This window comes from Asticcacaulis aquihabitans (assembly GCF_032490435.1).
Classification (GTDB): Bacteria; Pseudomonadota; Alphaproteobacteria; order Caulobacterales; family Caulobacteraceae; genus Asticcacaulis.
Genome location: NZ_JAVGWM010000003.1, coordinates 403,701 through 461,371, shown reverse-complemented (window position 1 = coordinate 461,371; position 57,671 = coordinate 403,701). Strand labels below are relative to the sequence as shown.

The window sequence follows — 57,671 nt, the reverse complement described above, 5'->3', positions numbered from 1 at the left end:
GACGATATTTTTCCTGCCAACCGAAGCCACCGCAAACCCGAGCCTGATGCTCGATGGCCTGCATAAGGCGTTTTTTGTCCTGGGCGGCTTCACCCTCGTTTCGACCCTGGTCTTCAGCCGCCTGAAACGCGAGGATGGCGGGGAAGAAGCCGGTGAAAAAGACCTGCATCTGGATGAAGCCAAGGGATAGCCGGCCACCGGCGATATCCGCCTACCAGGGCTTGAAATGCTTGCTGAGCTTGAGACCTTGCTTCTGGTAGTTGGAGCCTAACTGACCGTACAGCTTGTCCGGCTTGGCCGTAAGGGGTTGATAAACCAGACGGGCGACGGTCTGGCCATCTTCGAGCAGGAAAGGCGTCTCGTGGCAGCGCACTTCCAGCACCCCTTTCGACCCCTGGCCGTTCGCCTCTTCCGTACCGAAACCGGGATCGAAGAAACCGGCATAGTGAACGCGGAATTCGCCGACGCCGGGATCGATCGGCAACATCTCGGCCGCCTCCATCACCGGAATTTCCACATTGGTCTTCGAGGCCAGGATATAGAATTCGCCCGGATCGAGCAGCAGTTCGCCGCCGGCCTGATACAGCGGTTCCCAGAATTTCTTCGGATCATGGCCCGCGATGTGATCCAGGTCGATAATGCCGGCATGGCGCCGCGCACGGAACCCGACCAAATCGCCGGTCAGATCCACGCCGCAGTCACTGGTACGCAAGACCTGCGATTGACCGCGTTTCAAACGGAGTTGATTGAGGCGCGTCCCCGAGCGGGCCAGGACCGAAAAGGTCTGGGGCGCGATTTCGAGATAGAGGGGGCCACTGTAACCATCGGCAACATCATCGAATTGCGAGCCGAAATCCGATAGCAGGCGCACGAAGACATCGACGCGTCCGGTCGAGGATTTCGGATTGGCGCGCGCGCTGATGCCCTGGGGCAGGTTCAGGCTTTCCTTGAGTTCCGCGATGTAGACGCAGCCGGATTCGAAGACCGCGCCGCGCGTCAGATCCATCTCATGCATCTGAACGTCGCGCAGCCGATCCGCTACCTTACGGCCGCGCGGCAGGAAGGAGGCCCGCACCCGCCAGGCGCGATCACCGAGGCGCAGATCGATACTGGCCGGCTGTATCTGATCGGCGTCAAAGGCATCCGCGCTCATGACCGCACAGGAGTCGGCCAATGCCGACAGGCTTTGCATAGGCAAAATGCCCTGGGGTTCGGCGTCATCCAGGGGAACAGGCTTGAGCATTGCGGCGTAAATCTCTTTTCTTACAGGGAATGACCATTTAAGAGAGCTTCCACGACTCAGCAAGTCATTATCACCGGCCATGTTCTATCAACACACCAGTCACGACATAACCATCCGCGTCGAAGTCGATTACGTGCCGCCCGAAGACCACGGTGCGGAAACGGGTGCACCTCGCTATGTTTGGGCCTATCACATCACCCTGATGAACGGCGGCGACGAAACCGTGCAGCTCAAGACGCGCCACTGGACGATAATGGATGCGCGGGGACATGTCGAATACGTAAACGGCCCGGGCGTGGTGGGCGAAACCCCCATTCTGAAGCCACACCAGACCTACACCTATTCGTCCGGTTGCCCGCTGCCCACCCCATCCGGGTCGATGAGCGGCTATTACATGTTCGAAGACGAACACGGACGTCCGTTGAAGGTAATCATTCCCACCTTCTCGCTCGACCTGCCCAACACCCGACGCACGCTGAACTGACAGCGCCCGAGATGCCAAACTCCGAGACGCCAAACTCCGAGACACCAGACAGCTATACTAAGCAAAAAACCCCGCAGCCAAAGCTGCGGGGTTTTTGATGATCAGTTGCAAATCGCTTTACAGGTAACGGCGCAGAGACCGTGATAAATCGGTGCCGCCATCGCGCTTCTTGGCCTTTTGCGACGGCTGATAGGCGACGCGGGCGTGTTCGACGCAGTACGGCGTGCCGTCATCGGACCGGCGGCCACAGAAGGAGAAGCTGTCGGACGACGGATCACCGATCGGCCACTTGCACATCTTGGCGCCCAGAGTCAGCACGGTCGCGGTGCCCGGCTCTTCGACATAGGGAACGATCGGCTGGCTGATAACGGGACGCGTGGCAACGGGTTCGGTACGGCGCAAATTCGACGGCACGGCGGGGCGGTCCGACGCATGGACGGCCGGACTGGCTGCCGCAGGACGTGGCGGACGGGCCGGTTTGTACAGAGGGCGGGTCGGCTGCGACGGCGCCGCGCGGCCGGACAGGCCGAGGCGATGCACCTTGCCGATAACGGCATTGCGCGTGACGCCACCCAACTGTTTGGCGATCTGGCTGGCGGAATGGCCTTCCTGCCAAAGCTTCTTCAGGGTTTCAACGCGTTCGTCGGTCCAGCTCATACTCTCACTCTCCCATGCTATTCCATCTTACTTGCGGTTCGAAAGCATTCGAAACACAAGATATAGATTTGCCCAAAGGGACCTGATCCCCAGCCATCAACAGATGGTAAACGAAATGTTAAAAACCGCAATATATGGTGTGGAGCGAATTTAAGACTGTCCACACATATCTAGATGTTGTGTTTTTATAATCCACATATGTGGATAACCGCAGCCGGTGTCGCCGCGAATTCATTTCATTTTCGAGGAACAATCGCCGTCACTGCCTTTTGCAGCAACGGTTGCGGCGGAGCGCCTTGCGAACGCCCCGGCGGATACCGGCGCACTTAACGGTAAGCCGGAATCAAAACGGCGGCCCTGTGCAGGGGCCGCCGCCGATATCACTTAGATGGGGAATCTTTCAGCAATTACAAGCTGTTCATGTCGATCGTGAAACGATACTTGACGTCCGACTTCAGCATCCGCTCATAGGCGGCATTGATGTCCTTGATATCAATGACCTCGACATCCGAGGTAATGCCATGCTCGGCGCAGAAATCGAGCATTTCCTGTGTTTCAGCGATACCCCCGATACCCGACCCCGCCAGGCGACGGCGCGCCATCAGCAGTGGGAAGGCATGGACCGACATCGGCTTTTCCGGTGCGCCAACCAGGCAGAGGGTGCCATCGCGCTTCAGCAGCTCCAGATAAGCATTCATATCATGCTCAGCCGAAACGCAATCGAGAATGAAGTCGAAGGATTGTGCGTGCGCCGCCATTTCATCGGCGTTTTTCGAAATCACCACTTCATTAGCGCCAAGACGTTTCGCATCCTCGACCTTCGACGCGGAGGTGGTGAACAATACCACGTGCGCACCGAGGGCATGGGCGAATTTGACACCCATGTGGCCCAGGCCACCCAGACCGACGATGCCGACCTTCTGGCCCGGTCCGACCTTCCAGTGGCGCAACGGCGACCACGTCGTGATACCGGCGCACAGCAGCGGCGCGGTTGCCGCCAGATCCAGCTTATCGGAAATACGCAGGACGAAGCCTTCGTATACCACGATACTTTTTGAATAGCCGCCGTGGGTCGTGCCGCCCAGATGCTTGTCCGGAGAGCCGTATGTCTGGATGTTGCCGACTTCACAATACTGCTCCAGTCCCTCCTGACAATTGGAACAGGTGCGGCAGGAATCGACCATGCAGCCGACGCCGACGAGATCGCCCTCTTTGAACTTGGTTACGGCCGCTCCCACCTTAGACACGCGGCCGACAATTTCATGGCCCGGCACGACGGGGTAGCTGCTGAATCCCCATTCGTTGCGTGCCATGTGCAGATCGGAATGGCAAACACCGCAATAGAGAATATCGATCTGTACGTCTTCGGGCGTCACATCCCGGCGGTCAATGGTAAGAGACGCCAACGGCTTGTCGTGGGCGGGCGCTGCGTAGGCTTCGCATCGAAACATGGAGATATCCTGTAAAGGGGGGAGTTCACTCTTACAGGTGGACCTTGGCGGCCGCTTTACAAGGCCGCGCCTGCGACTTGCGCACAGGTTTCACGTCTGAACGTGTCGCCTTTAGGCAGATGCCTTTTTCGTCGCATCTGACTCGCATATATGTGCTGTCTGCGCGTGGCACATGCCCTGCATGCTGATCAGCATCAGTCGGAGCCGGTTTTCAGGCAGACGCGTCAAGGTATCGAACAGCCTGGGGTGCAAAGCGTTGAGGGCACGGGCGTCCGCCATCCACCGCGGTACATATTCCCCACCACGCGTTTCCCTCGATCGTTTACCGCCAGTGGGCAGCAGGCTTTCGGGTGTACAATCAAGCCCCCGGCAGATATCGAGCAGTTCAGCCACAAGCAGCGGCTCGACGCCGGATTCATAAGACTGGAGCCGTGTCAGACCGATGTTCGTCATTTCCGACAATTCCATCTGGGATAGCCGCAAGGCTTCCCGACGGGCGCGAATATTACGACCTACTGCAAAATTGACGCCAGACAGCGCCGCCCCTGCGGACATCGGTGCCCCTCCAAATCTGTCGAAGATGGCAAACACACCAACAACCCAAACCGTGTGTCCGCCCCCCTCTCAATCAAAGCGAGAAACATTAACAAACGTATAAAACTAGGTGCAAGCGATACAAAAATCGGTGGACGATGTACCTGTATGCGACCACAGGCCTTGGCTCGCGGAGCGTATTCCGCTCGCCAGAAACGCATCGGCGCTGTTGACGGCGCGGCACAGGTCGTGGCATTAGCCAGGTCTGCCTCGGACTCTGGACAGGCGGGTGTAGCTCAATGGTAGAGCAGCAGCTTCCCAAGCTGAATACGAGGGTTCGATTCCCTTCACCCGCTCCAGATCAAAATAGCGGGCCTGTTCAAAAGGCGACAGCATGAGTCACCCCTCCTTCAAATCTGGCAACAGGGCTCTCATCACCGGCGGCGCTTCCGGCATCGGCCTGGCTGCCGCCAAGCGGTTCGCAGCCATGGGCCTGACCGTTCACCTCGTCGATCTGGGCCAGGACCGCCTAAAAGCCGCCAGCGAAGCCATAGCCTTCGATGTCCGAACGCCGCATGGTGTGGTGGCCATCGAAGCCGATATCAGCGACCGCGACACCCTTTTCGATCTGGCGCGTGATTTCCAGGACATCGACATTCTGATGAACAATGCCGCTATCGGTCCGGACAGTTCGGTGCTGAACGGCGACAACTGGCAACGCACGCTCGACACCAATCTGGGCGGCGTCATCCATGGCACCCAGGCTTTTGCCCCCGCCATGGTCGCCCGCGGAAAGCCCGGCCTGATCATCAATACCGGCTCCAAGCAGGGCATTACCACGCCCCCCGGCAATCCGGCCTACAATGTCTCGAAAGCCGGTGTGAAGGCGTTTACCGAAGCGCTCCAGCACGAATTGCGCAACGGCCCCAACGCCACCGTGACTGCGCACCTGCTCATCCCCGGCTTTGTCTGGACGGGGCTGACGAAAGGCGACCGCGCAGACAAGCCGGCTGGTGCATGGACGCCCGAGGAGACTGTCGATTTCATGCTGGACGGCATCGGGCGCGGCGACTTCTATATCCTGTGTCCCGACCATGATGTGATACGCGCTCTCGATGAAAAACGTATAGCGTGGGCGGCCGGCGATATCATTCACAATCGCCCGCCCCTGTCGCGATGGCATCCCGACTATGCCGACGCTTTCAAGGCCTTTCTCGACACCTGATATGGTCCGTGTCAACATCGCCTCCATTATCGAGATGAAGTGGCCCCGACATGCCCAGTATGAGTGATGCCATCGTCCATCCCCTGGCGCCGTTTCTGCAACCGGTGCGGCAGCTGATCCGTGGCACATTGCGCCGCCTGCCCGCGCCGTTGGCGGAGTTCATCCTGTTCGGCCTGAAGATGGCCTGGTCATGCCTGTTCGGCGCGGGGATGCTGGGGCTCATGATCCTGACCCATTGGGTCTGGCCCGCCAATGCGCCGGTTTATCGCTACGATTTTCTGCTGTTCGCCGCCCTTGTCATCCAGGGTTTATTGCTATGGACGCGGCTTGAGACCGTCGATGAAGTCAAGGTCATCTTTCTCTACCACGTGACCGGCACGGTGATGGAAATCTTCAAGACCCACATGGGGTCCTGGACCTACCCCGAAGGTTCGGTCTTTCATATCATGGGCGTGCCCCTGTTCACCGGCTTCATGTACGGCAGTGTCGGGTCGTTTATCGCGCGATCGATCCGTGTGTTCGACATGCGGTTTTCGCATTATCCGAAAGCGTCGCAGACCTATCTCCTGGCCGTTGCCATCTATATCAACTTTTTCAGTCACCATTTTATCTGGGATTTCCGCTATGCGATCTTCGCAGTGACGGCGGTGATGTTCTGGCGGTCATGGATCTATTTCCGCGTCGACACAGCCATCCGGCGCATGCCGTTTCTACTGGCCGGTACGCTTACGGCGTTCTTCCTGTGGTTGGCGGAAAATATAGGCACCCTCACCCACACATGGAGCTATCCGGGCGCCGCCTGGCATATGGTTTCGATCCAAAAGATGGGCGCTTGGGGCCTGCTGCTGATTATCAGCTTCGTCACCGTCACACTCATTTTCAAGCCGAAAGCCCCGGAAGATACCCCCAGAAGTGTAAGAACGAACGATCTAACGGCGTTCGACCAGTTGCGCTAACGCATCGAGATAACGGGCGAAGGCTGTGCGGCCGGCGGACGTAATGTGCGCCCGCGTCAGCGGCTTTCGCCCCTGAAAACTTTTGACGATTTCAACATATCCCGCCTCCTCGAGCTTGCGCAGATGGACAGACAGATTACCCTGCGTGGCTTCCAGCACATTTTTGAGCTCGTTGAAATCGGCGGCCTCGGCATCCATCAAATAGGCCATGATCCCCAGGCGCAGGCGCCCGTGGATGGCATCGTCCAGCCGATTGATGTCAAAGCCTGCCATGTCTCTACTTTTTGGCCAGCTTCATCATGGTCAAACCCGACCCGGACATGAGAACGATCAGGGCGATGCCGATAGCCAGTACATAATGCGGACTTTTTGCCAGGACACCTAGCACCAGCGTGGTGATGAACCAGCCAGCAGACACACCGGCCAGCCATATCTTCTTGCGGATCATGTAGGCCGTATACCAGACGGCACCCTGTATGGCGCAGATCACCACGGGATAGAGGGCCCAGATCAGGAAACTCTTTTCGTTCAGCGCCCAATAGCCAAAGACAACAACGATAAAGCAATTGGCGAGGCCGGCGCTGCCGAAGGCGGCATTCAAGGCGCGTGTCGCGACCCCTTTCGGTCCCTGCTTGCGATCGCGCCACATGACCCATCCGACCAGAGCCAACAAGGCCACTGTTGGCAAAATGGCGGCCGACAGATGTCCGAACGTGTTCAACCGGATCAGCTTGACCAGATCGGCCCACTGGACCAGACATTGCAGCCCGTAGAAGAGGCCCGCCCCCAGAAACACGATACCGCCGGACATTTCTGCCCGGCTGCCTTCGCTGACGAGACTGCGCATAAAGGCGAGATCAGCCTCAAACGTGTCTTTCTTCTCGCTCACGCCGTCACCTCCTGCGCTCGTGTTTTCGATTTGCGGCGGCGGCCGTTGAGAATCGCCCCGACGAAACTGTACCGTACCATAGTTTGATAGGTCGCCAGACCGATCATCACCGTCACAAGCAAGACGCCCGCGAATTTCAGCTCAGCCGGCGCCGGCAGATCCCTGACGGCCAGTTGCAGCCCCATCACCACGGGAATATGGATGATATAGACCCAATAGGAGGCGTCCGACAGATAGCGCAATACCGGATTTTCCCGCTTCAGGAAGGCATGCGCCGCGCCGATCAGGCCCAGCGCCCATGACCATCCCGTCAGCAGGTAAAGCGCCAGATAAAGCGGGTGCGCACTGCCCTTGACCGGCACAATGACAGGGACCGATCCGACCACGGTAAGACAGATGACGGTGCCGAGAACGGCGGTAGGCAGATAGGCCCACCAGCGGGCAGCCAGATGACCGAGCAGATCGGCGTTGCGATGCAGGAACCAGCCGAAACCGAACGCCGTCAGATATCCCGCCAAGGCCGGGCTATTGATAATCAGACCTGTGTCGGCGGTCGGTATGCCGAACCAGGGCAACCAGGACGGCGAGACATAAAGGGCAGCAAAGGCCGGCACGATCAACACGGCGCCGATGAGGTCGCTTCTAACCAATGGACGCAGAACGGCATTGAATATACGTTCCACCGGCCCGCCTGCGCGCGTGATATCCCCTAACAGCTTTGCAACGACCGCAATCGCGTAGAACCACAACAACGCATAGAGAAACCACAGATGCGTCAGCGGCACCGTACTGGCCGTCAGGCTGGGCGGTGGGGGTGGCGGTGCCCCCGCTGACCCGGCCGCTGGCGCATAGGCCATCACCATCACGGTCACGATCGCCGCGAAAACCAATGGCCAGAACAGGATAAAGGGTATGCCGACCCGGATCAGGCGATTTTTGATGAAACCGCCCAGGCCACGCTTGTCCATAAGCATGTGAGCGAAGAATCCGGCCATGACAAAAAAGGTCGTCATGCGGAACATGTGGATGACATAGAACAGAATACCAAGACCGGGTTCGGAACTGGCATCCTTGATAACCCAGACCTGCGGTTCGAGAAAGGACATGCTGGCGTGCAGGGCGACGCCCAGCAGCAGGGCCAGTCCGCGAACCGCGTCGAGATCGTGAAAACGGGGTGAAGTATATTCAGCAGCCATGACCGCCTCCTGAGGTGAAGGGGCGCCGCCCCAATACCAAAAACAAATATATCAACAAGTTTGTTTTGTAAACCAGTTTGAAACACGACCGCCTTGCATGAGCCGGATAAGCCCGCGATACTCGCTGATAAACAAGGGGATTGAGATGTACGGCGATACGAGAACAGGACCCTGGGCTGTCCTGCTGTTCCTCACAGGCACCGATTTCCTCCTGTCCCTTCTCACCCTGACAGTCTCCATCAATGCCGGTTGGCCCGCATTTCACGATAGTCCGCCAGGTTTCGACGAATTATCTGGCATGGCAATGGCCGTCTGGAGTGCCCAAACACTGGTCCGCCTGGTCATGCTGGGGCTGATGTCGGCCTGGACGGCCCGCCTCTCGGCCAATGCCCGGCGGGTTGGCAAATTTCCGGTGTCCGCGCCATGGGACTGGATCGGCTGGTTCTTACCGGTTGCGGGGTACTGGCTGCCGGTGCGTCCCATCCTTGCCGTCAATCCACTGAAGAACCACCCCCTGATCCTGGCTTGGTGGTGTACGCGTCTGCTGACCTGCCCGAGCGGGTCTATTGTCCTCTCACTAACTGTCATGAGTTCGACGCAAAGAGGCGGCAATACGGGCGGCGTCTCGATGGATTGGATAGGATGGCTGTCCCTGGTCGGCTTGGTGTCAAGCGCGCTGGCCGTGCCTATGTTGATTGCAACACAACAAAATCAGCCAAAACGAGGGAAGGTGAGCGTAGCGAGGGTATTTTGATGACTTTGCGCTTTCGACTTTTATGGGTTGCCCTATTGGGTCTTCTGGCGACAGCTTTCGCGGCATGGCTGTGCGCCGCCGGATATCTGTACATCAATCAGCGTCAGATCTTGTATGCCAACAAGGCCGATATCGACGCGCCCGACATTCGCGGCCTCCCCATAGAAGACGTCCGCATCCGAACGCCGGACGGCGAGACCTTGCAAGCCTGGTACGAAGCGCCCAAGCCCGGCCAGCCGGTTATCCTGTTCCTGCACGGGCAAGGGGCCAGCCTGCATAACGGCAAATGGCGTTATGTCAGGATGCACAAACAGGGCGTCGGCTATCTGGCGCTGGCCTATCGCGGGTTCTCTCAATCGACCGGCACGCCGAGCGAAGACGGGCTCGAAATCGACAGCCTCGCGGCCTATGACTGGTTGAAGGCAAAGGGGTTCAAGGACAGCGACATCGTGATCCACGGCCATTCCCTGGGCACCGGGCCGGCAACCTACCTGGCGACGCAACGCCCTGCCCGCGCCCTGATCCTCGAAGCCCCCTTCACCGCCGCCAGCGATGTCGGTGCGGAACGCTACCCCTATATCCCCGTCGCGTTTCTCATGAAGGACAAATTCCTCAACCGCGAACGGATCGGCCACGTCCACATGCCCGTCCTGATCGCGCATGGTGACAGGGACAGCGTCGTGCCATTCAGCGATGGCGAACATCTGTTTGCGCTCGCTCGTAGTCCAAAAGTGTTCGTCCGGATGCGGGGATCGGAACACAATACCCTGACCCACGACGGCGTATACCCGTATTATTGGAGGTTCTTGGGATTGCCGGAGACAGACGTCGATCCGGCAATCCACTTAAGCAAATAGCTCGATCAGCGTGTCAGGGCGACAGCGCGGTTGACATCTATGGCGCTGGCCAACGATTTGAGCGTGGCCATGTCGACATTGTCGCCGTCGACCTCGACCGAAATACGGCCGCCTTCCGTCACCATGGTGTAGGAACCATGTTTCGAGCCGCCATCCCATTCCTCGGTCACCAGATTACCGTTCTCATGGCTGACCTTTTCGTAGCCGGTGGCGCTGCTCGATGAGGAGTTGACATTAATCGCCGCCGCCATGGCGCCTAAGCCGGAAATGCTGCCCAAATCGCTGACCTTTACCCGAACCGTGCCGCCGTTGACGGCATAGGTGCCTTCGGCGGTCGAAACCGCCACACCGCCAACGCCGCCAGAGCTGGTGTTATCGTTGGTCCGGGCAGCGCCCATGTAGTTGGCGGGAATCAGGCTCAGCAAAGCGCCCGCGTCCGCCAGCTTGACAGTGGTTTGTCCGTTCTGGGTGGCGGAGGCCTGGGCGACCATCTGATCGGCGGCGGCTTGAGCCTTGCCGAGATCGATGGTGCCGCCCGGCACGGTCACGACGCCCGAAACGTGGCTGTTGGCGGCCAGGGGATTGACACCGCCCGTCGCCAAAAGTGCCGTGGCGGAAACGGCACCGACGATCGCCTTGATCACGATGGCCAGGACGATGTAAACAACAGCGGTGACGATCATGTAGACAATCGTCTTGTCCGGCGGGTTCTTCATCAACTTCGGCAGGCCGAGATAGAAGAGATAGATGCCGTAGAGTCCGCCGAGGATGGCCAGCAGGCCGAGCGTGGGAATGATGAGGAAAATCGCCGCGACCCACCCGGCGGTCAGGCTGTAGGTCGCCAGCTTCAACGCCTGTATGAAGTTCTTCTGCGCATTGAAACTCGGCGCCAATCCGTCGATGACAAGCGCCACGACATAAACCAGGGCCAGACTTAGGACATAGGTGACGATGGCGTTGAGCAGGGCCGAAATCGGTGAGGCGTGGAACGATACGAAGCCCGGTATGCCAAGGCCGAACACCACAGACCCTATGGCGCTGGCGATGGGACCGATCGCGGCCAGCGGAATGATGTAGCTGGTATAAAGCTGCCGGACAGTTGGATTTTCACCCTCGATAACGTCCCAGGTCGGCAACGGTTTCAGCAGGATCGCCTGGACACGTTCGATCAAGTTGTTAGGGTTTTTCGGATTGGCAAAAGGATTGGGATCGGGGGCCTGAACGGTGGGGGGAATATCATCAGCCATGTGTGTCGCCCTTTGAAATGAAAGAAATACGCGGCACTGAACGGGACGAACACATATGGTTTCGTGCCCAAGGCCAGACGATGGCCAAAAAAAGACCCCCGGTCAATCAACCGGAGGCCCTTTCAACTCAACGTTTTCGTGAAGCTATTCTTTGAAATCGACGTGGCGGTTGTCCTTGACGGTCAACAAGCCGATGACGGCGGTCACCGCCGCGATGCCGATGGGATACCATAGGCCGTCATAAATCCCGCCGGTCGCGGCCACGATGGTGAAGGTGATAAAGGGCAGCAGCCCGCCAAACCAGCCATTGCCGAAATGGTAGGGCAAGGACATGGCGCTGTAGCGGATACGCGCCGGGAACATCTCGACCAAGGCCGCGGCCATCGGCGCATAGACCATGGTGACCAGGATGACGAGCAAGGTTAGTATGCCGATGCTTTTCGGATAGTCGATGGCGGCATTATCTGCCTTGGCTGGATATCCCGCCGTCTTCAGGGCACCACCGACGGCCTTTGCGAAGTCGGCCTGGGCGGCTTTCAGCGCGTCACCGCTCAGGCTCTTGCCTTCGAAGGATGGAATAACCGTCTGGCCAATTCGCACACTGGCCACCGTACCGATCGGCGCGGCTTCATTGCTGTAGCTGATACCGCCCTTGGCCAGATAGGACTTGGCGATGTCGCAGGATTGCAGGAACTTGGCCTTGCCCACCGGATCGAACTGCACGGCGCACGCCGCCTGATCCGCGACCACCACCACCGGAGACGCCTTTTGAGCGTGTTCCAGCGCCGGGCTGACCGCGCCGGTCAGCATCTGGAACAAGGGGAAATAACCGATTGCGGCCAGGACCAGCCCTGCCAGGATAATCGGCTTGCGGCCGATACGGTCGGACAACCAGCCGAAGATGATGAAGAAGGGCGTACCGATCAACAGGGCCGCGCCGATCAACCAATAGGAGGTCGCCAGTTCGACGTGGAGCATTTTCTGCAGGAAGAACAGGGCATAGAACTGGCCGGTGTACCAGACGACACCCTGACCCGCTACCAGGCCGAACAGAGCGATCAAGACGATCTTGAGGTTGCTCCATTTCAGGAAGGCTTCGCTGAGCGGCGATTTCGACGTGCGCCCCTCGTCCTTCATGGCCTGGAAGACGGGGCTTTCATTGAGCTTCATGCGGATCCAGATCGATACCAGCAGAAGCACGATCGAGAACAGGAAGGGCAGACGCCACCCCCAGGCCTTGAACGCCTCCTCGGACATGTAATGTTGCGTTACGCCAATGGAGACGAGCGCCAGCAAAAGACCCAGGGTCGCCGTGGTCTGAATCCACGCCGTCATCTGGCCGCGCTTGTTGTCCGGCGAATGCTCGGCGACATAGGTCGCAGCGCCGCCGTATTCACCGCCCATGGCCAGGCCCTGAACCAGGCGCAGGCCGATCAGGATGATGGGTGCGGCTATGCCGATCTGAGCATAGGTCGGCAGGACACCGACCAGGAAGGTGGACAGCCCCATGATGATCATGGTGACCAGGAAGGTATGCTTGCGGCCGACCTTGTCGCCCATGCCGCCGAAAACCATGGCGCCGAACGGGCGGACGATGAAGCCGGCGGCCAAAGCCAGCAACGCGAAGATGAAAGAGGTGGTCGGGTTAATCCCTTTCACTTCAAAAAAGTGCGTGCCCATAATGGCCGCCAGAGTGCCGAAAATATAAAAATCGAACCATTCGAAGATGGTGCCGAGCGATGACGCCCCGATCACCAGCCACATGGATTGCTTTTGCTCACCCGCCTGCGCGTTAGCCATTGATGTCTCTTCCCATATTCGGCGCGAATTTTATCTTCGTCACCGTCCCGCCTTTGAGCGGTTGCTCTCATTATTGCAAAGTCATGGCACAGGGTTGCCGTTGCGACAATAAAAAACCCTCGTCACGCGTGACGAGGGTTTTTTATCTATCTGTGTGGTCGGCCCGTCCGGCGTTATTGCGCCGTTTTGAAGGCCTCGGCGACTTCACCGGTCTTGGCATCGAGCAAGACGTTGCATGTCCGCATGCTTTCCAGCATCCGGTCGAACGACAGTTCACCACGTCCGGCGGCCTTGACCTTTGCGCGCATCATCTGCTCGACCTCATCGGCCTTGGCGGCCGAACAATAATGGCCCGGCAGAGCCGCGATACGGCCGGCGGAGAAAATGCCCGCGCCGGCGGAGAAGCTTTCATAGTTGGCCTTCAGCCAGTCATAGGTCATGTCCCGTGTCGCCGTGGCGCTCATCAAACCGCCGATCAGGACCAGCTTGTCCGCGTTGCGCAGGCGCGCGTCACTCAAAGTCCCAAACACCCAGGTCGCCGTATCCGGTTTGGCGCCGGCAGTGACCGCACGCAGGGCGGCGGATCGATCGCCTTCGTCCTTAGCGGTCAGGGCACGCTCCAGCAGGCTCTTGGCCGCAGGCAGGCCACCTTCATCGACATAGACTGTGTAGGCAAGGCCGCGATAACCTTGGTCCAGTGCCGTCAGGTCGCCGCCCATATAGGCCGTCGCAGCGTCACTCAGTTGCTTGCGCACCGTCGCATCGCGGGCGTCGTCAGCCATCAGATCGACCAGGCTATGCCGCAGCTTGGACCGGTCAGGCGCATCCGCACTATAGACACCCGCCTTCGGATCGAAGCCCAGGGCGGTCAGGCGCGGACCGTAAATGCTGCCCATAACGCGGCGATAGTCGGTTTCGGCCGAAGCCGGCACGATACCGCGTTCGTGAAGATAAGCCAGATTCTCGCCGCCAACCACGGCCACATTCGAATCCGGGTTTGTGCTGAGCAGACGCGCAGCCTTGATCAGCTCGGCCGCCGGCAGCTTGCCCGCGTAGAACTGGCCCCACAGGCTGTCAACCGTGGCGACCCCTTCAGGGCCAGACAACTTATCACCCGTGGCGAGCAACAGATCCCAGTCCTCAACGGCCAGGTTGAAGCGATAATAGCCGGTGCCTCCGGCATTGGGCATGAAGGCGCCGGCCTGATCCTGGCCCAGATTGCCGTGGGGTTCCTTCAGCAGCGCACAGCCGACGTCTTCACCGCGGCGGATACACAGCGGAATCGTCCAGGTCTGCGGCGTCAGGGTCGTGCCAAGACGGGCATAGCGTTCCTGGCTAGCGACCAGCCAACCGCCTTGACGGGTAAAGCTGACAACCGGGAAGCCCTGCTGGTCGACGAAGCTCTTCATGGACGCCAGGACGCCCGGATTTTGCGCGGCGTCGGCCAAGGCGCCGAAGAAATCTTCCGACGTAGCGTTGCCATAGGGATGGCGTGACATGTGCAGACGGACACCGGCCTTGAAACGCTCATCGCCGAGATAGCCGGCAATCATCGAAACGACCTGTCCACCCTTGCCATAGGTGATCTTATCGAACGCAGAATCGATTTCGCCACTCGTCGCGATGGGTTGATGGATGGGGCGGCCGACCTTTAGCGCATCGTCGGTCATGGCTTCGAAGCCTTCCTTGACCGCACCGACGCCGATGTTCAGTTCCGGCCGCCATTCGTTGCCGATGCGGAAGCCCATCCAGTTGGCGAAGCTTTCGTTGAGCCAGATGTCATCCCACCAAGCCGGCGTCACATAGTCGCCGAACCACTGATGCGACAACTCATGCGCCACGACCATGCCGAACGCCTGCTTCTGGGTCGTCGGGGCACCGTCTGCCAAGAGCAGGATATTGTCGCCATAGATATCGATCCCGGCATTTTCCATGGCCCCCGGCATGATCGGCGACGCGACCTGATCGAGCTTGGGATAAGGGAAGGCCTGACCAAAATAGTTTTCCAGGTGCTCGACGATGGCCGGGGTTTCATCCAGCGCATATTTCAGCTTGGCGGCATTCGGCTTGGTGGCAACGATACGGATCGGCAGAGGGTGGTTGCGATACTTGTTGGGCGGCACCACACCTTCGGCGGTGACGAACGGGCCCACGACAAAGGCCATCAGGTAGGTCGGCAGTTTTTCCGTGCTGTAGTACAGGTGCTGAAGGAGCTTGTCGGCCTTGACCACGCCGTCCTGCGGCGCGTTGGTCAGGGCGACCAGATCGGGATCGGTCGTAATCGACACGCGGAACGGCGTCTTGAAACCCGGCTCATCGAACGATGGGAAGGCGGCGCGGGCATCGATGGATTCGAACTGCGACCAGACATACCATTGGCCATCGACCTGAACGCGGTACAGACCGGCGGCATCATTGGCGAACGGTGCATCATAATCGAACACGAGGGCGATATTGCCGGCGGGAACGGCCTTGGCAAAGTCGACACGGGCGACGCCCAGGTCATCGACCTGGGTGTATTTGGCATTTATCGTCTTGCCATCGACCAGGGCGACGACCTTTGACACCTTCAGATCGCGGCCATGCAGGTACAGCGACTTGGTCTCTGCCTTGACATTGACATCGATTTCGACATGTCCGGAAAAACGCGGCTTGGACGGGATGATGGTCAGGTCCAGCTTATAGGACAGGGGGCGAGCCGCATCGGACAGCTTGCCCTTGGGCGCATTGGCGTCTGGCACAATGGCAACAGCGGCGGCAGGCGCGGCCTGGACCAGGGCGGGTGTAAGGGCAGTAGAAGCCAGAAGCAGGCCAGCGGCGAGCAGGCCGCGTTTCAGGAAAGCAGGGCGCATGATGTGTCCGGGTTGCGCGCAAGGCGGGTTAGGCGACCCGGAAGCCCTTGCGCAGATAATTAAACGAGAAACCAGTTGGCACGGTTAGCACAGCCCCGCAAGCCGGAAACATTACATTTTTGTAAGGTGAAAATCGGCCGATTTTCCGCCGCGAATTCGCTAAACCGAAGCATTTCTGTGAAAAACCGACCCCATAAAGCAAGCCTTAAACAAGTTCAGGCACGTATTTTGCCAATGCGCCACCATGGGACCACCTATTGAAAACCGTATTTAGCCGGATGGCAATCGCCGCCAGTTTCGTCTGTGCCAGTTTCGTCTATGCAGGGAGCACTCACGCCGAAGATTTTTTCACCTATGCCAGCGGCAAGTTGCTTCTGACCGGCGGCGTCAGCCAGGTCGAAGGCGCGGCGGGTGGCGGTCTGACGCCGTGGGCGGTTATCGGTAGCTACGGTAGCCGTGGCCAAACCGGCGCCAATGCCTATTACACCACTATCGGCACGCAAGACTACAAGATCACCTCCTATGGCGCGCTGATCGGCATTCATGACCGCGTCGAGCTATCCTATGCCCGTCAGGATTTCGACACCCAGCAGGTCGGTGCCGCGCTGGGCCTGGGCGCCGGCTACACCATTTCGCAGGACACCATCGGTGTGAAGGTCAAGCTGATCGGCGATGCCGTCCTGGAGCAGGACAGCTGGTTGCCGCAAATCGCCGTCGGGGCGCAATTCAAATCCAATAAGAATGGCGACCTGGTCAAGGCCCTGGGCGCACGAGATGATCAGTCTACGGACTATTATATCAGTGCGACAAAGCTGTTGTTGGCGCAAGGCATACTGCTCAACGGCACCTTACGCGCCACCAAGGCCAACCAGTTCGGTATTTTGGGGTATGGCGGGCAGGACAACGCCTACCACCTCCAGGCCGAAGGCTCGGTGGCATATCTCCTCAACCGGCATCTGGCGGTCGGGGCAGAATTTCGCACCAAGCCGGACAATCTCGGCGTTGCCAAGGAAGGCGGCGCCGTAGACATCTTCGCGGCTTACGCCCTGAACAAGCACCTGTCGCTTACCCTCGCCTATGCCGATCTCGGCAATATCGTCACGCGCCGGCAGTCGGGGCTATACGTCTCCCTGCAGGGCGGCTTTTAAAGGATGCGCGCCACCATGAAATCCGTCTCTTTAGGGGTTATGGCCGGCATGCTGCTGTTCTGTTCGGTGCCCGCTTTCGCTCAGACCTATCCGGCTTCGGCACCCAGCGCCGCCACCGCCCCCGTCATTTCGAGCGATGGCAAGCTATATGGCGACTTTGGCGGGCATGACGGTCTGGTCGCACTGATGGACGACTTTATGGTCATCCTGCTGGCCGATCCGCGCACCAAGGACTTTTTCGTCGCCGTGGATCAGACACGTGTCAAGTGGGAACTGGTGTCGCAGTTCTGCCAGATCCTGGGGGGCGGCTGCACCTATACCGGCAAGGACATGAAAACGGTGCACGCCAAGCTCGGTGTTCACCAAGCGGATTTCCTGGCCCTGGTCGAAGACCTCCAGATTGCCATGGACCGGAAACATATTCCGTTCCGGGCGCAAAACCAGCTTCTGGCCGCCCTCGCGCCGCAACACCGCGACGTTGTCACCGAGCCATAGCCGTCAGCCGAACGGCTTGGCGAGTTTGTCCAGAACCTGATGCGTCCAGGCCGGTAGCACAATATCCGTCCGCGCGGTCGCGATCGACACGGCTAGGCAGATCGCCAAAATCAGGCTGATACCGCGCCAAATGCCCACCTGGTTACGGCCCACCCATGAATGTTTGCGGAAGAAGTCCGGTTCAGCGCCATAGGTGCCGGTTTCCAGCTTAAACGCCATTTCAAATCCGTCCTGGAAACGGTCGGCCGGATTCGGCGCCAAGGACTGAAGGATCAGGCTGTCGAGCCAGGCCGGTAGGTCGCTGCGCTTGCTGGTCAACCGCTCCGGACGGTTGAAACGCGGCGTCTGGCCGGTTTCAATCTCGCCGAACGGATAGTCGCCGCCTGTGAACATACGATAAAGCGTCACGCCCACCGCGAATATATCCGATCGTTCATCGCCAGGCTTGCCGTCGAACAGTTCCGGCGCCTTGTAACTGGGCGTACCGGGCACGAAGAGCGCATCCTTGTCGATGCCGGGAATGCGCGCCACGCCCAGATCGACCAGCTTGAAACCACCATCGGCCATCAAAATGATATTTTCCGGCTTTACGTCGCGATGGATGATGCCTGCGCGATGCAGCGACCCCAGCGCCTTGGCCAGCTTGGTGCCGATGGCGACCCCTTCCTCCAGCCGCAGCTTCGGCGCGCGATTGATGCGGTGCTCCAGGGTTTCCCCGACATAGTAAGGCTGGGCGACATACAGGCAGCTCTGGCGACCGGGCGCCAGGTCCAGCACCGCGCCGATCCACATATGCTGTACCCGCGACGCCACCCAGGCTTCGCGCATGAAGGCTGAACGCGCCGATGTTTCCGACCCGATGGTGTGCGGCTTGGGAAATTTCAGCACAACGTGCGGACTGATGCCGGCGCGGAACTCCCGCTGGTCGCGCGCGCGAAACACACGACTATATATGCCGTCAGCCAGTTGCCGTTCCAGCTTGAAGCCGTCGATGGTTTCGCCGACAGAGGGCGGCTCGATCATGGGCAGCTTGGCGATGGCGAGATTAAGATCTTCGATGGTGGCGGGCGGCAGATCGATAATGTCGATCACCATAGCCGTGGCATTGTCGTCGCCGCCGTGCGCGATGGCCGTCGATACCAGCCGCTGCGCCGTTTCATCCGGAGAGGCGCGGCCATCCAGCAGGGTTTGAATCTGCGCCTGGCTGACAAACCCATGCACGCCGTCCGAACACAACATCAAACGGTCATGCGGCAGTATATCGTGCGCGCCGTAATCAATGCGTATGGCTTCTTCGGCCCCCACGGCGCGGCTGATGAAATTGCTGCCTTCCGCCCCCTCGGGCTTATGATCCTGTGTCAGCAGTTCCAATTGGCCTTCGCGCAGTCGATAGAGGCGCGTATCGCCGACATGAAAGCTGTGCAGTCGCCGTCCTTTGATGACGATGCCGGTAAAGGCGGCGCACATCCCTTTCAGCGCTTCGTTTTTCTGCCCCTCGCGGAACAGCCAGTAATTTATGCTTTCCAATGCGCGCGCCGCCGTCTTGCGCGGCGACAGCAACTCCGACTGACCAAGGTAATCGTCGATAAAGGTGCGCACGGACAATTCCGCCGCGACGCGGCCCCCTTTGCGTCCGCCCACCCCATCCGCCATCGCCGCAACTGCGCCGTGGTGACGCTGACCGTCCTCCAGGCACAGGGCGGCGAAGTCCTGATTTTCATCGCGCTTGCCGATATCCGTGGCGAAGCCAGTGGCAATATCGAGCCGGGAATTGCTTTGCAGGGTCATGCCCTATGTGTGCATGCGTGAACCCGCTTCGTCCAGAGGTCGAGCGAAGACCGAATAAAATTAGGAAATGAGCGTGTCTTTTTTACAGCCGGTCGAGCGGCAGCACATCGACCCGCGCACCGGCCTTTTGCGACGGGGCATTGGCCGGCAGTCTGATCAGCACATCGGCGCGTGCGAACACGCTAACCAGGGACGAATCCTGATCGTCAAAGGCCGTAACCTGCAACTGCCCCTGCTGTGAACAGCTGAGGTGCGCGCGCAGATAGGCTTCACGCGGTCCTGCGGCCGGCAGAGGCGTCTGGCTGATGGCGGTGATGAAGGCGGGCGCCTGCGTCATCCCCAATGAGGATTCGATCCAAGGCTTGAGAAACAATTGTGCGGTTACGAACGCAGATGCCGGATTCCCCGGCAAACCCAGCACGCGTATACCATTTGTTAGAACGCCGAAGCTGGTTGGTTTGCCCGGCCTGACGGCCACGCTTTCGAAATCGAGGCTCAGTCCGAGTTTTTGCAGGGCAGGTTTGACGAGGTCGTAATCCCCTACACTGGCCCCGCCGACCGTGACGATCAGGTCGGCATCAGCCCCTTTCAGCGCCTTCTGAATGGCCTTGGCGTCGTCGGCGCGAACACCGAGATACCGCGCCTTACCGCCCCATTGTTTAATCAGCGCGATAAGGGCGTGCGAGGCCGATTCGTATATTTGATCCGCCTTCGGCTTTTCGCCCGGAAGGACCAACTCATCGCCGGTACAGAGAACAACGATTTTCGGTCGGCGATGGACGTCGAGCCTGTCGCGGCCCGCCGCCGCCGCCAGGGACAACCACCACGGATCGAGCCGGACGCCCGCTTCGAGCAATATATCTCCGGCACGAAAATCCTGTCCGGCCCGGCGGATATGGCCCTGAAGAGGATGACGCCCCTCAGGCCCGATGTCGATCACACCATCCCGCCTGGTGACATGTTCCTGAATGATTATAGCGTCACAACCGGCAGGCATCGGCGCACCGGTAAAGATGCGGACCGCCTCCCCCACGGCGACGCCGCCAGGATAAGCCCGCCCGGCAGAACTTTCGCCCACCACATGCAGCGTCAGCGTTTTCGCCTTCGGCAGAAGCGAGTCCCGCCGGACGGCATAACCATCCATGGCGGACGCATTAAATGGCGGCTGATCCCGCGTAGCAGCGACGTCGGATGCCAAAACGCGTCCAGGGCCTTTCGCCAGGACGACCGTTTCCACGACAGGCGCCAAGGCCCGAGCCCTAACCCGGTTTATGGCGTCATCAACCGTTATGTTCTTCATGTTTCGGTCAACCGTGGCATGAGTTCGACCATATTGCAGGGGCCATGACGGCTGTCGAGCTGCCAGCGAATGACCTTGTCCCAGCCATCCTTGACCGCGCCGTTCGAGCCCGGCAGGCAAAAGATGAAAACGCCATTTATAATACCGGCAAGCGCCCGCGATTGCAGTGTGGATAGGCCGACCGTCTGATAGCTGAGCATATGGAAAAGGGTCGAAAACCCTTCGATCCGCTTATTCAGCAGGGGTTCGATGGCCTCAGGCGTCACATCGCGGCCCGTTATGCCCGTCCCGCCCGTGGTGATGATGGCGTCGATCCGGCCTGATCCCACCCACGCCATGACCTTGGCGCGAATGGCGTCGATATCATCCCGCACAAGGCCGCGATCGGCCACGATATGGCCGGCGAACTCGATCCGGCGCGCCAGCACATCACCCGACGTGTCGCTGTCTTCGTCCCGCGTATCGGAAATGGTCAGCACGGCGATGCCCACCGCTTTGAACGGCCGGTCATTGTGGATACGGCCGCCACCCAAAAATGCTGTGTCGGCCTCGCTGATGTCGGTCATGGCGGTCTCCTATCCTTTCGGTTTAGGCCGCGCCCGTCATGACCTCAAGCGAAAACACCTTCTTGGGCGAGCAGACGGGTATAGGCCCCTTCAATGGCGGCGATCACTGTGCGATTATTGGCCAGGTCTTCCGGAAAGACGGAACGCAGGGCCAGGAACAATCCTACATCAGATACTACATCCTTGCAGGTCAAACCGACAGCGATCAGGTCCGTCGCCAAGGGGTCGGTAATTGCCTCCGCCTTGACCGCCTTGAGACGGACAAAGCGCATCCACGCCGCCAGCGGCAAGGCAAGGCGCGTGATGTCATGCCCGCGCTGCAACGCCTCCGACAAGGAGCTGAGGATACGTATCGGCAGCTTCTGCGACCCGTCCCACGCGATCTGGGACAGCTTGTGCACTATGGCCGGATTGCGGAAACGTGTCAGGATATCTTCGCTATAGGCCACGAGGTCGAGACCTTTCGGCGCCTCCAGAAGCGGCACGACATCCTCGATCATCAGGGCCCGGACGGTCTGCGCCAGTTCGGCGTCGTCCATAGCCTGAGAGACGCTGTCATAACCCTTGTGCAAACCGGCATAGGCCAAGGTGGAATGCGGTCCATTGAGCAGGCGCAACTTGGCGCGTTCATAGGCCGGCACATTGTCGGTCAGAATGACGCCAACGCTTGTCCAGTCCGGACCCCCGTCATGAACGTGATCTTCGATAACCCATTGCGTAAAGGCTTCGCGCTGGATCGGCCAGGCGTCTTCCAGTCCGGTCACATCGGCAACTCGGGCGCGCAGGGCATCGTCCGTCGCCGGAGTAATCGAGTCCACCATCGTGCAGGGACACGCCAGACCGGCGTCGATCCAGTCTGCCAGACCGGCATCGAACCGCGCCGCGAAGGCCACGACCGCCGCCTTCAGGCGATGACCGTTTTTCGGTAGATTGTCACACGGAATGAGAACGAACGGCTTCAGTCCTGCCTGTTTACGGCGGCGTAGCCCTTCGGCAACATAGCCGATAAACGATTTTGGTGTTTGCGGATTCGCGAGGTCATAAATAATGTCCGCATGCTGAAAATCGAGCGCGAAATCAGGTCCGAGGCAATACCCTTTTTCCGTCACGGTCGACGTCACTATGCCAACCGACGGGCGCGTGAGGCGCTCAAACACGGCTTCGACATCTTCCGGCCCGACCAGGACTTCACGGATGGCGCCGATCACGCGATAGCTGATCTCGGCATCAAGAATGGCCAGGGTATAAAGGCCATCCTGCGGCGCCAAGGCATCGCGAACGCCAGTCGAATGGAGCGAAACCCCGCAAATCCCCCACCGTGTGTCCGTAGCGGCCAAGGCGTCGAAATAGGCCGCCTGATGGGCGCGGTGAAAAGCGCCCGGCCCGAAATGAACCACACCGATGTCGAGGGAAGTCGGATCGTAGGCAGGCTTTGCAGCGCGGGTCGCGGATACCGTGGCAAGAGACAAACGCATTAGAGGGTCACCCCATTTTTCCAGATGGCGATTTCGCGCTCATCGTTCTTTTCGTTACAGGCCGGCTGTCCGGATGCGGTTTTCAGGATCAGATCCATCAGCTTATCGGCGGTCTGACCAATGGTCAGACCTTCCAGAACTTGTCCAGCATTAAAATCGATCCAATGGGGCTTTTTCTCGGCCAGCGCGGTATTGGATGCGATCTTGAGCGTCGGTGCCGGAAAGCCCAGAGGCGTCCCCCGCCCTGTTGTGAACAGGACGATTACCGCGCCCGCCGCCGTCAAGGCCGTGGACGAGACCGCGTCATTGCCGGGCGCCTCCAGTAGCGACAGGCCGGCCTCGCGCGCCCGCTCCCCGTAGCGCAGGACCGAATTCAGGGGACTGTGCCCGCCCTTCTGCACTGCGCCGAGCGATTTTTCTTCCAGGGTCGTAATGCCCCCCGCCTTGTTACCCGGCGACGGATTCTCAAAAACCGGCTGATTGTGCGCAAGGAAGTAATTTTTGAAGTCGTTGACGACGTCAACCACCTGATGAAACACCTGCTCGTCCTTGGCACGCGCCATCAATTGGCGTTCGGCACCGAAGATTTCCGGAATTTCGGTCATGATGGCCATGCCGCCAGCGAAGGCAACGCGGTCGGCGACCAACCCAACCAACGGATTGGCCGTCAGGCCCGAAAAGCCGTCTGATCCACCGCATTTGACGCCGATGGCCAGGTCCCGGACCGAGCAGGTTTCGCGTTGATCCCGTTCGATTGTGCCGACCAAGGCTTCCAAGGCTTCCAGACCGGCTTCATGTTCGTCTTCGACCATCTGGGCCGCGAAATATTTCAGCCGGTCAGCCGACCGGTCGATCTCCTGGATCAAGGCGGACAACTGGTTGTTTTCACAGCCCAAACCGACGATCAGAACGCCGCCCGCATTGGGATGCATGGCCAGGCCGGCCAGCAGTTTTCGGGTGTGATCGAGATCGTCACCCAGTTGCGAACACCCGAGCGGATGGGTCAGAGCATAAACGCCGTCGACCCGACCTTTAAAGCGGTCAGAGGCGATGCGCGCCAGGCGTTCGGACGTCTTGGCGACGCAGCCGACGGTGCAAAGAATCCAAATTTCGTTACGGATGCCGACCCCGCCCCAACTGCGCCGATAGCCCTGAAACGTCGCCTCTGTCAGGGCGGGCACGGTTGCCGGGGCATCCGGCTGGTAGCTGTAATCTTCGACACCGCTAAGCGCCGTGACCAGGTTATGGGCATGAACATGTTCGCCGGCGGCGATGTCGCGTGACGCCTTGCCGATGGCGAAGCCAAGTTTCAGAACGGTCTCACCGGCTGCCATATCCCTGACGGCGATCTTGTGCCCCTTGGGGACATCGTCTCGCAAGGTGACCGCATAGCCATCACCGGCGATCTCCGCTCCGGTTGGCAGGTCGTTCAGCGCGACCGCAACGGAATCACGCGGGCTAACGCGCAACCATTGCAACGGCGCGGCTTCATTCAAACCCGTACCTCCGGCCTGATCGTCTGGCATAAAAACTCTTCCATCAAAAAGAACGTGCATGCACGCCCGACTTACATTATGATACCGGTGTCACGGAGCACGCAAATATACATCAGGAGACTGACGTTTGACGCTCATGACAAAAATAAACGACACAGGCCTGTCAAAGGCCTGTTCAGCGGACAAAAAGCCGTTTACCCGCGCTCATTTACCCGTACATTGACAATAGTCAACGCCATTTCGAAATTCATCATACAACATAATCAAAAAAACGCATCATGGCAAAACTTTCCTTCCCCGCCCAAACCTCGCGCGAGCCCGCCGCGAAGGACGCCGTCGAAGATTTCCTGAAACGCCGCAAAAAGGCGACCATCAACGATGTGGCGCATCTGGCGCAGGTTTCCAAAAAGACTGTATCGCGCGTCATCAACAATTCGCCCAGTGTGCGCGAGGAAACGCGTGACGCCGTAAACGACATTATCGCCCGTGTCGGCTTCCGTCCGGACCCGCAGGCGCGCGGCCTGGCGTTCCGACGGTCATTCCTGCTTGGGCTCGTCTACGACAATCCCAATGCGCAATACATCGTCAATATGCAGATGGGGGCGCTCGATGGCCTGCGTGGCTCGGGTACGGAACTGGTCGTTCACCCGTGCGACTGGCGCAGCGCGAACTTCCTGGAAGACATCCGCAACTTCGTCGAATCGCAACGTCTGGCCGGAGTCATCATCCTGCCGCCCATCGCCGAAGATCGCGACCTGCTGGCGCTGATGGACCAACTGGACATACCCTATATCCGCATCACCGCGCGGTCGGGCGAAGACGCCTCCCCGCCCATCCATGCGCAACAAATCGTGTCGCGCGACCGTGAAGGCTGCCGTCAGGCCGGCGCCCATGTCGGCGAACTGGGCCACACGCGCATCGGTTACGTCAGCGGCAATCTGGCCTACCCATCGGCCCATGAACGCCGCGCCGGCTTCGACGCTGGCCTGGCTGAGCACGGCGTGAAAATCGCGCCGGATCTTGAAGTTCCCGGCGACTATAGCTTCGAGTCCGGCTATGCCGGCGCCCGTACCCTGCTCAGCCACGCCAATCCGCCGACAGCCCTGATCTGTGCCAACGACGAAATGGCCGCCGCTGCCTATCGCGCCGCCTTTGAAAAGGGGCTGCGCATCCCGGAAGACCTGACCATCATCGGTTTCGACGATGCGCCCATCGCCACGCGCATCTATCCGCCGCTGACCACGGTTCGCCTCCCTACCCGGGACATGGCGCGCATTGCCGCGGAGACCCTGATCCAGACCGAGGGCACCGTGAAGCCCACCGTGATAATCGACGCCGCCCTGGTCGTGCGCGGGTCATCCGGACCGGCGTCGCGCTGATATTTGGTCAGATCATCATACGAATAATGGTTGTCAAACCCGGCACCAGCGTCTACCTGTACGCCGCATAAACACGCCACCAAGGTTGCCAGATGCCCAAGCCCCTTTCGCTTCATGCCGATCGTCTGTTCTCGTCCGATCCCGCCCACCGCGCCATTGCGCGCGAGTTATATGCCAGCGTAAAGAGCCTGCCGATCCTGTCGCCGCACGGCCATACCGATCCGTCATGGTTCGCCGACAATCAGCCGTTCGAAAACGCCACGGCGCTGTTCCTGAGCCCCGACCACTACATCTACCGCATGCTGTACAGCCAGGGCATCGACATGGATGCCGTCGGCGTCGGTTCCAAGGCCGGCCCGTCCGCCGCCGATCCCCGCAAGGCATGGCACATCTTCGCGGCCAACCAGCATTTGTTCCGGGGCACGCCCACCTATATGTGGATGTCCTATGTCTTCGCTGAAATCATGGGCTTCGACGTTGCGCTCGATGAAACGACGGCCGATCTGTATTTCGATCGCATCGGCGAACTGCTGGCCACGGCCGACTATCGGCCGCGCGCCCTGTTTGAGCGTTTCAATATCGAACTGCTGGCCACGACCGAAGGGCCAACCGATACTCTGGAACATCACCAGAAAATCAAGGACTCCGGCTGGAAGGGCCGCGTCGTTACCGCCTATCGTCCGGACCCGGTCATTGATCCCGAGCACGAGGATTTCCACGACAAGCTCAAGCTATTCGCCGACCTGACGGGCGAGGATGTCCATAGCTGGAAGGGCTATCTGGCCGCACATCGCAAGCGTCGCGACGTGTTCAAAACCTACGGCGCCACGTCGACCGACCACGGCCACCCCACCGCTCAGACAGCCAATCTGTCGCATTCGGATACTAAGGACCTGTTCCACCGCATCCTTAAAAAGCATGTGTCGCCAGAGGACGCCGAACTGTTCCGTGCCCAGATGCTGACCGAAATGGCGCGCATGTCGCTCGACGACGGCCTGACCATGCAAATTCACCCGGGCTCATTCCGTAACCACAACAAGCAGGTCTTCGACGCCTATGGCCGCGACAAGGGCTGCGACATCCCTCTGCCGACCAACTATGTCCACGCGCTCAAGCCTTTGCTCGATGTCTTCGGCAACGAGAAGGCCCTGACCGTCATCCTGTTCACCCTGGACGAAACCAACTATTCACGCGAACTGGCGCCGCTGGCCGGTCACTACCCGATCCTTAAGCTCGGCCCCTCCTGGTGGTTCCACGATAGTCCCGAAGGGATGACGCGTTTCCGCGAGCAGGTCACCGAAACGGCCGGTTTCTACAATACGGTCGGCTTCAATGATGACACGCGCGCCTTCCTGTCCATCCCGGCGCGCCACGATGTCGCCCGCCGCATCGACGCCAACTTCCTGGCACGCCTGGTGACCGAACATCGTCTGCCGATAGAAGACGCAGGCGAGGTCATTCAGGACCTGACCTACAATCTGCCCAAGGCGGCCTACAAGCTCTAATTCAAGCGGGTCAGCTTATCCGGGTTACGCTGGAACCAGACGGCGCGAATCTGTCCATCTTGGATTTCGACGCTCATCACGTCGGTGTAACCATCGGCATGCGTCGTCAGCAACGACATCGCGCCGTTGACGCGGTCGTATCGCAGGCGCGCCGTCGTATGATTGCGGAATTTCTGATAAATCCCCGCCATGAAGGCGCCGACGCGACGCGGTCCTTCGAGGATGTTTATAGCAGCCGATATCTTGCCACCCCCGTCTGAATACAGTTTCACGTCCTGGGCCAGCATGGCTTCGAGCGCGGCGACATCTCCGTTTTGCGACGCCGTGACAAAGGCTTCGAGGTAGCGCCGTTCATCGTCCGGCGCCACCTTGAAACGGGGACGGCTCGCCCTCACGTGGGCCCGGGCGCGCGACGCCAGTTGGCGGCAACTGTCCTCGGACCGGTCCAGCGTCGCGGCGATATCCGCGAATCCGATATCGAAGACATCGTGGAGCAGAAAGCTGGCGCGTTCCAGCGGCGTCAGGCGTTCAAGGGCGTAGAGAAGGCCCATGGAGAGGTCATCGGCGAGTTCAGTGGCCGATGGCGCGCCGGTGAAATCACTTATGTCGTGCAGGGGCTCAGGCAGCCACGGACCGACATAGTCGACACGTGTCCGATGCGCCGACTTAAGCACATCCAGGCAGATACGCGTGACGATACGAGTCAGATAGGCACGCTTGAAGGCGATCCCGGCCGGGTCGGTATCACGGATACGCAGGAACGTATCCTGCACGGCGTCTTCCGCCTCGGCCATCGTGCCCAGCATGCGGTAGGCGACGCCCAGAAGGTATCTGCGCTCACCTTCAAACCATTCAGCGTCCATGGCTACTCTTTCTCTGAAGAAGCCGGAGTCCGGCTGCGGACTCCGCTAAAGATATCACGCCGCCTTATCCGCTGCATGCAGGAAGCGCATGGAGATGGCAATCCGATTCCAGGCGTTGATCATAGCGATGCACAGGGTCAGGTCGGCCATCTCCTTGTCGCTGAACTCCGCCTTTACCTGGGCATAGGTCTCATCTTCGGCGCGATCTTCAGCAATCCGCGCCAGAGCTTCCGCCCATGTCAAAGCGGCACGTTCCTTGGCCGTGAACATGCGTGATTCCTGCCAGGCATTGAGGATGTTGAGGCGGGCATCCGTGTCGCCAGCCTTCAGCGCCTCTTCGCGATGCATGTGCAGGCAGAAGGCGCAGCCATTGATCTGCGATACGCGCAGCTTGACCAAGCTCATCAGTTTCGCATCGAGGGCGCCGTGCAGATAGGTTTCGACGGCGGTCATGCCGTTATATCCTTCGGCAGCCAGGGCTGCGACATTCAGACGATTGAAATTCATGATAGTCTCTCCTGTGTGGGTAAAAGAGAGACGAGCCGGCCTGTCGAGTTGTGACATCACCCACTACTTTTTTGTAATCAGGTACGGATGCAGGCCTTGGCTGGCATTTTGCTGTTGATCATGACACCGGTATCAAATAGGTTCCGCCCAACCAGAAAAGTAAGGTAAAGCCAGATGACGCATGCAGATATCGCCCACCGCTTTGTTACCGCCCGCAAGACCGCGGCGGCCCTGGTCGAATATCCCGGCGATATCCCTGAGGCGATGGCTGATTCGTACCGCATACAGGACGCTGCCCTCGATGCCTGGCACCAACCGCTCGTCGGTTGGAAGATCGCCCGCATCCATCCCGATTTTCAGGCCCGGCATGGCGAACGCATGGCTGGTCCCATATTTGCCAACACCTTGAAAGACTATAACGGCGAAGAACTGGTCTATCCCGTATTTACCGGCGGATTCGCGGCTGTCGAGGCCGAATTCGTACTGCGCATCGATCACGACGCCGATCCGGAAAAAACAGAATATAGCGAGGAAGAGGCCCTGCGCCTGTGCGACGCCCTGTTCGCTGGCGTCGAAGTGGCCGGTTCCCCCTTCCCCAAGATCAACGAATTAGGACCGACCGTCACCGCGTCGGATTTCGGCAATAATTTCGGCGAAATCCTCGGCCCCAAGCTGCTGGAAATCGATTCCGACACCACGCTAGATACTGTGTCGCCGGACGCGCTGAAAAATTTCAAATCGAAGACCGAAATCGACGGCCAGATTGTTGGCGAAGGTGGGTTGTTCGTCATGCCGGGTGGACCGTTTCAGGCGCTGGCCTGGCTGGCCGGGCATCTGGCGCAACGCGGCCGTCCGCTCAAACGGGGGCAACTGGTGTCCACCGGCCAAACCACGGGCGTGCACAGCATTGCAGCGGGTCAAACTTCTGTTATTACGTTCTCGGGTATCAAAGATGCGCAAATCCGCCTGCGCGTCGAACCTTTGACCGCCCGCCATACTGAAATCGCCTGATCGAGGAACACCCATGTCCAAGAGCTTTGTTTGTTTCGGCGAACTGCTGATCCGCCTGAGCGTTACCGGCGGGCATGTCCTGGAAGCGCTGGCACCGCTTCAACCGGTTGTCGGCGGCGCGGAAGCCAATGTCGCCGTGGGTCTGGCGCGGTTGGGACATGATACCCGAATGGTCAGCCGGGTGCCGGACAATGGCCTGGGCACAGCCGCAATCAACGAATTGCGCCGGTGGGGCGTCGGCACGCACGACATCACCCGCGGGCCGCAGCGCATGGGGCTCTACTTCCTGACGCCCGGCGCGATTCATCGCCCGTCAGATATCGTTTACGACCGTGCCGGCTCTGCCTTTGCGGTCGCCGACTTCAGCCAGCTCGACTGGCCCGCCCTGTTGCAAGGCGCCAATTGGCTGCATGTATCCGGCGTGACGGCGGCATTGGGGGAAAACTGCGTCACCGCCGCGCTCAACGCCATGCAGCAGGCGCGCGCGCTAGGCGTCAAGGTGTCGTTCGATTGCAATTATCGCCCAAAACTGTGGGCCGATTGGGGCGGCGACGCGCCGGCCTATATCATGCAACTTATGGCCCAGGCCGATCTTATTTTCGGCGGCTATCGCGATATCGAACTGGTTTCGGGTCTACGCTTTGCCGATGAGCGCGCCGCTGCCGATCATGCCTTCGCCAGCTTTCCGCATCTGGAGCGTCTGGTGTGCACACGCCGCGAGCAGATCAATGTCGATCACAATCGCCTGACCGGGTTGATGTATCTACGCGACCGGTCGCTGGAAACCGACACCTATAGTATTGAGCGCATCGTCGATCGCATAGGCGGCGGCGACGCGTTTGCCGCCGGTGTCATGCACGGCCTTCTGACCGGTGCGACGGATGAAAAGGCCTTGGATTACGGTATTGCCTGCGCCTGCCTAAAACATGCCCAGCCGGGTGACGCCAGCCTGGCGACCCCGGCCGACCTGGACGCCTTCCTGAGTGACGATGGCTTCGACGTAAAGCGCTAGGCCGTCACGTCAGTCTCGAGCGTCTACTTCACGATATCGTCCACGGTACCGCGCGTAACGTCGTGATAGCCAGGCCTGGCGTCGGCATAGACCGACTTCGCCATAGTAACGCCCCACCCCGGCTGTGCCATCAGGCTCTTGTAAAGCGGTACGACATACTTCCGGCGGCCTTGCGCCAGAAGGAACTCACGCACCGCCGGCAAAGCGGGTTGGTACTGATGCTTGATCGCCTGTTGCAGCCAGGCAAACAGGATTTCCGAATTGTGGGACTTGCTGAACCCATAGACCGCGTCAAGGTCCGCCATCTGGTCGGGAGACAGGTTGTCCGGCAGATGCGTCAGGAAATATTGCCACTGCGGGGAGCTATAGCCCTGGACGCTAAGAGATTTCGCCGGCGTACCTTCCATGAAGGCCAGTATTTGTGCCGATACTTCGTTGAGCGCTTGCGAGGTCGGCGCAACCGCATTGTCCGGCATGCCCTTGTCGTACAGCCACTGGCGAATCTTGAGCTGCCTTTCCAGGTCACTGTCGTTATGCAGCAGGTGCGTGCGCAGATCGACCAGGAAAGCGTCCGTGGTCATGCTTTGGAAGGCGAAGCGCTGGAAATACCCCTTCAGATAGGCATCCAGTTTCTTGCGGCCGAAATGGGCCTCCAGCATACGCAGAAAGGCCGCACCTTTTTCATAGGGCACATCGCTGAAATAATCGTCCGGATCGATATTGCGCAGGTCCGGATGCAGGCGTGTGAAATCCGATTTACCGCTGTCGTTGAGGTCCTTGAGCGTCGCTTGCAGGTCTTGCCAGCCAAGCACGCGCAGCATATCGGCGCGGTCCTTGTCGTAAACCTCTTCCATGATGCGGCTTTCGAAATAGACCGTAAAGCCCTCATTGAGCCAGAAGTCTTCCCAGGTCGCATTGGTGACCAGGTTGCCGGACCAGCTGTGCGCCAGTTCATGAGCAATCAGCGACACCAGCGACTTGTCGCCCGCCAGGATGGTTGGCGTCGCAAAGGTCAGGGTCGGGTTTTCCATGCCACCGAATGGGAAGGACGGTGGCAACACCAGAACATCGTAGCGTCCCCATCTATAAGGCCCGTACAGCTTTTCCGCCGCCTCCAACATGGCCTGCATATCGGTGAATTCGGCTTTCGCGGCCGCCAGCGTCGCCTTTTCGGCATAGACCCCTGTGCGCGAGCCTTCGGATTCGAAACCCAGATCACCGACCGCAAGGGCGATCAGGTAGGGCGCCACCGGCTCTTTCATGTCGAAGCGGTAGGCTCGCTGACCGACATGGCCCTGTACTTTTTCACCCTCGGGCGTCAGACGTTCGGCGCTCATGACCGCCATCAGGTCGCGCGGCACGACAATGCGCGCAGTATAGGTCTGGCGGATGGCTGGCGAATCCTGAGTCGGGATCCAGGTGCGGGTGTGAATTTCTTCGCCTTGGCTGAACAGGAAGGGCAATTTCTTGCCGGCGGTCTGCTCAGGCGACAGCCATTGCAGCGCTGTGCCGTCCTTGGTCGTCTTGTACTTGACGACGATCTTCTGCGCCCCTTGCGGTAATTCGATCGTCAACGGCTTGCCCATCATGGCATTGCCCTTGCCCAGCGTGAACTTCAACGGCGATCCCGAGGCATCGGTGACCGCCTCAATATCGAGCGCGCGTGTGTCGAGTATGACCTGTTTGGCATTGGCTTCGGTGATCAGGGTCAGGGTCGCCGTGCCCGCCAGGGTCTTGGTCTGGAAATCAGCCGTGAGGTCGAGATCGACATGGCTGACCCGCGCCTCCTGCGGGCGGGCATAGGAATGCGGATCGACGGTTTTGGCCACGATCGCCATCGGCGCGTTGTCTTCCGGGGTCTTGCGATCGCACGAGGTCAACAGGGTAGCCGCGCTCAATGTCATGACGACGGCAAGGCTTGCGAACAGGGCCTTCGCGGCTTTGGCTGTCATGTGGCGGATGTCCTCAGAGCATTGCGTACGGCGTATCCGCACATGTCTATTAAAGGCGAAAACTATACATCACACAACCGTGAAAATAGCACAAGAGCCGCCCGGCGCAACCGCCGGACGGCTCTCGATGAACAAATTGAATTCTCACGCGTTTTGCCCGCGTTACAAATTCAATAGGCGACGTGCATTAACCGCGATTGCGGCGCTTGAACTGCGCGCCTTCGGACTTCGGACGCGGCGCTTCGCTATAGTGGTTGCGGTCTCCGCCAAAGGCATTCTTGCCGCTGGCATTGTCCTTGCGGGCCTGCGGCTTCTTGCCACGGAAATCGGCCGGTTTTGCCGGACGATCGCCACGGAATTCCGGCTTCGGCCCACGCTCGGTGCGACGTTCCGACGAATGCGCTCCACGTTCGGCCCTCTCTTCACGGGGCCTATCTTCACGTGGCTTGAATTCGCGCGGCGCATCAGCGTTGCGGTCTTCCCATGGCTTCTTCCGGCCCTGGGGCTTGCGGTCAGCGAAATCCTTCTGGCCGCCAAAAGCCGGACGCTCGGAGAAATCCTTCTTGACGAAGGGCTTCTTCGCGCCGGCCGGAGCCGCCGGACGTTCGGCCGCCATCGGATCATAGTTGGCGGGGCGTTCAGCAAAATCACGCTTCTTGGCGCCGTACTTGCGATCGGCAAAGGACGAACCGCCCTCGCGACGGTCGGTGCGTTCCGAACGGCCCGGACGGTTGCGCTGACGCTTGTGGACGAATTCGGCATCGCCGTCGATGTGGCGCGCTTCCTTCTTGGCCGGAATACGGTCGGGTGTAGTCGGCTTTTCAGCAACGCCGGACGCCAGCATGGCTTCGTCAAGCAGCTTCAACGCTTGATCCTTACGGCGGTCGAACGACGGGATGCGCTGGCGCGTCATGCGTTCGATATCTTTCAGCATCTTGCGTTCATCGTCCGAACAGAAGCTGATCGAGATCCCGGTCTTGCCAGCACGGGCGGTACGGCCGATGCGGTGGACATAGGCTTCCGACACGTTCGGAAGCTCATAGTTGATGACGTGCGAGACGCTGTCGACATCAATGCCGCGCGCAGCGATATCGGTGGCGACCAGGGCGCGCACCTTGCCGGCCTTGAAGGCCTGGAGAGCGCGTTCGCGCTGACCTTGCGACTTGTCGCCATGGATCGCAGCGGCTTCGATACCACCGGCTTGCAAATAGGCGGCCACCTTGTCAGCCGACCGCTTGGTGCGGGTGAAGACCAGGGTACGCGACAGCTTGTCTTCGGCGTACAATTCGGTCAGAAGGGCGCGCTTGCGCACCGCCTCGATGAAGATGACGCTTTGTTCGACGCGTTCGGCCGTCGTTGCTTCCGGCGTGACTTCGACCTTTTTCGGGTCTTTCAGCAGTTCGGAAGCCAGGAGGCCGATTTCCTTCGGCATGGTGGCCGAGAAGAACAGGTTCTGACGGGCGCCCTTGATGCGCGAAGCGATCTGGCGGATCGGCTTGACGAAGCCCAGGTCGAGCATCTGGTCGGCTTCGTCGAGAACGAAGAATTCGACAGCCGACAGATCGACGGTCTTTTGTTCGATATGGTCGATCAAGCGACCCGGCGTGGCCACCAGGATATCGAGACCGTTGTTAAGGGCCTTGTATTGCGGGCCGTATTTGGCGCCACCGTAGATGGTAGCGATCTGCAGGCCGGTGCCGCGCGAATATTGCGCGAAGCTGTCGGCGATCTGCGAAGCCAGTTCGCGCGTCGGCGACAGAACCAGGACGCGCGTCTGGCGTGCCACCGGCATCTTGCGCTCGGACAGCACCTTTTGCAGGATGGGCAGCGCGAAGGCGGCCGTCTTGCCGGTACCGGTCTGGGCGATGCCCAGAAGGTCATGGCCGTTCAGCAGGTGGGGAATGGCTTGGGCCTGGATCGGCGTCGGCGTGGTATAGCCGGAACGTTCCAGTTGCAGCAGCAGAGTGGAGGACAGGCCGAGATCGGAAAAGGTTTTGGTCACGTAAATCTTTCAAAAGCTTCGGGCTTCGCGAAAGCACACGCCTTCACAACGGCCCTTACCCGCATCTGTGCCATCACAGATCGGGAGGTGAGGGTCGAAGCGTTCGCGTGTCACGGACTTCGGTATTTTTGTCAGGGTCAGAAGGTCTGGTAAACCGTTCTTGGGAACTGGCGGTATGTACCTTTAAAAGGCATACCTCACGCGGCCAGATTAACGGCGAAACGCCGAAATAGTTATTTCGCATAAGCGAGAGCCGGTAAATGCCTGTTGCTCATTGAAAAGTCAAGGGTCGCCAGGAGATTTAAATCCACAGGCATTTTGCGGTCGCCGCATCTCTTTTGGGCACCTACTCATTTTTTATAAACTATCCGGCGCTAAAGTCTCCACCACAGCACGATTATATGCGCCTACTGCGAAGATATCCGTAGCGTGTTCGGCCCCGGCCAAACTCCATTGGCCTTCCTGAGTATCTGTAATGCGTCCGCTTAACGATCAGCCACGTGCACATGCCGTGGCACTAATACTTACATATTCAGACTGATGCCCATGAACACATCCTCGCGCCAGCCTTCGACGTTTAAATCCACCGCGCCAAACTTTCCCGGACGGTCGCAGCCGAGCAATGGCGTGGAAGTTATCATGCCCGATCAATACAGCGATCGCCGATCCGAACCCCGTCAGGCACGCGACGATACGGGGGTATTGCTGTTTCTCTCCGATAACCAGATCATCAACTGCCGTATCCTGGATTCGAGCGCCACCGGCGCCCGTGTCGCCATGGAAGCCCTGTCGCATATTCCATCCGAAATCTGGCTAATCGACCTGAATAGCCAAATGGTCAAACGCGGATCCGCCGCCTGGTCGATGGCGAACCGCATGGGTCTGAAGTTCAACTTCATTCAAAAATTGGCGCCGGGCGATGCGCGTCCGGCCAAGGTGCCTCAGGAAGTGTACGATGCATGGCTGCGTGTGACGAATGGCCCCGCGCAGGCAACACCGGAAGCACCCAAGCCCGAAGAGCCGGGCGATGACGTGCTCTATTTCGATTAGTCCTTTAGCGGCAACGCCCCAAATGGCGGGGCGCGACCAAACCATCGCCTAAACTTGACGTCGTGGACGATACGCGCCTGTCCGAATGCGGACGATATGCCGACCGATCCGTCTACTGGCTATTACAGACAGCCGACGCGAACGGGTTATTGCAGGGAACGGAACTTCAGCGTCCCATTGACCGCTTTCAATTCATCCAGGGCTTCCTTCGGATAGCCGCGGTCAACGTCCACGATAACATAGCCCAGAGTTTCGTTGGTCTTCAAATGCTGCGCCAGAACGTTCAGATCATGTTTGGCCATGATCTGGTTGATGGCGGCCAGTACACCCGGCACGTTTTTATGAAGGTGCAGCAAACGGTGGCGGCCTTCAACTTCCGACAACTGAACATGCGGCATGTTCACACTGAAGGTGGTGTCCCCGCGATTGAGGAAGTTCAGCAGGCGTTCGGATGCAAACTGTCCGATGGCTTCCTGGGCTTCCTCGGTCGAACCGCCGATATGCGGCGTCAGGATGAGGTTTTTCAAACCGATCAGCGAACTGACGAACGGATCGTCATTGGTGCGCGGCTCTTCCGGGAACACATCGACGGCTGCGCCATAGATCTTGCCCGATTGCAGCGCCTGGGACAGGGCATCGATGTCGACGACATGACCGCGCGACAGGTTGATGAACAGCGCGCCATCCTTCATGCGGGCGAATTGCGCCGCACCGAAGATATTCTTGTTTTCCGCACGGCCATCGACGTGGAGCGATACCACATCGGCTTCGCCCAGCAATGCGTCCAGCGAACGGTAACGTTTCGCATTGCCGAGTGTCAGCTTTTCCGCCAGATCGAAATAGATAACGCGCATGCCGAAGGCTTCGGCCAGGATCGACAATTGCGAGCCGATGGCGCCGTAACCGATGATGCCCAATGTCTTGCCGCGCACTTCATGGGCGCCGGTGGCCGACTTGTCCCACTTGCCACCGTGCATCTGCACTGACTTGTCGTAGATATTCCGTGTCAGGATGACCGTCAGGCCCATGACCATTTCCACCACCGAACGTGTATTGGAATAGGGCGCATTGAAGACCGCGATACCCTTTTGCGAACAGGCCTTAAGGTCAATTTGATTGGTGCCGATGCAGAAGGCGCCGACAGCCATCAGCTTGTCTGCGGCTTCGACCGCCTTCGCCGTCAGGTTGGTCTTGGACCGCAGACCCAAGATGTGCACGCCCTGCAACGCTTTGATAAGGTCGTCCTCATCCAGCGCCCCCTTCACGGTGGTCACGTCATAGCCCTCCTCACGGAAGGCGCGTATCGCTTCGGGGTGAATGTTTTCGAGCAGAAGCACCTTCAGCTTCGAGCGCGGGAAGCTGTAGCGGCCCTGATACCCTTCGGCATGCAGGACTTCGTCGAACGACACGGCGATATGCGCGGTATCGCCCGTGACGGCAGCGACTACCTTCGGGCGGGCCACGTTTTCGGTGAAGGCGTAGAAGCGCGAAGCCGCGCCGCCCTTGTACACTTCGAAATCAGTCCAGCCATCGCCGATCATGACGATATCACCGGTCAGGCCCAGTTGCCCGACAGCGGTAATCTTGCCGCCATCCTGGCTGAGCGGGTTAGCCTGATCGACGCCCGTCGCGACACCGTCTTCATTCCAGATCAGGCGGTTGGCCAGCACATATTCAGCAGCGATACCGTAATCAGCGACAACCGCATCGATAAAGTCGTGAAAACCGCCGGAAATAATCCGGAACTTGCCCGGGTTTTCCCCGAAAACCGCCCGGTTGCGTTCGATGGACACCGATACCTTGGTTTTTAGCACGTCTATAAGGGCGGCAATATCATCGCGCGTCGGCTTTAGAATCTGGACACGGCGGTTGAGCGCTTCGGCGAAGGAGATTTCACCGGACATGGCCTGATCGGTCAGGCTCTTGATAAGGGCGACGTCGGCCGCCCGGGCCGGATCGGCCGCAGACAGCAATTCCGCCAGGATATCGAGCGCCTCGACCGAGGTGAAGGTCGAATCGAAATCGAGCACCAGGGTGGCGAGGGTCGGTTGGGGGAAGCTTGCATTCATAGCGGTCACGCCTATCTAAGGGCGTCAAAGGCTCACAGGAGCCGTTCGCCCGGCTTTTACAGTCGCGCGCCAAATAAGATAAAAGTGCCCCCCGCACAACCGCCTTCGCCATTTATTATGGCATGTGGCGGCTTAATTCTTTAAAACTGTTGTCCAATGACCCAAAAGCCTGCAAAACCCGTAAATTCTGCAACGAAATCTACTGAGTTCATGCCCGATACCATCGACCCCACCGAAGACTATTCCGCCCGCTTCGTCATCGAGGCGCACCCTGTCCACGGGCGTGTGGTCCGGCTGGGCGACACAATAGATCAGATCCTCAAGGCGCACGATTATCCGCCGGTGATCGCCAACCTGCTCGGCGAAGCCTGCGTGCTGGCCGTGCTGGTCGGGGCGTCGCTGAAATTCGAAGGCCGGCTGATCCTTCAGGCTCAGGGCGATGGCGTCGTGCGCTATGTCGTGGCCGACTACGATACGCGCGGCGGCCTGCGTGGCTTCTGTCGCTTCGACCGCGCCGAGCTGGACGCCCTCATCGCCAACAACGAAAACAAGTTCCAAAGCCTGGGCGCCCAAAGCCTTCTGGGCAAGGGTACCTTTATTATGACGCTCGATCCGGAAGATCATGGCGAGCGGTATCAGGGCATCACCCCGATCGAAGGGGAAAGCCTGGCCCTGTGCGCCGAACATTACTTTGCCCAGTCTGAGCAGGTCCCTACCCAGATCAAGCTGGCCGTCAGCGAGACGTCCGGATTGGACGGGCGTCACTGGCGCGCCGCCGGCGCCATGATCCAGGCCATCGCTGCCGACGAAACCCGTGGCGAAACCAAAGAGTCCTTCCAGCATATCCGCGCCCTGTTCGAAACCCTGGGCGAGGAAGAGCTGACCGATTTCGACCTGTCCGCCGATCGTCTGCTTTATCGCCTGTTCCATGAGGACGGCGTAAGGCTATCGGCCCCGAAGCACATTCATAAGCTATGCCGCTGCTCCCAGGACCGTGTCGAAGGACTGGTGCAGTCCTTCAGCCCCGAGGAGCAGGCTGAAATGCTCGAAGCCGATGGCAAGGTGCACATCACCTGTGAGTACTGCTCCAAAACCTTTCTGGTCGGGTTGTAAATCATGGCCGGCTTCAGCTTTTCCACGCCCGCCTGGGTCGATGAGATCAATGAAGCCGCTCCGGTTTTCGCGACCATAGAGGCGCGTGCGGCTTTCGTGATCGAGATGTCGCAACGCACGGTCATGGAAGGCACAGGTGTCCCCTTTTCCGCTGCAGTGTTCGAAATGGACACCGGTCGCCTTGTCGCGCTTGGCGTCAACCTGGCCCTACGTGAGAAATCGTCCATCCTGCATGCCGAAATGGTCGCGATCTGCCTGGCCGAACGTCGGCTGGCCGGCGGTGACGTGCCGATCAGCGCCTGTGAGCTGGTCAGCAGTTCCGAACCCTGCGCCATGTGTGGCGGCACCATTCCGTGGACGGGGGTTCGGCGTCTTATCTGCTCCGCCCGCGCCGCCGACGACCGCCGCGTGCAGTTCGACGAAGGCGACAAGCGCGGCGACTGGGCAGACACATACCGGGGGCGAGGCATTGAGGTGATAACCGACGTTCATCGGCTAGATGCCGTAGCAGTGCTTGAGGCCTATACCACACCGGGCACTGACCTCTATGCCGCCCGCCAACGCGCCGGGCTCGGGCTCTGACCTGGGCCAGCATTGCACATCTTAAAAACAACGTTATGCTAATTCCCGGCCTGAAAATATAACGCGGCCGGGGAAACGTCCATGACCAGCCTATTCCGCCGTCCGTCGCGACGCGGCCTGATCGCCTGTACAGGCGCTGTGGCCATTACTGGTGCTCTGCGCACGCGCCACGCCTTCTGTCAGACGATAACGGCCACGCCACCACCCGGCGCGGATGCCGACCACGACACGGCCAATCTGGCCGCCGGCAGGGACCTCGCCAATCACCTGACGATCGACGTGCAAATCAATGGCCAAGGCCCGTATCACTTCGTGGTCGACACCGGCGCCGAAAGATCGGTCATCGCGGATAATGTCGCCGCGCGTCTCGCCTTACCTGCCGGCAGGCCGGTGACGATCGATGGCATATCTAAGCGCATCGAGGTACCGAGCAGTCATATAGACAGCCTATCCTTTGGCCCGTTCAACCGTACCGGTCTAGACCTGCCTGTGCTGCCGCGCGCTTCGTTGTTCGCCGATGGCTATCTTGGACTGGACGTTATCAACGGGACGCGTACCACCTTCGATTTCCAGCACCGCCTCATGCGCATAGAACAGCCGAAATCAAAGCCTAACGCACCCGGACGCGGCGTGGAATCGACACACATACGCACCAAGGGCAGCGATGGCCGACTGCGTATCATAGACTGCTTAGTCGATAACCTGTCCGCCACGGCCTTCATCGATACCGGCGCCGAGGTTTCGGTCGGCAATGTCGCCTTGATGACCGCATTAAAGGCGCGCAACCGCCAGCTTGTCTCCCGTGGCACGATGACGTTAACCGGCGTTACGGGCGGCGAATTCACCGGCGACATATTGCCGGTCAAACGCATCAGACTACAAGACCTGACCTTTACCGACGGCACATTGGTGATCGCCGACGTGCCGGATTTCAGTGTTTGGAAGCTGCGGCAACGCCCTGCCCTGCTGATCGGCATGGATTACCTGCGGCAATTTTCGGCCGTGACCATCGACTACCGCAGTAAGGAAATCCGCTTCGATCTCAGCCTCGCGCCGCCCAAACTCCTGCCCGGCGTAAAAATAGACCGCACGGCTTGATAGAAATATCGAAACCTTACGCGTAGGGCCATACAGCTGAGTTTCGCGCAAAGGCGGGCCGCCGCGAAACGCCCCAAACCAGTTCATGTCTAAACGCACGCCAGGCCAGGTATCAAATGCCACAAGACCGATCGATGATCCGATATCGTCAAGGCAACGGTCCTAAACTACTGCTCATCCATGGACTGGGCGGGACTTGGCAATCCTGGCGGTTGGTTCTGCCCCGGCTGACCTCTGCGCGAGAGGTGATTGTCATTGACCTGCCTGGCCATGGCGACACGCCGGTTGACGACGATGGCACCACGTTCAACGGGCTGACCGAATCGGTCGAACGTTTGTTAGACCGTGAAGGGTGGCAAGGAATTGATGTCGCCGGCAGTTCGATGGGCGGACGCATGGTGCTGGAACTGTCACGGCGGGGACGGGTCGGCGCTGCTGTGGCGCTCGATCCCGGCGGCTTCTGGCAGGGTTGGGAACGCAACTATTTTGATGCCAGTCTGATAGCGTCGGGACTTTTGTTGCGAGGACTGAAGGCAGGCCTGCCGGCCATGGTAAAAAATGCCTTCCTGCGCAGCCTGCTTCTGCTGCAACTGTCGGCGCGCGCTTCGTCGTTGCCATCCGATTTCGCAGCCGATGAATTGAAGCACTTCGCCGACACCGGAACCTACAACGCCTTGGTCACAGACCTGTACAACAGCCCGATGCAAACGGGACCATCGGCGGCGTCATCGGGTCCGGTCACTATTGGCTGGGGATGCCAGGATCGCCTGTGCCTGCCCGTTCAGGCCGAGCGGGCACTGGCCGCTTTTCCTGACGCCACGCTGCACTGGTTCGAACGATGCGGGCATTTTCCCATGTGGGACCAGCCGGAACAGACGGCAGACCTGATCCTGCGCCGCACGGCCCTGGGGACAAATTAGGGGAGATATTAGCCCTGAACGTCGAGCGAGTAACCAGCTGAGCGAACGGTACGGATCGGGTCGAAATCGGCGCCATTGTTCAGTGCCTTACGCAGGCGACCGACATGGACGTCAACTGTACGGGCTTCGACATAGACGTCATTGCCCCAAACGGCGTCGAGCAATTGTTCGCGCGAAAAGACGCGGCGGGGATACTGCATCAGGTAGTCGAGCAGCTTGTATTCCGTTGGCCCCAGATGGATATCGCGGCCGGCACGCTGAACGCGGTGGGACAGGCGATCAACGCTGATCTCACCGAATTCGACCCGGTCTTCCGACAGGGCCGGGCGAATGCGGCGCAGGACCGCGCGGATACGCGCCATCAACTCGACCATGGAGAACGGCTTGACGACATAGTCGTCCGCGCCGGTATCCAGACCGCGGATACGATCGGTTTCTTCCGAGCGCGCCGTCAGCATGACGATGGGTAGGTTGCGGGTCTGGGTCTGCTGGCGCACACGGCGGCAGACTTCGATGCCGGATACTTTCGGCATCATCCAATCGCAGACGAGAAGATCAGGCACGCGCTCCTTGATCATCACCAGGGCTTCGTCGCCGTCCGTCGCCAGACCGACTTCGTAGCCCTCTTTCTCCAGATTGTAGCTGAGCAGGGTCCCCAGCGCGTCTTCGTCTTCGGCAATGATGATGTAGGGCTTCATAACACTCTAATCTATTCCAGATTGCTCAGCGTATTGGCCTTCGGGCGGCTTTCGACATAGTCTTCGCCCGTCAGCTCGTAATTGATATGTTCGGCCATGTTGGTCGCGTAATCGCCAATGCGTTCCAGGTTCTTGGCCATGAAAAGCAGGTGCGTGCAGGCCGAGATGGTGCGCGGATCGCCCATCATGTAGGTCAGCAGTTCGCGGAACAAGGCATTGTAGTGTTCATCGACTTCGGTATCCGAAGCCCAGACGCTCTGGGCCAGGTCGGCTTTGCCGCCCTTATAGGCGTCCAGCACGTCGCGCAGACGTGACGACACCAGCTTACCCATCCGTTCGATGGAACGCGTCAGCGGCGTCATCGGTTCGGCTTCGGAAATGACCAAGGACCGCTTGGCGATGTTCTTGGCCAGATCGCCGGTGCGCTCCAACGCGGTCGCCAGTTTCATGGCGGCGACGGTCTTGCGCAGGTCCTCGGCCAACGGCTGACGCAGGGCGATCAGTCGGATGCACTTGCGCTCGATGTCCTTCTCCAGTTCGTCGAGCTTGTGATCGCGGCTGACGACGCTTTGCGCCAGGGCAACGTCGCGGCGGGCGACGGCTTCGACAGCTTCGGCAACCTGAGCCTCGGCCAGGCCACCCATCAGGACAACCTCAGCGGAAAGCTGGTCGAGTTCGTCGCCATAAGTCTTGACGATGTGATTGTTCATCTTGATCGGCACCTTGATATTCCCTGATCTGAAGCCTGACGCCATGGCGCCCGAATTGTCAGGAACTATAGCCCATTAGGCGGTTTTTGTGACAGTTTTATAATGGGCGGCGGAAAAAGGGGGTTAACCCGCATCCTTAAGCCCGACAGCGGTTTCGGAAACGATCAGATGCGGCGTCGGGGCATCGCCGAAGGCGCGCGTCTGGGGGAAGTAAGCACTAAAGGCGGTGAACGTACGGGGGGCCGGCTGCGCAATAGCGGCCACCTTACCGTCACGCTCAAGGATATCGTCCTGGCTCGCCGAAACTGGCCCCTGGCTTTCCACCACCAACCCGCCACGGTGACGGTTGATGATGTGCTTGACGATCGCCAGCCCCAGGCCGGTGCCCAGGCGGTCGCCACTTTTCTGGCCTTCGACACGATAGAAACGCTCCGCCAGACGCGGCAGGAATTCACGCTTGATACCTGGCCCTTCGTCGCGCACGGTAACGCGGGCATAGTGGTCGTGAACATTGCGGTCCGGGCGCAGCAGCACCAGCTTCGCCGCCTGTTTGTCGCTAAGCGAGGTGACCTGCGGCAGGGGTACGTCGAAGCAGACCGATATGCTGACTTGAGACTCGTTAGGCGCGTATTTAAGCGCGTTATCGACCAGGTTTTGCACAACCTGAAGAATCTGATCGCGATCACCGATAATGGGATAAAGGCCTGGACGCGGCGCATCGACATGCAGACGGACATGCTTCTGCTGGGCGATCAAAGACAGGCTGTCTGTGACATCCTTGACCGCCGAAACGAGGTCCGCTTCACCCGACGGCGGCACATGTTCGCTCATTTCGATGCGCGACAGGGACAGCAGGTCCTGAATCAGCCGCCCCATACGGTCAGCCTGGGCGCTCATGATTGTCAAAAATTTGTCACGTGCCTTTTCGTCGTCCTTTGCGGGACCACGCAGGGTCTCGATGAAGCCGGTGATGGAGGCCAAGGGTGTGCGCAGTTCATGCGAGGCGTTGGCCAGGAAGTCGGCCCGCATACGTTCCATGCGCCGTGCATCGGTTTCGTCGCGTATGACCAGAAGGGCGAGACGTTGGCCATCGGTGACGTTTTCCATAGGCAGCGGCGAGGAAAATGCGCGCCAGAACTGGTCACGGGCACCGCCGCTGGTTTCGAAATCGACGGAACCGCTGATGCCTCCGAACAGCGCCTCATCGACGCATTCCAACACTTCCGGCACGCGAATGGCGCCGACCAGCGGCCCACCATCGGCACGCAGATGAAAAACGATCTGGGCGGCGGCATTGGCGAAGATGACGCGCCGCGCAGCGATATCGTCGGGCTCATGGCCTGAAACGATCATGACCGGGTCGGGGACGGCGCGCAGCACTTCCTGAAAACTGGGCCCTTCGGGCTGGACCTTAACCTGCTTTTCCGGCGCCTTCAGCGCCTTTATACGCTCTTCGGCATCCCCGATCATCACCAGATATTTGACCATGGTGTAGCCAATGATCAGCAGCGCGACAAAAACCAGAAAGATATGAAGCGGCGGATAAAAAGCCATCGCAATCAGAACGGCGCACCCCAAGACGGTACCCAGTGGAATGAACTTCCAGACGCTTTGACGCTTGTCCATAAATAAGCCGAACTTTAGAGCGCTTCCCGATAAGGTGAGATTACCGCGCCAATGGCCCGGTCTTCGGACAGAAAGCGCGGCAAAACCAAAAACCTGTTAAACGTTCTGATTGTGACAGAAAGAACCTTGTCCATAAAGGGATTTCAAGACAGTTAAATGACAGCGTTTTCGCTCGGAAATCTCTAACGATTTACCGTCATGCGTCGGCGTAAGTCCGCCATCTGAGCAATACGTGTCGGTAGGGCGTGCGCGTGTCTGACATGCGCCTGCCCGTTTTGGGCCAGGGCCTTTCGTGTGTCCGGCGCGTCTATCAAGCCAGCAACGGCGGCAGCTATCGCCGCACCGGTGACCTCATCGAGAAAGAGGGCGTGCGCGCCGCTGACTTCACGCAAACCGCCGCTACCCGAAGACACGACCGCGCAACCGGCAGCGTGTGCTTCGAGTGCGGTGAGGCCGAACGGCTCACGCCACATCGACGGAATAACCGCAATCGCCGCGTGCTGCGTATGGTGGCGCACGTCCTCCAGGCTCTGATTTTTCAGAATAGACACCTGGTCAGCGATGGGCGCCAACCGCGCGACTTGCGCGTCTGCCCATGCTCCTCCGGCGGCAAAATCGCCAAGCAACAAAACGCCGCGCCACTCCGGATAGCGCGGCAACAGGTCCAGCAGACCGTCAATCATTGGCGCCAGGCCTTTTTCAGGCACGGTGCGGGCGCAAAACAGGATGGTCCTGTCCTTGTCGTCCGGATTGCCCGTCCAGTGGTCGATCTGGATCGGGTTGTGAATGGTGACGCTTTTGTCGGCCAGCCCCCTGAAATAGCTCAAGAAATCTTCACGCGTATCATCACTGACGAAGACCAGTGTCTTGAAGTAGCGCAGCCGGCGCGTCACGCGCCACGCATCGATACGGTTCTTTGGCGGCTTGACGTAGTTGTGGCGATAAAAAACAGTCGCTCGATCGCGGAAGGCCTTGGCGACCGGACGCAATATGGCGGCGCTTTGATGAAATTCGATAATGTCCGGATCGTAGGCGCGAAGGGCGGCAATGATGTCGCGTGAGCGGTGCCAGCTATTGGCGACCTCCACCACCGGAATGTCGCATCGGGCCTTGGCCCCCTTATCACAGATGACCAGCAACTGATCCTCCGGTGGCAATCCAGCCGCCAGAGTTCTAATTACCGTTTCAATGGAATGCGGGTAAAGCGCACAAAAGGCATAGACCGGCGGCAATACGATCGCGATTTTCATCCGTCAGGATCACAGGAACTAAAGGCCACCGGAACTAAGGGCGGGTTTGGCCGTCACCCCGAACAACATATTTGAAGGTGTTCAACTGTTCGACACCTACGGGCCCGCGCGCGTGCAAACGATCCGTCGATATGCCGATTTCAGCGCCGAACCCAAATTCGCCGCCATCGGCATACTGCGTCGAGGCATTCCAGATGACAATAGCGGAATCGACCGCGTTCAGAAAAGTTTCGGCCGCAACGGCATTTTCTGTGATGATCGCTTCGGTATGGCCGGAACCATAGGTCTTGATATGGGCGATGGCGGCATCGATCCCGTCAACCACCCGGATAGCGATGATCGGCAGCAGATATTCCGTACGCCAGTCCTCTTCGGTTGCCGCCGCCATGGGATACAGGCTCTGCGCCGTCGCATCGCCGCGCAGTTCGCAGCCGGCCGACGCCAGGGCCGCTGCCACCTGGGGCAATAGGGCATCCGCCACGGCCGCGTCGATCAGAAGGGTTTCCGTGGCTCCGCAGACCGACACGCGACGCATCTTGGCGTTCAGGGTGACGCTGACGGCCTTTTGCGGGTCGGCATCGGCGTGAATATAGGTGTGATTAAGCCCCTCCAGATGGGCCAGAACCGGAGCACGCGCCTCTTTTTGGACGCGGGCCACCAACGATTTGCCGCCGCGCGGAATGATCAGATTGATGGCACCGTCAAGGCCACCGAGAATAAGGCCCACCGCATCCCGGTCGGACGTCGGCACCAGTTGCACGCAAGTATCAGGCAGACCCGCAGCGCGGAATCCATCTTCGAAGGCCGCATAGATGGCCATTGCCGAATTCAGCGCTTCCGAGCCGGTGCGCAGAATGGCCGCATTGGACGATCGGATGCACAGAGCCGCCGCATCGGCGGTGACATTGGGGCGGCTTTCGTAAATGATGGCAATGACGCCGATGGGCGTGGACACGCGTGCGATATCGAGGCCGTTAGGCCGCGTCCAGCGCGCCAGTTCGCGCCCGACCGGATCGGGCAGGGCCGCAACCTCTTCCAATCCCCGGGCCATGGCTTCGACGCGCGCCGGATTAAGGATAAGGCGCTCGATCATGGCGTCGGTCAGCCCCTTGTCGCGGGCAAACTGCTGATCTGTCACGTTTGCCGCCAGGATCTGCGCTTCACGACTGCGGAGCGACCGGGCGGCCTCCAGAATGGCTTTCGTGCGGACGTCCGGGCCGGCCAGACGCAGGGCTTCCGCGCCGGCCTTGGCTTTCGCGGCCATGGCGGTCATCAGGTCAGTCAGGGATACGGCGCTTTGGTCGTCCATCGGAAGGCTCCTTCTTCAGGGCCTATATAGCGCAAATGCCGACAATTACGACCGTTTCATCGGATATTATCCGCTGTGGCCCGCACCAGCGCGCAACCGAGTGTAGGCGCTTAGACCAACACCATATCATCGCGGTGGATGACTTCGTCGCCGGCCGTATAGCCCAACAAACTTTCGATATCCTTGCTGGTGCGGCCCCGGATGAGGCGGATGGCCGCGGCGGAATAGGTGACGATGCCGCGCGCTACTTCGGCGCCCGATGGCGCCACAATCGATACACTGTCGCCCTTGTCGAAGGCGCCGACGACATCGACGATACCGGACGGCAAAAGGCTCTTGCCGTTGTGCAGAGCGCGCACCGCCCCTTCGTCGAGCATCAGCTTTCCCGCCGGGACCACCGTTCCAGCTATCCACGACTTATAGGCTGCCGTCGCTGAGGATTGAGGCCTTATGACGGTGAATTTTTCGATGCTGGACAACGGGCGGATCGTCTGGCCGAAGGCGATCAGGGTGGCGCAACCGGCCGACCCGGCAATCTTGGCGGCGGCGATCTTGGTGGCCATGCCGCCCGTTCCCACCCCGGCCTGCTCATTGGCACCGCCAGCCATGGCTTCGATCGATGCATCCAGCTTTTCGACCACCGGAATGTGCTGCGCTTCCGGATTGCGACGCGGATCATCCGTGTACAGACCATCGATGTCCGACAGGAGAATAAGCACTTCGGAGCGGATCAACTGCGCTGCCCGCGCGGCCAGCCGGTCATTGTCGCCATAGCGGATTTCTTCGGTGACCACCGTATCATTTTCGTTGACGATCGGCACGCACCCCATGTCGAACAGCGTATCGACCGTGGCGCGCGCGTTCAGCCAGCGCCGGCGCTTCTCGGTATCCTCGCGCGTCAGCAAAACCTGAGCGGTTTTTAGCCCGACCTGAGAGAAGGCCGCCTCCCAGGCGCTCATAAGGCGGGGCTGCCCGGCAGCGGCAGCGGCCTGCTTTTCGTCCAGTTTCAGCTTGGCCCGCTTCAGGCCCAGATAGCGACGCCCCAGCGCGCCGGCGCCGGACGACACCAAAAGAACCGATCGCCCCTCGGCCCGCAGATCGGCGATATCGCGCGCCAGCCCCAGCATCCAGGCAGCATCCGCCACGCCGGTCGCGCTGTCGACAACCAGGGCCGAACCGACCTTGATCGTGATGCGGCGGGCATTTGCCAGCACGGATTTTAAAGCCTCGGATGTCATCAGGGGTTTTCTAACCGGACGTAAAGTGTTAGGGCGCGCTTTTACGGACAAGGACCGGCTTAAGCAAGCGATTGTTCAGCGGGAAAATGGTAACAAAATGAACTATATAGGCACACGCGGTTTTCGTGAACCCCGGACTTTCGCCGGCGCTCTGCTCGATGGCCTGGCGCCCGACGGCGGCCTCTATGTGCCTGAAACCTATCCTGTCCCGGACTTTGACCTGAACGCCGCTTCGGCCGGTGATTACGGCCTGCTGACGGAAAAGCTGCTGACCCTGTTCGGCGTCGACGTCCTTGGGGCCGATGCCGTGCAAAAGGCCGCCACCCGCACCCGGGCCGCCTTCCTGAACAGCGCCGGCGAGACGCCCCTGGTCCAGGTCGAAGACAATCTGTGGATCCTGGAGCTATGGCACGGGCCGACCTTGGCCTTCAAGGACATGGCAATGCAGATGATCGCCCCTTTGACCGATGCGGCCCTGGCACAACGCGGTGAAAAGTTGACCTTGGTCACTGCCACCTCCGGCGACACAGGCGCGGCGGCGGTGCGCGCCTTCGCGGGATCAGAGCATGTCCGGCTGGTCGTCTTTCATCCGCTTGGCCGCGTCTCGCCGGTCCAGCGCTTGCAAATGACGACGGTAGAAGCCGACAATGTCCTCAATATCGGCGTCGAAGGGGATTTCGACGACTGTCAGCGCATGGTCAAGCGCTTGCTGGGCGAAGAGGAATTGAAGCAGTACGGCCTGATTTCATCGGTCAATTCGATCAATTGGGGCCGTCTGCTGGGTCAGGTGCCCTATTATCTCGCCGCCGCGGCCGCATCGGGCGCCGCTCATCCGGAATTCGTGGTGCCCACCGGCAATTTCGGCGATGCGTTCGCCGGCTGGGTCGGCCGCAAGATCGGCGGCAATGTCGGCCATATCCACGCCGCCGTGAACAGCAATGATGCCCTCGCCCAGGCCATCAATACCGGCCACTATGTCCGCCGTCCGGCCGTCGAAACGGCGTCGGTGTCGATGGACGTTCAGGCGCCGTCGAATTTCGAACGCCTGATCTTCGAAGCCTCCGGCCGTCAGGCGGAAGGCACCAAGGGGCTGTTCGACAATTTCAACGCCACCGGCAAGGTCTATATCGCGCCGGATCTCCAGGGCGCGCTGAACGCCCAGGTGACGGCCAGCTCCATTTCCGAAGGCGAGACAAAGGCAACCATCGCCTACGCCTACAAGAAATGGAACCGGGTCATTTGCCCGCACACCGCCGTGGCCGTGGCCGCCGCCCTCAAGCGCGGCCTGGGCCAGGCTGTCCCGCAGATCGCCCTGTCGACCGCCCATGCCGCCAAGTTCCCGGATTTCGTGACATCGGCCCTGGGCTTTGCGCCCGAGGTGCCGGAAGCGATCCAGAAACTGCACGGCCAAAAGGAAACCATCCACTCCATCCGCAACGATGAGTTCGCGGCCATGGAGGCCGTCAAAGCGTTTCAGCGCCGCGCCTAACGGCAGCCTTAAGCGTCAGGCTTGATACAATTGCCGCAAACTCTCGCCCAGATGGTCTGCTAAGCGAAGCCCCTAACAGGGGCTTCTTCATGCGCACATCCGCCTATCTTACACTCACCGGCTTTACGCTTACCGGCCTGATACTGGCCTCTTCGGTCATGGCGCAGGGGATGGGCCAAGAAATGGGCATGGGTCAAGGTATGGGCGGTGGCCCGGGCGGCGGACGTCACGGAAAACGCGGCCAGGGCGAGCAGGCGCCCGCACAGGATAGCCCCGCCATCATGCGGCCCGCGCCTACCGTTGTGGCCGTAGCCACGCGGCTCCAGGGCGTAGTAAGTGTCGTGGGTGAGACAAAGGCTTTCAAGGCCACCAACATCCCCTCCGATAAACCCGATATGTCCGGCCTGTACGCCCTGCGAAATGCCCAGGTGACACTGGATACGGTAACGATCACGACCTCGGGCGCGGCGACACTGGTCGACAATACTCGCCAATACGGTATGAATTCAGCCTTGCTTATCGATAGCGGCGCCAGCGTGACCGTGCTTGGTGGCCGCATAGACACGCGCGGTCAAGGCGCGACGGCGGCCTACGTCCACGGAGACGGTACCGACCTGCGCGCAACTGGCGCCAGCCTCACCACGGCGGGCAGCGGCGCATACGGTATTGAAATTCGCCCCGGTAGTGCATTTGAGGCGACAGACGTGTCGGTCGCCACACAATCCGATCATGCCATTGCCGTGTCCATTGAGGCGCATGGCCCTCCCGTTAGCCTAACGGGGGGGCATTTCACGACCGCCGGGCCGTTATCACCCGCGTTCCTACTGGGCAGGCCGCTTGTGGCTTCCGGCGTATCCGCCGAGGCCCGTCGCGCCGAAGCCGTTATTGTCACAGGTCCACACCCTATCCATTTCACCGATAGCCACCTGTCGGGCGACTACGCCGTCATGCTGTATCGCCCGGCCGAGGCCGGCGATGCGGCAGAGCATGACGGCCCGCCCGACGGCGGCCAATTCGGTGGGCGCCACCCCAGCGACGACAGGCCTGGTGGGCGCCAACAGGGCGACAAAGGCCAGATGGGCGACCACCATGGCCGAGCGGGCCAGGCCACAGGCATGCGCCCGGTAACCGACATGATGACGGCGGCTGAACAGGTCAATGACGGATTAAGTCTTAAAGGCGGAACCGCGAACGGGCGACGGGCGGTGTTTTACGTCACCAATATGCGCGCCCGCATCGCGCTCGACACGGTTGAACTGCGCAGCACCAGCGGCATCATCTTGCGCGCGGCGGCCGATCAATGGGGTGAATTGGGTCGCAATGGCGGCGACGCCACGCTTGACGCCCGTCATCAGACCTTGACCGGTAATTTCGTCACCGACGCCATAAGTCACATTGCGGTCAATCTGAACGAAGAGTCGCACTTTACCGGCATTGCCACGCATAATACCGACGTGGCGCTGGATGCCACCAGCACCTGGACCCTGACAGCAGACAGCGCCGTCGGAGTGCTGAACGGAGACCGGTCACGCATCGACAGTCAGGGCCATACCCTGCGATACGACACATCACGAAATCCGGGTCTTAACGGCGCGACCTATCCCCTTCCCGGCGGTGGCCAATTAATTCCAGGTCTGTGATCAATGCGGACGTGGCCAATAGAGACCCGGGTGGGCCGCAAGCCAGATATCGGCGCGGCGCCGACCTTCGACCTTTTCATCTTCTGAAAGCCCTGGAAAAATGTCCCTTTGCCATGACAACTGGCGATAGGGACTACGAAAAGACAGAACGTGCCATTTCCAGGCTTCTGCACGATCCCGCCTGACAAAAGCGCCCTCAAGGTAATAATGGCTCAGCGATTCCTGGGCCTCGGAAACATCCTTCTCCGCTGCGGCAAGCCACCAGTCGGCAATCATGGTTTCAGTCTCTGTGTCCGGCGCCTGACCTTCAGGCGGATAGTTATGGGCCCAATAGAGTTGGGCCGGAATGAAACCCATATCAGCGGCGCGTTTTTCCATTTGCATGCCGCGCGCGCTGTCTTCCGGCAATTGCTGACCCATCATAAGTTCCGCGCCGAAATAATATAGTCCCTTGGCGCTGCCATTCCTGGCCGATGTCTCCAGCCATTTCAAACCCTGAGCAACATCCGGCTGAGGCTCCCTGAACAGAAAGCGCCTGCCCAGCCGCCATTGCGCTTCGGCGTCACCGGCCGCCGCTTCCCGCGCCAGCCGGTCAAAAACCTCGGTATAGGAGGTCACGGTATCGCCATAGACATAGAGATCGTCCAGCACCTCCCAAGTCGATTCATCGCCCTGTTGCGCCGCCTTTACATACCATCCATAGGCTTTGATGTAGTTGGGCGCGACAGAAAACGGGTGTTCCCATAGTTGGGCAAGCGCACTTTGCGCTGGCAAATAGCCCTTCCAGGCCGCGCTTTCGTACCAGGCAAACGCCATAGCTTCGTTGTAGAACTCACCCTGAGGATCATTGTAAATTTCACCCAGCCGGGTTTCAGCCTCGGCGTCTCCGGTCAGCGCGGCCTGCCCATACCAATAGGCCGCCCAAGCCTGGTCAGACGTAAAGCCCGGTGCCCGGCCATAGTGATAGGCCTCTCCCAAGGCCAGCATGGCAGACACGTCACCCGCACGCGCCTCAACCTTGAGCTGGCGTATCTCAGCGGCGGAGCGAGCTGGAGTGCTAAGCGCCATCGCAGGAGTGCCGGTCGCCAGTATCAAGACCGCTAGCACGCAACACAGACCTGACAAATTTTGCTTAAACATCACATACCGTAACCATCCGCTACAGAAGGGCATCAGAAATAGGTGTGGCCCGTCTGGATGCCGCGATGATAGTCGAGCCGCCGGTAAAAGGCTTCCGGATCCTTGGGTTTCACCACCCAGGACGGATCGTGATTGAGCAGATCATATAGCCGGGTCAGCGTAAACCGTACGGCGGAGCCACGCGCGAACAAAGGCAAGGCACTGATTTCAGCTTCCGACAACGGGCGCGTGTCATTGTAAGCCTTCAAAAAGGCCGAGATCATATTCGGCAGGGCTTGCCCGCCAGGGGTAAAGCCCCACGCGTTGAGCGATACGGCCAGATCGTAAGCATAGGCGTCTGTACAGGCGTAATAATAGTCGATGACGCCCGTGACTTGGCCGTCATCGTTCATCAGCACATTGTCGGTGAAATAGTCGGCATGGATAGCGCCGGTCGGCAAGCCCGACGGCCAGTTGCCCTGGAGAAACGCCAGTTCCTCGCGGAAATCAGCCAATATGTCCTGAGCACGCTCTGACCGGGCCGCCCCGGGCTCGCAGCGCGCGATCAGGCCGGGCCAGGCAGCCAACCCCATGGCATTTTCGCGATACTGCGGAAAGTCACCGCCGACCAGATGCAGCCTGGCCAGATATTCCCCCGCCGAAGCCGCATGGCGCACATCCGGGTTGCGTGGCCAACGCCCCGGCAACCACTTGATCAAGGCGCATGGCTTCCCGTTTATCCGCCCAAGCGATTGCCCGTCACGCGTCAAAGCCGGCCCAGGCGCAGGATAGCCCTTGCGGTCGAGGTAGAGCGTATAGTCCATAAACCACGGCAAGCCGTCTTCCGGCGTCGCTGCTTCGAACAGGGTCAGGGCATATAGGCCAGAGGTCGTTTCCACTTTGAAGTTGGTATTGGATACGCCTTCTTCGATGCCCTCGAGATGAATCAGCTCGCCTATATCATAGGCGGTCAAATAGGCGCGGGCGTCCTCCAGGGATACGGGGGTAAAAACGGCCATTCGCCTTCTGTCCTGGTCCTCAAATCGTTGTCGCAGCCGCTTCGGCGGTGGCGCCATATAGACATAAAGCCGTGATCGCCAAAAGCTTTTCCTTGTCGGCTTGAACCAGAATGTCTAAATCGCCGGCTTAGAATCCATCGCTTGGGTCTGCGGTCCCGATCTGATAGCAAGCCAAGCCTCAAAAGGACTCCCGCTATGGCCAAAACCGTGACTTCCGTCGTCGATCTGATCGGCAATACGCCCCTTATTCGCCTCAAGGCCGCGTCCGAGGCGACCGGATGCGAGATTTATGGCAAGGCCGAATTTCTCAACCCCGGACAGTCCATCAAGGACCGCGCCGCTCTGTGGATCATTCGCGACCATGAGAAAAAGGGGAATCTGAAGCCCGGCGGCCACATCGTCGAAGGAACTGCCGGCAATACCGGAATCGGGCTGGCGCTGGTCGCCAACGCCTTGGGGTACAAGACCACCATCGTCATTCCGCGCACGCAGGCGCAGGAGAAGAAGGACGCCATTCGCGCCTTTGGGGCCGAATTAATCGAGGTTGATGCCCTGCCCTACGCCAATCCCGGCAACTATGTTCGCTATTCCGGAACGCTGGCGCAGGAATTGGGCGCAGTTTGGGCCAATCAGTTCGATAATGTCGCCAATCGCCAGGCCCATATCGAAGGCACCGGCCCGGAAATCTGGGCGCAGACGAGCGGCAAGATCGATGGCTTTATCTGCGCCGTCGGCTCGGGCGGTACCTTGGGCGGCCTCAGTCTTTATCTCAAGGAAAAAAACAAGGACATCCAGATCGGCCTGGCCGATCCGTTCGGCGCGGCGCTGTATAGCTATTACACCACCGGCGAACTGAAATCGGAAGGCACCTCTATTTCCGAAGGCATCGGCCAGGGACGCATCACCGCCAATCTCGAAGGAATCGCGATTGACCGCGCCTATCAGGTGGCCGACAGCGAGTGGCTGCCCGTCCTGTACGATCTTATCCAGAACGAAGGCCTGTGCCTCGGCACGTCTGCGGCCTTGAACATCGTCGGCGCCATGAAGATGGCCAAGGACCTGGGCCCGGGCAAGACAATCGTCACCGTCCTGTGCGACTACGGCAACCGCTACGCCTCGAAGATCTTCAATCCACCGTTCCTGCGCGAAAAAGGCCTGCCGGTACCGCCGTGGATGGCGGCCGACTAGGGCTTTTTGATCTAACGCACCTTTGCTCCGAAATGTGCGTCACACCTTTGGAAAGTGCTCTCTTGGCCGCTTCCTTAAATATCCTGAGCCGCAAAGACCGGCGTTTCCGCCTGGGCTTTTGGCGCGCTGGCGTCGCGGCGGGCTTCGGCACGCAGCCACTCCATGAAACGCAGTTGCGCCGCGGTCGGTTCGCGGGTTTGCGGCCAGACGAGATAATAGCCGTATTCCAGCGGCTTGTCCTTTTCGTCAAACAACACCATCAACCGGCCGGCCTGCAGGTCGGCCTCGGCGATGGTGCGCTTGGCCAGGGCGACGCCGCGACCGGCAACCGCCGCCTCAATGACCATGGACGACTGGTTGAAACGCGGCCCGCGCGAGGCATCGACGCCGTCGACGCCATGCGCCTTCAACCACATCGCCCAGTCCGGGCACGATGGATCGGTTTCAAATCCCACGTCATGCAACAGGACATGGTGACTGAGGTCAACGGGGCGCTTCATCGGTGCGGCTTCGAACAACAGGGGCGAACAGACGGGGACGACAGCTTCGGCCAGCAGGTGTTCGACGTTCAGGCCATTGTAGTGGCCGTTGCCGTAGCGGACGGCCAGATCGATATCGGAAACGGCGAAATCGACGGGCGCCATATCGGCACTGACCCAGATGTCAATATCGGCATTAGCGGCGCTAAAGTCATACAGGCGCGGCATCAGCCATTTGGCCGCGAAACTTGGGGCTGCGGACACGGTGACGCGCCCCTTCTGGCTGCCCTGCTTCATCAGGCGCGTCGCCTCGAACATCTTTTCGAAGGCTTCCTTCAGAATCTGGGCCGACGCCTTGCCCGCCTCGGACAGGACAACGCGGCGCCCGTCACGCACGAACAGTTCGACACCGACATGCTCTTCCAGCAAACGAATTTGCTGAGACACGGCACCGGGTGTCACAAACAATTCCTCGGCGGCCTGCTTGAAACTTTCATGCCGTGCAGCCGCTTCGAACACCCGAAGCGCCGACAGCGGCGGCAAACGATCACGCGACATAACTATCCCCGACTTGGCTCCCGACCTGGCCTCTTTAGCCTCAGTTGCCCTTAAGCGAGCGCTTCTTTATAGCGTTTTCAAGTTTAATAAAACTAATCCCTGATACTATTTGGAGAAAAAAATGACCCTGGATGCCGAAGCCAATCCGCTTCATCACATCGATGCGCTGGAAGCCGGTCAGACCTGGACCACCGACGTGGTGGTCATCGGCGCGGGGCCCGTGGGCCTGTTCAGCGTATTCGAGCTTGGCCTGCTCGATATCAAATGCCACCTGATCGACATTCTCGATAAGGTCGGCGGACAATGCGCCGAACTGTATCCGGAAAAGCCGATCTACGACATTCCCGCCTGGCCGATCATTTCCGGCGACGACCTGACCAAGCGCCTGCTTGAGCAGATTCATCCCTTCGGCGCCAAATATCATCTCGGCGAAATGGCTGTGGCGGTGCGCAAAATCGAAGAAGGTGAGCATGAAGGCCTGTGGGAAGTGACCACGGACCAGCAAACGGTCGTCCGTGCCAAGGTGATCGTTATCGCCGCAGGCGGCGGCTCGTTCCAGCCCAAGAAACCGCCCATCCCCGGCATCGATGGCTTCGAAAACATTGGGCCGGGCGTCGGCGTCCACTATGCCGTTCGCAAGATGGAAGCCTTCCGCGATAAGGAAATCGTCATTTCGGGTGGCGGCGATTCCGCGCTCGATTGGACGCTCAATTTGCAACCCATCGCCAAGCGCGTCACTCTGATCCACCGTCGTGACGACTTCAGGGCCGCACCGCACAGCGTCGCCAAGATGCGCGAGTTGGTCGCCGAGGGAAAAATGGACCTGGTGATTGCCCAGGCGACGGCGCTCAAGGGCGAAACCTCGCATTACCTTGAAGCCGTGCATATTGAGGACGCGGACGGCGTGGCCTCAGAGTTGAAGGCGGACGCCTTCCTGCCCTTCTTTGGCCTGACCATGAAGTTGGGACCGGTTGCCGAGTTCGGGCTCAACCTGCATGAAAACCTGATTCCGGTGGATACCGAAAAGTTCGAGACATCGACCAAGGGCATCTTCGCCATTGGCGACATCAATCACTACCCAGGCAAGCTGAAACTTATCCTGTCGGGCTTCCACGAAGCCGCCCTGATGGCTCAACAAGCCTTCCGCTATGTTTATCCGGACAAGAAGCTGCGCTTCCAGTACACGACCTCTTCCTCGGAACTGCAAAAGAAGATGGGCGTAAAATAGCGGGGCCACGCACCCTGCAATCCACGCGTTTAGAGCGCCTCTTCGTCCGTGACGGAGAGGCGCTTCAGTGTGTGGTGTTATCCGGCCGGAAAAACAGCCCCAGCTTCAGGCTTTCCCCAATGCGGCTGGCGCGGATCATGAAATAGTCCACCGCCGCCTCGCCAGGCGCGATATCGCGCAGGGTCTGTTCGAACAGATATAGCCACTCGCCGAAATGGGCCGCCTCTATCGTCCTGACCTTCAAATGTGCCTGCATTGGGCGGCCGGAATAAACGCCGGCATTAAGCGCAACAGATTCCCAGAATTGTTTGAGTTTGGCGAGGTGGTCGGGCCAGTCTTCGACCACATTGTTGAAAACCGGTCCCAAGTGCGGATGTACGCGCACCTGATCATAAAATTCATCGACCAGACGCGAAATAAAAGCTTCGTCCACCCCGATGGCGGCCGCCTCCTGGCGGATTTTCTGGCGGGCGGCAAGGGCGTGTTCTGAACTCATTTCGAAGGTTTATCATGCTGACATAAGCCGGTACATGCGACGCGTTGTCTCCGATTGTTTTCTTATGCGCGGCCGAATACGGTCCGGCAAACACAGGAGCAGACATATGTTGCATCAGGGAAGCTGCCATTGCGGCCAGATCGCCTTT

General features: G+C 59.7%; 52 protein-coding genes and 1 tRNA gene (2 of these 53 cut by a window edge). 23 read left to right on the top strand and 30 right to left on the bottom strand.

The genetic code is table 11. The features are described from left to right. A protein-coding gene (locus RCJ00_RS12825) for a DHA2 family efflux MFS transporter permease subunit (RefSeq protein ID WP_316222359.1) crosses the window boundary here: on the top strand, nt 1-190 show its final stretch. The gene continues 1,256 nt to the left of window position 1, outside the view; 190 of the gene's 1,446 nt are visible here — the last part of the coding sequence; its start codon lies off the left edge, out of view; it ends in the stop codon at nt 188-190. A 21-nt stretch (nt 191-211) separates the two neighbouring features. On the opposite strand, the gene RCJ00_RS12820 is transcribed toward RCJ00_RS12825, so the two are convergent. Then, nucleotides 212-1,243 (bottom strand): 2'-deoxycytidine 5'-triphosphate deaminase, encoded by a 1,032-nt coding sequence (locus RCJ00_RS12820; protein ID WP_316222358.1) that lies wholly within the window; start codon nt 1,241-1,243, stop codon nt 212-214. A gap of 79 nt (nt 1,244-1,322) precedes the next feature. On the opposite strand from RCJ00_RS12820, the gene apaG reads away from it, so the two are divergent. Continuing rightward, complete coding sequence (gene apaG / locus RCJ00_RS12815) at nt 1,323-1,727, top strand: Co2+/Mg2+ efflux facilitator ApaG/CorD (protein WP_316222357.1); 405 nt, start codon at nt 1,323-1,325, stop codon at nt 1,725-1,727. Nucleotides 1,728-1,844: 117 nt separating this feature from the next. Here apaG and gcrA read toward each other — a convergent pair whose 3' ends face one another. The 3 genes from gcrA to RCJ00_RS12800 all read right to left on the bottom strand — a co-directional run bounded on the left by gcrA (nt 1,845) and on the right by RCJ00_RS12800 (nt 4,390). Continuing rightward, nucleotides 1,845-2,384, bottom strand: a complete 540-nt coding sequence (gcrA, locus tag RCJ00_RS12810) for a cell cycle sigma 70 cofactor GcrA (protein ID WP_316222356.1) — start codon at nt 2,382-2,384, stop codon at nt 1,845-1,847. Between the two features lie 407 nt (nt 2,385-2,791). Then, a complete protein-coding gene (locus RCJ00_RS12805; RefSeq protein WP_316222355.1) occupies nt 2,792-3,835 on the bottom strand; it encodes an NAD(P)-dependent alcohol dehydrogenase in 1,044 nt (347 codons plus the stop codon). Nucleotides 3,836-3,946: 111 nt separating this feature from the next. Continuing rightward, complete coding sequence (locus RCJ00_RS12800) at nt 3,947-4,390, bottom strand: helix-turn-helix domain-containing protein (RefSeq protein WP_316222353.1); 444 nt, start codon at nt 4,388-4,390, stop codon at nt 3,947-3,949. 264 nt (nt 4,391-4,654) lie between these two features. Between RCJ00_RS12800 and RCJ00_RS12795 the strand changes: the two genes are divergently transcribed. The 3 genes from RCJ00_RS12795 (at nt 4,655) to RCJ00_RS12785 (ending at nt 6,550) form a co-directional block, all read left to right on the top strand. Further along, nucleotides 4,655-4,728 (top strand) — tRNA-Gly (locus tag RCJ00_RS12795). A gap of 35 nt (nt 4,729-4,763) precedes the next feature. Next, nucleotides 4,764-5,594, top strand: a complete 831-nt coding sequence (locus tag RCJ00_RS12790; protein WP_316222351.1) for an SDR family NAD(P)-dependent oxidoreductase — start codon at nt 4,764-4,766, stop codon at nt 5,592-5,594. A 50-nt stretch (nt 5,595-5,644) separates the two neighbouring features. Continuing rightward, nucleotides 5,645-6,550, top strand: coding sequence for a DUF817 domain-containing protein (locus tag RCJ00_RS12785; RefSeq protein ID WP_316222350.1), 906 nt, complete (start codon nt 5,645-5,647; stop codon nt 6,548-6,550). Here the strand turns inward: RCJ00_RS12785 and RCJ00_RS12780 are convergent. Genes RCJ00_RS12780 through RCJ00_RS12770 form a run of 3 tightly spaced genes read right to left on the bottom strand, consistent with a single transcriptional unit; the run spans nt 6,524 to nt 8,635 of the window. Then, on the bottom strand, nt 6,524-6,823 hold the full coding sequence (locus RCJ00_RS12780) for a winged helix-turn-helix domain-containing protein (RefSeq protein ID WP_316222349.1): 300 nt from the start codon (nt 6,821-6,823) through the stop codon (nt 6,524-6,526). The genes RCJ00_RS12785 and RCJ00_RS12780 overlap by 27 nt on opposite strands. A gap of 4 nt (nt 6,824-6,827) precedes the next feature. Further along, nucleotides 6,828-7,439: a hypothetical protein gene (locus RCJ00_RS12775; RefSeq protein ID WP_316222348.1), complete on the bottom strand. Its 612-nt coding sequence runs from the start codon at nt 7,437-7,439 to the stop codon at nt 6,828-6,830. Further along, nucleotides 7,436-8,635 (bottom strand): acyltransferase family protein, encoded by a 1,200-nt coding sequence (locus RCJ00_RS12770; protein WP_316222346.1) that lies wholly within the window; start codon nt 8,633-8,635, stop codon nt 7,436-7,438. The genes RCJ00_RS12775 and RCJ00_RS12770 overlap by 4 nt, the downstream gene beginning before the upstream one ends. A gap of 145 nt (nt 8,636-8,780) precedes the next feature. Between RCJ00_RS12770 and RCJ00_RS12765 the strand changes: the two genes are divergently transcribed. After that, nucleotides 8,781-9,389, top strand: coding sequence for a hypothetical protein (locus tag RCJ00_RS12765; protein ID WP_316222345.1), 609 nt, complete (start codon nt 8,781-8,783; stop codon nt 9,387-9,389). Next, a complete protein-coding gene (locus RCJ00_RS12760) occupies nt 9,389-10,246 on the top strand; it encodes an alpha/beta hydrolase (RefSeq protein WP_316222344.1) in 858 nt (285 codons plus the stop codon). Before RCJ00_RS12765 ends, RCJ00_RS12760 begins: the two co-directional genes overlap by 1 nt. A 5-nt stretch (nt 10,247-10,251) precedes the next feature. Here RCJ00_RS12760 and RCJ00_RS12755 read toward each other — a convergent pair whose 3' ends face one another. The 3 genes from RCJ00_RS12755 to RCJ00_RS12745 form a co-directional block, all read right to left on the bottom strand. Continuing rightward, nucleotides 10,252-11,493, bottom strand: a complete 1,242-nt coding sequence (locus RCJ00_RS12755) for a Yip1 family protein (RefSeq protein WP_316222343.1) — start codon at nt 11,491-11,493, stop codon at nt 10,252-10,254. A gap of 144 nt (nt 11,494-11,637) precedes the next feature. Then, nucleotides 11,638-13,293 (bottom strand): MFS transporter, encoded by a 1,656-nt coding sequence (locus RCJ00_RS12750; RefSeq protein WP_316222342.1) that lies wholly within the window; start codon nt 13,291-13,293, stop codon nt 11,638-11,640. 173 nt (nt 13,294-13,466) lie between these two features. Next, the gene (locus RCJ00_RS12745) at nt 13,467-16,145 is read right to left on the bottom strand and encodes a M1 family metallopeptidase (RefSeq protein WP_316222341.1); all 2,679 of its coding nucleotides are present in this window, start codon (nt 16,143-16,145) and stop codon (nt 13,467-13,469) included. Between the two features lie 257 nt (nt 16,146-16,402). Between RCJ00_RS12745 and RCJ00_RS12740 the strand changes: the two genes are divergently transcribed. Further along, nucleotides 16,403-17,293 carry a DUF3034 family protein gene (locus tag RCJ00_RS12740; RefSeq protein WP_316222340.1) on the top strand — a complete coding sequence of 297 codons (891 nt, stop codon included), beginning with the start codon at nt 16,403-16,405 and terminating at the stop codon, nt 17,291-17,293. A gap of 15 nt (nt 17,294-17,308) precedes the next feature. Next, the gene (locus RCJ00_RS12735; protein ID WP_316222339.1) at nt 17,309-17,788 is read left to right on the top strand and encodes a group I truncated hemoglobin; all 480 of its coding nucleotides are present in this window, start codon (nt 17,309-17,311) and stop codon (nt 17,786-17,788) included. A gap of 3 nt (nt 17,789-17,791) precedes the next feature. Here RCJ00_RS12735 and RCJ00_RS12730 read toward each other — a convergent pair whose 3' ends face one another. From RCJ00_RS12730 to RCJ00_RS12710, 5 genes are all read right to left on the bottom strand, one after another. After that, on the bottom strand, nt 17,792-19,576 hold the full coding sequence (locus RCJ00_RS12730) for a bifunctional protein-serine/threonine kinase/phosphatase (RefSeq protein WP_316222338.1): 1,785 nt from the start codon (nt 19,574-19,576) through the stop codon (nt 17,792-17,794). A gap of 82 nt (nt 19,577-19,658) precedes the next feature. After that, complete coding sequence (locus RCJ00_RS12725; RefSeq protein WP_316222337.1) at nt 19,659-20,876, bottom strand: molybdopterin molybdotransferase MoeA; 1,218 nt, start codon at nt 20,874-20,876, stop codon at nt 19,659-19,661. Next, nucleotides 20,873-21,442: a molybdenum cofactor biosynthesis protein B gene (gene moaB, locus RCJ00_RS12720; RefSeq protein ID WP_316222336.1), complete on the bottom strand. Its 570-nt coding sequence runs from the start codon at nt 21,440-21,442 to the stop codon at nt 20,873-20,875. The genes RCJ00_RS12725 and moaB overlap by 4 nt, the downstream gene beginning before the upstream one ends. Before the next feature lie 44 nt (nt 21,443-21,486). Then, nucleotides 21,487-22,917 carry a mannitol dehydrogenase family protein gene (locus RCJ00_RS12715; RefSeq protein WP_316222335.1) on the bottom strand — a complete coding sequence of 477 codons (1,431 nt, stop codon included), beginning with the start codon at nt 22,915-22,917 and terminating at the stop codon, nt 21,487-21,489. Then, entirely contained in the window at nt 22,917-24,443 is a 1,527-nt protein-coding gene (locus tag RCJ00_RS12710) for a UxaA family hydrolase (protein WP_316222334.1), read from the bottom strand. The genes RCJ00_RS12715 and RCJ00_RS12710 overlap by 1 nt, the downstream gene beginning before the upstream one ends. Before the next feature lie 248 nt (nt 24,444-24,691). On the opposite strand from RCJ00_RS12710, the gene RCJ00_RS12705 reads away from it, so the two are divergent. Together RCJ00_RS12705 and uxaC are read left to right on the top strand one after the other, a co-directional pair. Further along, nucleotides 24,692-25,792, top strand: a complete 1,101-nt coding sequence (locus RCJ00_RS12705) for a LacI family DNA-binding transcriptional regulator (RefSeq protein ID WP_316222333.1) — start codon at nt 24,692-24,694, stop codon at nt 25,790-25,792. Nucleotides 25,793-25,884: 92 nt separating this feature from the next. Further along, nucleotides 25,885-27,297 carry a glucuronate isomerase gene (uxaC, locus tag RCJ00_RS12700; RefSeq protein WP_316222331.1) on the top strand — a complete coding sequence of 471 codons (1,413 nt, stop codon included), beginning with the start codon at nt 25,885-25,887 and terminating at the stop codon, nt 27,295-27,297. Here uxaC and RCJ00_RS12695 read toward each other — a convergent pair. Together RCJ00_RS12695 and RCJ00_RS12690 are read right to left on the bottom strand one after the other, a co-directional pair. Next, nucleotides 27,294-28,160 (bottom strand): sigma-70 family RNA polymerase sigma factor, encoded by an 867-nt coding sequence (locus RCJ00_RS12695; RefSeq protein WP_316222330.1) that lies wholly within the window; start codon nt 28,158-28,160, stop codon nt 27,294-27,296. The two genes, uxaC and RCJ00_RS12695, sit on opposite strands and share 4 nt — an antisense overlap. Nucleotides 28,161-28,214: 54 nt before the next feature. Continuing rightward, nucleotides 28,215-28,667, bottom strand: coding sequence for a carboxymuconolactone decarboxylase family protein (locus RCJ00_RS12690; protein ID WP_316222329.1), 453 nt, complete (start codon nt 28,665-28,667; stop codon nt 28,215-28,217). 174 nt (nt 28,668-28,841) lie between these two features. On the opposite strand from RCJ00_RS12690, the gene RCJ00_RS12685 reads away from it, so the two are divergent. Both RCJ00_RS12685 and RCJ00_RS12680 read left to right on the top strand, forming a co-directional pair. After that, the gene (locus RCJ00_RS12685) at nt 28,842-29,678 is read left to right on the top strand and encodes a 2-keto-4-pentenoate hydratase (RefSeq protein WP_316222328.1); all 837 of its coding nucleotides are present in this window, start codon (nt 28,842-28,844) and stop codon (nt 29,676-29,678) included. A gap of 13 nt (nt 29,679-29,691) precedes the next feature. After that, complete coding sequence (locus RCJ00_RS12680; RefSeq protein WP_316222327.1) at nt 29,692-30,690, top strand: PfkB family carbohydrate kinase; 999 nt, start codon at nt 29,692-29,694, stop codon at nt 30,688-30,690. Nucleotides 30,691-30,713: 23 nt separating this feature from the next. On the opposite strand, the gene RCJ00_RS12675 is transcribed toward RCJ00_RS12680, so the two are convergent. Continuing rightward, nucleotides 30,714-32,642, bottom strand: coding sequence for a M1 family metallopeptidase (locus tag RCJ00_RS12675; RefSeq protein WP_316222326.1), 1,929 nt, complete (start codon nt 32,640-32,642; stop codon nt 30,714-30,716). A 187-nt stretch (nt 32,643-32,829) separates the two neighbouring features. Next, complete coding sequence (locus tag RCJ00_RS12670) at nt 32,830-34,644, bottom strand: DEAD/DEAH box helicase (RefSeq protein ID WP_316222325.1); 1,815 nt, start codon at nt 34,642-34,644, stop codon at nt 32,830-32,832. A gap of 639 nt (nt 34,645-35,283) precedes the next feature. Between RCJ00_RS12670 and RCJ00_RS12665 the strand changes: the two genes are divergently transcribed. Beyond that, a complete protein-coding gene (locus RCJ00_RS12665; protein ID WP_316222323.1) occupies nt 35,284-35,694 on the top strand; it encodes a hypothetical protein in 411 nt (136 codons plus the stop codon). 146 nt (nt 35,695-35,840) lie between these two features. On the opposite strand, the gene serA is transcribed toward RCJ00_RS12665, so the two are convergent. Then, nucleotides 35,841-37,763, bottom strand: coding sequence for a phosphoglycerate dehydrogenase (gene serA / locus RCJ00_RS12660; protein WP_316222322.1), 1,923 nt, complete (start codon nt 37,761-37,763; stop codon nt 35,841-35,843). 210 nt (nt 37,764-37,973) lie between these two features. On the opposite strand from serA, the gene RCJ00_RS12655 reads away from it, so the two are divergent. The 4 genes from RCJ00_RS12655 (at nt 37,974) to RCJ00_RS12640 (ending at nt 41,476) form a co-directional block, all read left to right on the top strand. Next, the gene (locus RCJ00_RS12655; RefSeq protein WP_316222321.1) at nt 37,974-38,876 is read left to right on the top strand and encodes an Hsp33 family molecular chaperone; all 903 of its coding nucleotides are present in this window, start codon (nt 37,974-37,976) and stop codon (nt 38,874-38,876) included. Between the two features lie 3 nt (nt 38,877-38,879). Further along, on the top strand, nt 38,880-39,458 hold the full coding sequence (locus RCJ00_RS12650) for a nucleoside deaminase (protein ID WP_316222320.1): 579 nt from the start codon (nt 38,880-38,882) through the stop codon (nt 39,456-39,458). Between the two features lie 81 nt (nt 39,459-39,539). Then, nucleotides 39,540-40,556, top strand: coding sequence for a retroviral-like aspartic protease family protein (locus tag RCJ00_RS12645; RefSeq protein ID WP_316222319.1), 1,017 nt, complete (start codon nt 39,540-39,542; stop codon nt 40,554-40,556). Between the two features lie 134 nt (nt 40,557-40,690). Continuing rightward, entirely contained in the window at nt 40,691-41,476 is a 786-nt protein-coding gene (locus RCJ00_RS12640) for an alpha/beta fold hydrolase (protein WP_316222318.1), read from the top strand. Nucleotides 41,477-41,484: 8 nt separating this feature from the next. Here the strand turns inward: RCJ00_RS12640 and phoB are convergent, their stop codons facing one another. From phoB to proB, 6 genes are all read right to left on the bottom strand, one after another. Further along, on the bottom strand, nt 41,485-42,174 hold the full coding sequence (gene phoB / locus RCJ00_RS12635; protein WP_023456332.1) for a phosphate regulon transcriptional regulator PhoB: 690 nt from the start codon (nt 42,172-42,174) through the stop codon (nt 41,485-41,487). Nucleotides 42,175-42,185: 11 nt separating this feature from the next. Beyond that, the gene (gene phoU / locus RCJ00_RS12630; protein WP_316222317.1) at nt 42,186-42,884 is read right to left on the bottom strand and encodes a phosphate signaling complex protein PhoU; all 699 of its coding nucleotides are present in this window, start codon (nt 42,882-42,884) and stop codon (nt 42,186-42,188) included. A 123-nt stretch (nt 42,885-43,007) separates the two neighbouring features. Then, nucleotides 43,008-44,510: a sensor histidine kinase gene (locus RCJ00_RS12625; RefSeq protein ID WP_316222316.1), complete on the bottom strand. Its 1,503-nt coding sequence runs from the start codon at nt 44,508-44,510 to the stop codon at nt 43,008-43,010. Between the two features lie 182 nt (nt 44,511-44,692). Continuing rightward, nucleotides 44,693-45,760, bottom strand: coding sequence for a glycosyltransferase family 4 protein (locus RCJ00_RS12620; RefSeq protein WP_316222315.1), 1,068 nt, complete (start codon nt 45,758-45,760; stop codon nt 44,693-44,695). 34 nt (nt 45,761-45,794) lie between these two features. Then, nucleotides 45,795-47,069, bottom strand: a complete 1,275-nt coding sequence (locus RCJ00_RS12615) for a glutamate-5-semialdehyde dehydrogenase (RefSeq protein ID WP_316222314.1) — start codon at nt 47,067-47,069, stop codon at nt 45,795-45,797. Nucleotides 47,070-47,179: 110 nt separating this feature from the next. After that, complete coding sequence (gene proB / locus RCJ00_RS12610; RefSeq protein ID WP_316222312.1) at nt 47,180-48,307, bottom strand: glutamate 5-kinase; 1,128 nt, start codon at nt 48,305-48,307, stop codon at nt 47,180-47,182. Between the two features lie 97 nt (nt 48,308-48,404). On the opposite strand from proB, the gene thrC reads away from it, so the two are divergent. Beyond that, nucleotides 48,405-49,796: a threonine synthase gene (thrC, locus tag RCJ00_RS12605; protein ID WP_316222311.1), complete on the top strand. Its 1,392-nt coding sequence runs from the start codon at nt 48,405-48,407 to the stop codon at nt 49,794-49,796. 89 nt (nt 49,797-49,885) lie between these two features. Next, nucleotides 49,886-51,436, top strand: coding sequence for a hypothetical protein (locus RCJ00_RS12600; protein WP_316222310.1), 1,551 nt, complete (start codon nt 49,886-49,888; stop codon nt 51,434-51,436). On the opposite strand, the gene RCJ00_RS12595 is transcribed toward RCJ00_RS12600, so the two are convergent. Further along, a complete protein-coding gene (locus tag RCJ00_RS12595) occupies nt 51,437-52,543 on the bottom strand; it encodes a tetratricopeptide repeat protein (protein WP_316222308.1) in 1,107 nt (368 codons plus the stop codon). A 65-nt stretch (nt 52,544-52,608) separates the two neighbouring features. Further along, complete coding sequence (gene thrB, locus RCJ00_RS12590; RefSeq protein WP_316222307.1) at nt 52,609-53,574, bottom strand: homoserine kinase; 966 nt, start codon at nt 53,572-53,574, stop codon at nt 52,609-52,611. Nucleotides 53,575-53,769: 195 nt separating this feature from the next. Between thrB and RCJ00_RS12585 the strand changes: the two genes are divergently transcribed. Next, nucleotides 53,770-54,762, top strand: coding sequence for a cysteine synthase A (locus RCJ00_RS12585; protein WP_316222306.1), 993 nt, complete (start codon nt 53,770-53,772; stop codon nt 54,760-54,762). Between the two features lie 74 nt (nt 54,763-54,836). Here the strand turns inward: RCJ00_RS12585 and gcvA are convergent, their stop codons facing one another. Further along, complete coding sequence (gene gcvA / locus RCJ00_RS12580; protein WP_316222304.1) at nt 54,837-55,799, bottom strand: transcriptional regulator GcvA; 963 nt, start codon at nt 55,797-55,799, stop codon at nt 54,837-54,839. Nucleotides 55,800-55,920: 121 nt separating this feature from the next. Here gcvA and RCJ00_RS12575 point away from each other — a divergent pair, with 121 nt between their 5' ends. Next, nucleotides 55,921-57,027: an NAD(P)/FAD-dependent oxidoreductase gene (locus tag RCJ00_RS12575; RefSeq protein WP_316222303.1), complete on the top strand. Its 1,107-nt coding sequence runs from the start codon at nt 55,921-55,923 to the stop codon at nt 57,025-57,027. A gap of 64 nt (nt 57,028-57,091) precedes the next feature. Here RCJ00_RS12575 and RCJ00_RS12570 read toward each other — a convergent pair whose 3' ends face one another. Further along, nucleotides 57,092-57,523 (bottom strand): group III truncated hemoglobin, encoded by a 432-nt coding sequence (locus tag RCJ00_RS12570; RefSeq protein WP_316222302.1) that lies wholly within the window; start codon nt 57,521-57,523, stop codon nt 57,092-57,094. Between the two features lie 106 nt (nt 57,524-57,629). Between RCJ00_RS12570 and RCJ00_RS12565 the strand changes: the two genes are divergently transcribed. Then, nucleotides 57,630-57,671, top strand: the beginning of a protein-coding gene (locus RCJ00_RS12565; RefSeq protein WP_316222300.1) for a GFA family protein. Its footprint extends 306 nt past the window's final position; 42 of the gene's 348 nt are visible here — the first part of the coding sequence; it begins with the start codon at nt 57,630-57,632; the stop codon falls past the right edge of the window.

Coding starts and splice junctions, on each gene's coding strand:
- RCJ00_RS12820 (WP_316222358.1), bottom strand. CDS start 1,243: ATGCTCAAGCCTGTTCCCCTGGATGACGCCGAACCCCAGGGCATTTTG.
- apaG (WP_316222357.1), top strand. CDS start 1,323: ATGTTCTATCAACACACCAGTCACGACATAACCATCCGCGTCGAAGTC.
- gcrA (WP_316222356.1), bottom strand. CDS start 2,384: ATGAGCTGGACCGACGAACGCGTTGAAACCCTGAAGAAGCTTTGGCAG.
- RCJ00_RS12805 (WP_316222355.1), bottom strand. CDS start 3,835: ATGTTTCGATGCGAAGCCTACGCAGCGCCCGCCCACGACAAGCCGTTG.
- RCJ00_RS12800 (WP_316222353.1), bottom strand. CDS start 4,390: ATGTCCGCAGGGGCGGCGCTGTCTGGCGTCAATTTTGCAGTAGGTCGT.
- RCJ00_RS12790 (WP_316222351.1), top strand. CDS start 4,764: ATGAGTCACCCCTCCTTCAAATCTGGCAACAGGGCTCTCATCACCGGC.
- RCJ00_RS12785 (WP_316222350.1), top strand. CDS start 5,645: ATGCCCAGTATGAGTGATGCCATCGTCCATCCCCTGGCGCCGTTTCTG.
- RCJ00_RS12780 (WP_316222349.1), bottom strand. CDS start 6,823: ATGGCAGGCTTTGACATCAATCGGCTGGACGATGCCATCCACGGGCGC.
- RCJ00_RS12770 (WP_316222346.1), bottom strand. CDS start 8,635: ATGGCTGCTGAATATACTTCACCCCGTTTTCACGATCTCGACGCGGTT.
- RCJ00_RS12765 (WP_316222345.1), top strand. CDS start 8,781: ATGTACGGCGATACGAGAACAGGACCCTGGGCTGTCCTGCTGTTCCTC.
- RCJ00_RS12760 (WP_316222344.1), top strand. CDS start 9,389: ATGACTTTGCGCTTTCGACTTTTATGGGTTGCCCTATTGGGTCTTCTG.
- RCJ00_RS12755 (WP_316222343.1), bottom strand. CDS start 11,493: ATGGCTGATGATATTCCCCCCACCGTTCAGGCCCCCGATCCCAATCCT.
- RCJ00_RS12750 (WP_316222342.1), bottom strand. CDS start 13,293: ATGGCTAACGCGCAGGCGGGTGAGCAAAAGCAATCCATGTGGCTGGTG.
- RCJ00_RS12745 (WP_316222341.1), bottom strand. CDS start 16,145: ATGCGCCCTGCTTTCCTGAAACGCGGCCTGCTCGCCGCTGGCCTGCTT.
- RCJ00_RS12735 (WP_316222339.1), top strand. CDS start 17,309: ATGAAATCCGTCTCTTTAGGGGTTATGGCCGGCATGCTGCTGTTCTGT.
- RCJ00_RS12730 (WP_316222338.1), bottom strand. CDS start 19,576: ATGACCCTGCAAAGCAATTCCCGGCTCGATATTGCCACTGGCTTCGCC.
- RCJ00_RS12725 (WP_316222337.1), bottom strand. CDS start 20,876: ATGAAGAACATAACGGTTGATGACGCCATAAACCGGGTTAGGGCTCGG.
- moaB (WP_316222336.1), bottom strand. CDS start 21,442: ATGACCGACATCAGCGAGGCCGACACAGCATTTTTGGGTGGCGGCCGT.
- RCJ00_RS12715 (WP_316222335.1), bottom strand. CDS start 22,917: ATGCGTTTGTCTCTTGCCACGGTATCCGCGACCCGCGCTGCAAAGCCT.
- RCJ00_RS12710 (WP_316222334.1), bottom strand. CDS start 24,443: ATGCCAGACGATCAGGCCGGAGGTACGGGTTTGAATGAAGCCGCGCCG.
- RCJ00_RS12705 (WP_316222333.1), top strand. CDS start 24,692: ATGGCAAAACTTTCCTTCCCCGCCCAAACCTCGCGCGAGCCCGCCGCG.
- uxaC (WP_316222331.1), top strand. CDS start 25,885: ATGCCCAAGCCCCTTTCGCTTCATGCCGATCGTCTGTTCTCGTCCGAT.
- RCJ00_RS12695 (WP_316222330.1), bottom strand. CDS start 28,160: ATGGACGCTGAATGGTTTGAAGGTGAGCGCAGATACCTTCTGGGCGTC.
- RCJ00_RS12690 (WP_316222329.1), bottom strand. CDS start 28,667: ATGAATTTCAATCGTCTGAATGTCGCAGCCCTGGCTGCCGAAGGATAT.
- RCJ00_RS12685 (WP_316222328.1), top strand. CDS start 28,842: ATGACGCATGCAGATATCGCCCACCGCTTTGTTACCGCCCGCAAGACC.
- RCJ00_RS12680 (WP_316222327.1), top strand. CDS start 29,692: ATGTCCAAGAGCTTTGTTTGTTTCGGCGAACTGCTGATCCGCCTGAGC.
- RCJ00_RS12675 (WP_316222326.1), bottom strand. CDS start 32,642: ATGACAGCCAAAGCCGCGAAGGCCCTGTTCGCAAGCCTTGCCGTCGTC.
- RCJ00_RS12665 (WP_316222323.1), top strand. CDS start 35,284: ATGCCCGATCAATACAGCGATCGCCGATCCGAACCCCGTCAGGCACGC.
- serA (WP_316222322.1), bottom strand. CDS start 37,763: ATGAATGCAAGCTTCCCCCAACCGACCCTCGCCACCCTGGTGCTCGAT.
- RCJ00_RS12655 (WP_316222321.1), top strand. CDS start 37,974: ATGCCCGATACCATCGACCCCACCGAAGACTATTCCGCCCGCTTCGTC.
- RCJ00_RS12650 (WP_316222320.1), top strand. CDS start 38,880: ATGGCCGGCTTCAGCTTTTCCACGCCCGCCTGGGTCGATGAGATCAAT.
- RCJ00_RS12645 (WP_316222319.1), top strand. CDS start 39,540: ATGACCAGCCTATTCCGCCGTCCGTCGCGACGCGGCCTGATCGCCTGT.
- RCJ00_RS12640 (WP_316222318.1), top strand. CDS start 40,691: ATGATCCGATATCGTCAAGGCAACGGTCCTAAACTACTGCTCATCCAT.
- phoB (WP_023456332.1), bottom strand. CDS start 42,174: ATGAAGCCCTACATCATCATTGCCGAAGACGAAGACGCGCTGGGGACC.
- phoU (WP_316222317.1), bottom strand. CDS start 42,884: ATGAACAATCACATCGTCAAGACTTATGGCGACGAACTCGACCAGCTT.
- RCJ00_RS12625 (WP_316222316.1), bottom strand. CDS start 44,510: ATGGACAAGCGTCAAAGCGTCTGGAAGTTCATTCCACTGGGTACCGTC.
- RCJ00_RS12620 (WP_316222315.1), bottom strand. CDS start 45,760: ATGAAAATCGCGATCGTATTGCCGCCGGTCTATGCCTTTTGTGCGCTT.
- RCJ00_RS12615 (WP_316222314.1), bottom strand. CDS start 47,069: ATGGACGACCAAAGCGCCGTATCCCTGACTGACCTGATGACCGCCATG.
- proB (WP_316222312.1), bottom strand. CDS start 48,307: ATGACATCCGAGGCTTTAAAATCCGTGCTGGCAAATGCCCGCCGCATC.
- thrC (WP_316222311.1), top strand. CDS start 48,405: ATGAACTATATAGGCACACGCGGTTTTCGTGAACCCCGGACTTTCGCC.
- RCJ00_RS12600 (WP_316222310.1), top strand. CDS start 49,886: ATGCGCACATCCGCCTATCTTACACTCACCGGCTTTACGCTTACCGGC.
- thrB (WP_316222307.1), bottom strand. CDS start 53,574: ATGGCCGTTTTTACCCCCGTATCCCTGGAGGACGCCCGCGCCTATTTG.
- RCJ00_RS12585 (WP_316222306.1), top strand. CDS start 53,770: ATGGCCAAAACCGTGACTTCCGTCGTCGATCTGATCGGCAATACGCCC.
- gcvA (WP_316222304.1), bottom strand. CDS start 55,799: ATGTCGCGTGATCGTTTGCCGCCGCTGTCGGCGCTTCGGGTGTTCGAA.
- RCJ00_RS12575 (WP_316222303.1), top strand. CDS start 55,921: ATGACCCTGGATGCCGAAGCCAATCCGCTTCATCACATCGATGCGCTG.
- RCJ00_RS12570 (WP_316222302.1), bottom strand. CDS start 57,523: ATGAGTTCAGAACACGCCCTTGCCGCCCGCCAGAAAATCCGCCAGGAG.